We start from the raw sequence: 57,671 nt of genomic DNA, 5'->3' as shown, positions 1-57,671 counted from the left end.
TCCTTTACCAATATTATCTTACTGTATATTTAAACTGAGTTCAGAAATCAATAAGCGTAGTACAACTTTTCAGCAATATTTATCGAAAGTTTCCAGTTTCTCGCAAGAAATATTTTCGGGTATTCGCGTTATAAAAGCATATTCGTTAGAAAATCAACATCAGAATAATATGGTGGCTCTTGCAGACGAAAGCAAAAAGAAGAGCTTAGATTTAGCCAAAGTTCAGTCCTTATTTGGTCCTTTGATGATTGCTTTAATTGGAATCAGTAATTTGGTTGTCATTTATTTTGGAGGGATTATGTACATCAACGGAACGATTCCGAATATTGGTACTATTGCAGAGTTTATCTTATATGTAAATATGTTAACCTGGCCAGTTGCCTCTTTGGGATGGGTTTCATCAATGGTTCAAGAAGCTGAAGCATCTCAGAAACGTTTGAATGAATTTTTGAAATTGGAACCGGAAATCAAAAACAAAAACGAAAATCACTCGGATATTCAAGGTTCAATTGCTTTTGAAAATGTAAGCTACACGTATGAAGATACTAATATTGAAGCGCTGAAAAATGTAACATTTACGGTAAAAAAAGGAGAAACTTTAGCCATTTTAGGAAAAACGGGTTCCGGAAAATCGACTATTTTATCTTTAATTTCTCGTTTGTATGATGTTACGGACGGAAGAATCACAATTGATGGAAATGAAATTAGCACTTTGAACTTAAATGATTTGCGAAACAATATTGGAATTGTACCTCAAGATGAATTCTTATTTTCTGATACTATAAAAAATAACATCAAATTTGGCAATCAAAACGCTACTGACGAAGAAGTGATTGAAGCTGCCAAAAATGCTGTGGTTCATGATAACATTATTGCATTTAACAAACAATACGATACTATTTTAGGAGAAAGAGGAATCACGCTTTCGGGCGGACAAAAGCAACGTGTGTCTATCGCGAGAGCAATTATAAAAAATCCAGCGATTCTACTTTTTGATGATTGTTTATCAGCAGTAGATACAGAAACCGAAGAAACGATATTAAATAACCTATTCGAAATTTGCAAAGACAAAACAACAATTATTGTAAGTCATCGTGTTTCATCAGCAAAAAATGCGGATAAAATTATCATTTTAGAAGACGGAAAAATTATACAACAAGGCTCTCATAATCAATTAATAAATCAAGGCGGCTATTATTCATCTTTGTATTTAAAACAACTTTCGGAAAAAGAATTACTTTAATTGTTGCGTAATAGATAATTTTTTATGATTTTTGAGTACTATTAATTCCAAAAGTGATAGAACGTATTATGAGAGAAAATGACATGTTAGAAAAAGAAGAGATTTTTTCTAAAGTATTACGAGCAGGAAGAAGAACTTATTTCTTTGATGTAAGAGCTACTAAAGCTGACGATTATTATATTACAATTACTGAAAGTAAAAAATTTACCGAAGAAGATGGTTCGTTTCATTTTAAAAAACACAAAATTTACTTGTACAAAGAAGATTTTAGTGCTTTTGCTGAAATACTAGAAGAAATGACTTCGTATGTCTTGAACCACAAAGGCGAAGAAGTAATCTCTGAAAGACATCAAAAAGATTTTAAAAAAGAATACGGTTCTGACAAACCAGAAGGGCAACGATCAAGCTTTACTGATATTGATTTTGACGATATCTAGTCCTAAATAACTTTTTAAAAAAGTACAAGTCCAATATGTTTTACATTTTGGACTTTTTTTATATATTTAAACTCTATAAATTTAGTCGATTTTAGATTTGTAATCTAAAAATCAGAGATTCAAATATTTTAAAATAAAAATTCCCAGAAATGGCAACACAAATACTGATACTACCCGGACTTGGAAATTCCGGAGATAAACATTGGCAAACCTTTTGGCATAAAAAATTTGAAAATTCAATACGCTTAGTTCAGGATAATTGGGATGAACCTATTCGTGAAGAGTGGATCGAACGATTAAACGAAGAGGTTGTAAAATTGAAAAGTCCAACAATTTTGGTAGCGCACAGTTTAGCGGTTTCCTTAGTATTGCATTGGGCAAAAACAAATAATAACCCCAATATTATTGGCGCATTATTAGTCGCTCCTGCCGACGTAGATTCACCTCAACACACACCAGATGTTATTCGCAATTTCGCTCCAATGCCACTTTATAAATTACCATTCCCCTCAATAGTTGTAGCAAGCGAAAATGATCCTTATGCTTCTTTTGAAAGAAAGCAATATTTTGCCAAAAATTGGGGAAGTGATTTTGTAAATGTTGGTCAACAAGGACACATCAACTCTGATTCTGATTTAAAGTATTGGGAAGAAGGGCAATTGATTTTACAGCAGTTAATTGATAAAGTAAAATAGTTCTCAGTTGCAGTTTTCAATCGCAGTTAAGACTGGAAACTGCAACTGAGACTAAAAACTAAATTATCCAATCCTAAGTCCGTTTTCGATTTTAAAATCCGGAGCTAGTAAAATCACGTCTCCCTCCTCGCCTACGGCACCAAGAACCAGGCATTCGCTCATAAATTTACCTATTTGTTTTTTAGGAAAATTGACAACAGCTACAATTTGCCTGTTTAGCAAATCATCTTTTTGATAACGTTTTGTTATTTGTGCCGATGATTTTCTGATACCAATTTCTGCCCCAAAATCGATGGTAAGTTGATAAGCCGGCTTTCTAGCTTCAGGAAAATCATTTATTTCTATAATGGTTCCGATACGCATATCGGTTCTTTCAAATTCGTTCCAGGTTAAATCCATTTTTGTATTTTCAATGTTGTTTCATTACAAACCTATTAATTTTGTAATTGTTAGCACTAATTCTATAATCTTTTTTTTAGCTATACTTCTAATTTTACAAATAAAACCGCGAAGTCATCACTAAAAAAATATAAAATGGAAAATAGTTTAATAAATACCAACGCAGCTTTACGTGATCTGGATTTTGATGTTCAACAACAAAATTCTGATAAATATATTGAAACAGCCCAGAATGTTAAACTGTATGTAAAGGATTATGGAAAAGGAGAGCCTGTAATTTTGATTCACGGTTGGCCACTTTCGAATGAAATGTGGGAATATCAAATCGATTTTCTGGTAGAAAATAATTATCGTGTAATTGCTTATGATCGACGTGGTTTTGGTAAATCATCGCAACCTTATAATGGCTATGATTATGATACTTTAACTGACGATTTAAAAGAGATTATTGAGCAACTTCAATTAGAAAATGTTACACTTGTTGGGTTCTCAATGGGCGGTGGCGAGGTTGTTCGCTACTTTAGTCGTTATGAAGGGAAAGGGGTTAAAAAAGCTGTTTTAATTTCGTCTATTATTCCATTTTTAGCAAAAACAGAAGATAATCCTGAAGGTCGACCAAAGGAAAAAGGTGATGCAACGGCAGCGGCAATTAAAGAGGATAGAATTGGCTTTTTGGATAATTTTGGTAAAATATTTTTTGGTATCAACATTATCAACAAACCTTTAAGCACGCCTCTACTCGAATACTACAGAAATCTATGTGCTTTAGCTTCGCCAAGAGCAACCTTAAAATGTGCAGAGTCTTTAAATAATACAGATTTTAGAGATGAACTACAAACTATTAAAGTTCCTACCTTGATAATTCATGGAAATGATGATAAAAATGTTCCAATTGAAATTAGTTCAGAAAAAACAGCCAAAGCGATCGAAAATAATACTTTCATAGTTTATGATGGTGCTCCACATGGCTTATTTTATACCGCAAAAGACAAACTAAATAAAGATTTACTCGACTTTTTAAATTCGTAAATTTCGATTTATTCTCAAATAAACACTCAAAGGAGTTTATTATTTTAATAAAAGCTTCTTTGGGTATTTTTTATAGTTTCGAGCTTTTTTTTACAGAATTTTAAAGTTAAATTTGAATAACTTATTCTATATAAAATGGCACGAACTCCTTCAAATATGATTCCGCTAGGAACAATTGCTCCAGATTTTCATCTTAAAGATACCAATTCTAATAACGAATATTCTTTTGAAGATTTGAAGGGATCAAAAGGTACGCTTGTCATGTTTATTTGTAATCACTGTCCTTTTGTACTTCATGTAATTAAAGAAGTAGTTATGATTGCTAATGATTATCGTGTACAAGGACTTGGCGTTGTAGCAATCTCTAGTAATGATATTGAAAAATATCCCGAGGATGCGCCAGAATTAATGACTGAATTTGCTTTTAAAAACAAAATAGATTTTCCTTATTTATTCGACGAAAATCAGGAAGTTGCCAAAGCTTATGATGCTGCCTGTACACCAGATTTTTACTTATTTGACAGTCAAAACCGATTATTTTATCACGGTCAATTAGACGATTCAAGACCTGGAAATGGAATTCCGTTAAGCGGAAGTGACCTTAGAAGTGCAATTGATGCCCTTATTTATAACCGAAGTTTGAACGAAATTCAGAAGCCAAGTATTGGTTGTGGCATCAAATGGAAATAAGAAATTAGCTATTTAAAAAAGTTTGTCTATCTTTGCAGATCAAATTAATTATACTCATTGTGAGCACTATAAATATATTTACAGTTTTTACGTTGTTGTTTTCTTTTACAAGAAGACCACTTACTGCTGTATTTATTTCACATAGTAAGGCCTTTATCAATTAGGCCTCCGTCTATTTCAATTTCTTCTTTCAGGCGGAGGATTTATACCACGATTTAATCATTTATTTTATTTGAAAGAGTAAATTCTCTCTCAAATAATTTTCTGGTTTTTTCAATAAAAAAATTCCAAAAACATAATTACTCAAAAAACTCCAATTTACATATATGTAATTGGAAATAGTATTGTGCTTTTATATGCCTGTAAAGAAATCACACGAACATTTTACATTCAAAAATAAATTTTAATAATAAAAATAAAACATAGCTATGAAACCAACACCCACTTTCTGTAAAACAGATTATAATTTTTTAAGAGAACTGATCTTAAAAAGTAAAAATTCAACAAACGCTAAAGAAGCGAATCAGCTTTCGCAAGAATTAGATCGCGCTGTAATTAGCAAAGAAGACGAATTAGACAACTCGATTGTGAGAATCAACTCTTATGTAACAATTGAAGATGTAAAGGCTAATAAACAAATGAAAATTCAGATTGTTCTTCCCTCTTCTTCAGATGTAAAAGAAGGAAAAATTTCAATTCTAGCGCCTTTAAGTGTAGCTATCATTGGTTTTAAAGAAAATGACGAAGTCGATTGGGAATTACCGGCTGGAATAAAAACTTTAAAAATAATTGCGGTTAACAATCCTTCTGTAAACGTTTCTTAATTTTATTAAACACCTCACTCGTGACGGTGTTTTTTTATGTCCTGTTTTTAAACACAAAAAAAACTATCCAATAAAATAATTACCGAATAGTTTCTATTAATCTACAGTAACAACTTCTTACAATTGAGAAGTTATATAATTTGAAATCGAAGCCATTTGACTATCATCTAACTTCGCTTTTTTCTGCATTTTTACTAAAATTGGTTTCCACTCTTCTTGTGTGAATTGCTTTGGCTCAAACAATTTGTGACATCTTGCACAACTGTTTTCATACAGGTTTTTACCTTCTGCTAATGCCGGTGTTAATTCAGTAGCTTTTGCAGCCTCAGTAACTGTTGGAGTAGCTGGTGTAGCTGGTGAAGCTTTTTTAGTTCCACATGATGCTAAAAGCAACACTACAGCGGCTAGGATTAAGATTTTTGCTTTCATCGTTTTTCTATATTTTTAAGTAAATATAAAAAAAATCCCATTCGGCAAGCGAACGGGATTATTATTTAAAACAATACTAAATTGTATCTGAAATTCTTATTTAACTTCCATTAATTCAACATCAAAAATCAATGTTGCGTTTGGCGGAATAACTCCTCCTGCTCCAGCAGCTCCGTAAGCTAAATCAGATGGAATTACGAAACGAGCTTTGTCTCCTACTTGTAACAAAGCAATACCTTCGTCCCATCCTTCAATAACCTGACCTTGACCTAATCTAAATTCGATTGGTTTTTTGCGTGGATAAGAAGAATCAAAAACTTTTCCATTCTCTAAAGATCCTTCGTAGTGAACTGCAACTGTTTTACCTGCTTCAGCTTTTTTACCCTCTCCTTTATTAATCATTTTATAACGTAAACCACTATCTGTTTTATCAAAACCTGCAGCTAATTGCTCCATTTTTGCTTCAGATTCTGCTTTTAAAGCTGCATCTCTTTTTAAACGAGCACCTTTTAAACCTACAAAAGCTTCGATAGCATTCCATTTTTCAGCTTCTTCTCCTACTCTAAGGATTTCAACACTTTCTAAAGCATCACCTTGAGCAACAGCATCAACGATATCTTGTCCTTCAATAACATGACCAAATACTGTGTGTTTATTATCTAACCAAGAAGTTGGAACGTGAGTAATGTAAAATTGAGAACCATTACTTGCTGGTCCTGAATTTGCCATTGCTAATACTCCCGGACGATCGTGTTTTAAACTTGGGTGAAATTCATCATCAAATTTATAACCTGGATCTCCTGTTCCTGTTCCTTTTGGACATCCACCTTGAATCATAAAATCAGGAATTACTCTATGGAATGTTAATCCGTCATAGAATTTTTGTCCTTGAGGTTTTACTTTATTCTCCATATTTCCTTCTGCAAGAGCTACAAAATTCCCTACGGTTCCAGGTGTTAAGTCGTGTGTTAGTTTTACTAAAATCGAACCTTTACTAGTATTGAATTTAGCGTATATTCCGTTTTCCATTGTTGTTATTTTTAATTTAATTGCAAATTTACAAATTAATTTTATATCAATTTGTCCTTTCTATTTTTTAGATTTTGATTTATAAGTAAGTCCGTAAACTACAAATGATAATATTGATAAAGCAACACATCCGATAGTTACAGCGTGCCATCCTCCAAATTTCCATAAAAACAAACCGTAAGCAGATCCGGCCGCTGTTCCTAAAAAACTAAACGACATGAATACTGTATTTAATCTATTTCGTGCTTCTGGTAATAATGAATAAACTCTGGTTTGATTTGAAATGTGAACACCTTGAATTCCAATGTCGATAAAAACAATTCCGATTGCAATTCCGATCACGCTCTCTATTGAAAAATAAAACACTAAAAAGCTTATTAAGATTAACAAACAGCCGTAACCTACTGCTACTCTTGAACCTCCTTTATCTCCCATTTTTCCAACAAGTGGCGCTGCTAAAGCCCCAGATGCTCCAACAATACCAAACAATCCAATTGTGGCACTGTTAAAACCAAACGGCTCTCCCGAAAGCAATAATACCATTGTGGTCCAGAATGCTCCAAATTGAGCAAAACTAAACACATTAATCATGGTGGCTTCGCGCAAAACGGGTTGTGTTTTTATTAGTGTAAAAAGAGAACTAATTAGTTGTCCGTAAGTTCCTTGAAACTGAGGTTTATTGACTGGGAATTTGTTCTGAATTACAAAAAAGATAAGTAAACAAATTCCGGCAGCGATATAAAACATTGATCTCCATCCTAAAATCTGACCAATAAATCCGCTTAAAGTTCTTGAGAGTAAAATCCCCACAAGCAAACCACTCATTATGGTACCAACGACTTTTCCGCGTTGCTCCGGTGCACTTAAAGACGCTGCCAAAGGCAAAATAAGCTGTGGCACAATAGAGGTGATCCCTATAAGCAAAGATGCTATTTGTAAAAGGAAAAAGCTTTTTGCAGTTGCTGCGATTATTAATGCAATTACAGATGCAAAAGTGGTAATCAGAATTTGTTTTTTTCGCTCGATTTTATCGCCCAGCGGAACCATAAAAAATAGTCCAATAGCATAACCCGCTTGGGTCAAATAGGTTATTGTTCCCGCGCTGGCTTCAGGAATTTTAAATTCGTTAGCAATTAAAACAATTAAGGGCTGGCAGTAATAAAGATTTGCAACTATAAGTCCAGTGCAAGCTGCCATAAATAAGACATTCGTTTTGGATAAATTCATTTTGCAAAAATACCATCAATATTTAATCTAGACTTATTATTAAAGTTATTTTTTTTATAAAATCTGTGTAAATCTACGTCTTCGCGATGGCGAATCTACTTCATCAGTATTCCACAAAATGAAGCTGATTAAACGGATTCGCCATCGCGAAAACACGGATATTAACGGATTTTCTTTATTTAATTCTATTTAAAAAAATCTTCTCTTGCAGGGCTAAAAACATCAGTAAGCATACCGCTTTCTAAACAAACTACTCCATGAATCGCATGTGGCGGAATGTAAAAACTGTCTCCTTCTTTTAAAGTTTGAGTCACGCCATTAATCGTTACATCAAATTTACCGCTGGAAACATATGTTACTTGTGTATGATAATGTTCGTGTAAAGTACCAATTCCACCTTTTTCAAAATGAACATTTACTAACATTACTCGATCATCAAAGGCAAGAATCTTACGTTTGATTCCTTCTCCAACTACTTCCCACTCGATTTCATCTCCTTTTATAAATTCTTTGCTTGTCCCGAAACTTTGCATATTTGCTTTTTTTATTGAATTGCTACAAAAATAAGGTTTTTGATTGTTTTATTTTTAAATCAAATTTTTAGAAATAAAATCAAAACTTGTCTGAATAGATTTAAACGAGTTGCCTCCGTAGTTATTCTCCTGCTCTACAAAAAAATGTTTCATTCCAGAGTGTTTGGCTTCCTTAAAGATAGTTTTAAAATCAATCGAACCTGAACCAATTTCGGTATTTAAAGCTGGATTTATTTTATCCATATCTTTTACATGCCACATTTTAAAACGATCCTGATTTGCTTCAAACAATTTAATTGGATCATTTCCTGAACGAACTACCCAATATAAATCCAATTCAAAAAACACCAAATCTTTGTCTGTTTCTTGTAATAAAATTTCATACCCCGTCATTCCGTCGTGTTTTTGAAATTCAAAATCGTGATTGTGGTACGCTAATTTTAAACCTGCTTTTTGACACATTTTTGCGGCTTCATTTAACCTTGAAGCAATCTTTTTATAATCTTCTATGTTTTTTCTAAAAGGCTCATCTATCCAGGGAATTGTTAGAAATTCACTTTTCAAGACTTTTGCCGCTTCAATTGCCGCAATAAGTTCGGCAGTGTTTCCATCATAAAGAAAACTTCCTAAATTATAATGTCCGCTTACAGCTTTTAAATTGTTTGCGTCTAACACTTTTTTAAGTTCAATTGCAGACAATCCCCAAAACTGCTCTTTTATCGAAAAACCATACATTTCGACAGTTGTAAATCCGGCAGCTGCAACTTTTTCGAGAGTTGTTTTCACATCTTTAGAAATTTCGTTTCGCAAAGTATACAACTGTAATCCAACTTCTTTTTTATTCATAGTAAATGCTAATGATGGCAAAGCTAGAACTGCTGTTGCTGCCATACTGGTATTTATAATAAAACTTCTTCTTGTAATCATTTTCTATATTGACTTTCAAAATTTTTTATGAGGATTTAAAGCGTAAACTCTCTTTTTACATTTTTATTTATTGAACAACTTCAATATCCTTTTTCATAGATTCAAATCCTTCAATTAAGTCATTCTTCTTAAAATATATTTCTAAATCAGTTAATCTCTTTTTATTATCATATGGTATACAGGAATTTAGTTTTCTTTGGCAAACAGAACATAATCGTATAGAGTGCCTATCTGTTTCACCCATATTATTGGTGCCATTCATAACACAATTTGCAGTTGTACAATGATGCAAACCAAACATATGCCCAATTTCGTGAGAGCTTATTTTTAGCAATCGCGATAAACATAAATTAAAATTCTCAGCAGTTAATTCGCCATCCTGTAATCTATAAATCGAGCTCACGCCCACTTTATCGTGATAAGAAGCCAAACCAAAAACATAATTCCATTCTGGCTTAGGATACAAATCCAGTTCAGAAAGTCCCATTAAAGCAATTCTATTTAAAGGTTTTATTTCTTTCAATACATCATTTAAAAGATAACCTGCTAATAATTGTTCATGACCTTCAGCAATCATTCTTCTGGAAGAATTTGGAACTACATCATTAGAAATAGGCTTTAAAGTTTTGGTTTTTAATTGGAAATAAATTTCTAAATATTCATTAGTAAGTTGAATTTGTTTCTTTTGCAAAGCATTAAAATTTCCTATTGGTTGTAAGTAAATAATATTCGCTTCTGCTGTTGGACAAACATGTTTAGACCTAAAATATTGTTCAAAACTTTGTCCTTTTTCTTTATGAGAAAACAGCCAATCACCATAAACAGGTTCAGCCAATTTAACATCATTACTTTTGATTTGCTTAAAGTATGACGCTTCTTTAGGAATTTCTTTTGGGATCTCTTTTGGAGTTTCTTTTGTTTTTTCTTTGTTACAGGAACAAAATAATACTAATAAAAAGAAAATTATTTTTTTCATTAATTTTTTGGAGGTTTATTCCTTTTGGAGAGCTTCAACAATGTTATCTATTTTTCTTCTTCTTCAAAATTATCAAAATAAGAGAAATCTTTAGTGATTAGTCCGTTTTCGATTGTGAAAATAGTACATATTGGCAACTCAAATTTCGAATCATCAGGCGCAGTTCCTGTCGAAACAAATTCAACAATAATATGTTTTTCTCCCGATGGATAAATTTGAATTACTTTGTCGTGTAAGTCAGGAAAAACTTTATTTAACTCTGCATATTTGTCCTTAATTTGCTGACGTGACTGCTTTACAATACCAGTTCCTAGTGACGGATCTTTAAAATCAACCGTTTCGGTGTACATTTCGGACATTTTCTTCCAATCATGATTATTAAAATGTTCAAAATATTGTTTTACTATTTTTTCATTTCTACTAATTTCCATAACTTTTGATTGATTTTGATTGTTACAAGATGCAAGTGTTAAGGCTGCAAAAAGTATTGTAAACATTTTTTCCATCAGCTTTATTTGACTAAAATTCAATTAATTAAAGAATTAAATATAATAAAATTTCTTTAATTAATATCTTACTTTTATCAATTGAAAATAAAACTGATGGGAAAACAATTATTTACTTAACACGATTTGTTGTGGTGGATTTTTTTGTTTTTCATTTCGACATGAATAAATTTTTCCTTCCTTGTTAACATATACATAAGAGTAACTCCAATAATTTGGACCTGCAATTCTGGAACCTTCAGCATTTTTAGAATTTGCATAAATTTGTTCCGCGTAAACAAGTACTTCTCCTTTTTGGCCATCATCCATATACCTTATTGGTGGCCCCCAGTTTTTTATAAGGCTGCTTTTTGTCTTACCAACCCAGTTTTCTGAGGTGTTTTTCATGTCTGAGCATGATACAATTGCAACAAGCATTGCTATTAAAAGTAATTTTTTCTTCATAAATCATTAATGTTGGTTCTGGTTGTTATTCAATGTTAAAAATAAGTAGTTTTTATTTATTAACAGGTATAATAATGTTTATCAATTCATTATTAAACAAAATATAATCTAGATGTAATATAACTATACTTTTGAGTTCACTTTACAACAATCATTTCTCATTTTTTAAATCTTTAAACTTGTCAAATATTAACTTTGTATCTTTGCGGCTTAGAACTCTTGAAGAAAAAAAATGCGAATTGACATTATTACGATTTTGCCAGAATTATTAAGAAGCCCGTTTGAGGCTTCGATTATGAAACGTGCCATAGACAAAGGTCTGGTTGAAGTACATTTTCATAATTTACGAGATTATACTACAAACAAACAAAAAAGTGTCGATGACTATCCGTTTGGCGGTGGCGCTGGAATGGTTATGACTGTTCAGCCAATTGATGCGTGTATTACACATTTAAAAAGCGAACGCGAATATGACGAAATCATTTATATGTCGCCTGATGGAGAAACGCTAAATCAAAAAATGGCCAATACAATGTCGATGTATGAAAATATTATTATTCTATGTGGACATTATAAAGGTGTAGATCAACGTGTTCGCGATCATTTTATTACTAAAGAAATTTCGATTGGAGATTATGTTTTATCTGGAGGAGAACTAGGTGCATTGGTTTTATCCGATGCTTTAATCCGATTAATTCCTGGTGTTTTAAGTGACGAAACCTCAGCTTTAACAGATAGTTTTCAAGATAATTTACTTTCGGGACCTATATACACAAGACCAGCAGATTATAAAGGATGGAAAGTTCCTGAAGTTTTAACCAGCGGTCACTTTGCTAAAATTGACAAATGGCGCGAGGATATGGCATTTGAGCATACTAAAAACAGAAGGCCTGATTTGTTGGAAGGACATTAAAGAGTTTTCAGTATTCAGTCGCAGTTTACAGTATTTAGTCTCAACGCACTGCAAACTGCGACTGAGTACTGCGACCGAAAACTGTAAACCGCAACTGTAAACTGCGACTGAATACTGCGACTGTAAAACTGGACAAAAATGAATGATTTTAATCTAAAACGCATTTATAATACCCGGAATCACATTGAGATGCATTACAATCAAATTATCTCAATAAGCGCTCTTGAAGATATTTCCAGTTATTCTTACCGAAATTTGCAGCGTGTTTTTTATTCTTTATTTAAGGAAACAATTGGTGCATATCAAACCAGATTGAAAGTCGAAAACGGCTATAAAAAGCTTCTATATTCTAAGAAACAAATTTCGGATATTGCCCTTGAAGTAGGTTTTGCAGATGTACAGTCTTTCTCAAAAACTTTCAAAAAACATTTCAATTACTCTCCTTCTCTAGCGCGACATCAAAAAGAAATTTTATTAAATGATATTCATCCTCAAAAAGTAATTTACTATACTTTAGAACCCGAAATAACTTTTATTCCTGAGATAACAGTTTATTATTCGAGTTGCAAAACTTATTATATCAATCCCGAAATAGAAGAACTTTGGGATGTTTTACTAAAAAATGAATTCCCTGAGCCCCTTACAGATTTCTTTGGTATTATAACTGATGACATTTTAATTACCGATAAATCTAAATGCACCTATGATGCTTGTATCGTTACAAAATCTATTATTAAAAGTCTTCCGATAAAAAAGATTTTTGGAGGTCGATATGCTCGTTTTTTCCATCATGGCAGTTATGAAACTCTGGAAGATACTTATGAGCAAATTTTTGGAGGCTGGTTTTTAAATAATACTGTCGAGTTTTCTCATTTACCTGTAATCGAACAATATATAACAAACAATGGCAATTGTGATAATCCATCTGATTATCTGACGGCAATTTTTATTCCGCTTATTTAATTTGTCCATTTTGGACAACTTTGCAATTACGCTTTAGAAATACCTTTGTCCCGTCAAACTACCGGTACAATATGACACTAAACTTAATATACAACTAAGATGAAGAACTTATTTCTAACCGTTTTATTACTACCATTATTCTCGTCGTGTCAAGAAGACGAATTAACTGCAAAACCAGACGAATCGATAAATACAGCGATTATGTACACAATGCCTGAGGAATCGGCTCCACATGAAGGAACTTGGCTGCAATGGCCACATCAATATCAATATGGTATTGATTATAGAAATGATCTCGATGCAACTTGGGTTGCCATGACGAAATCATTAACAGGAAGCGAGAAAGTATTTATTATCGCTTATGACGTTACTGAAAAAAACAGAATTACCACTTTATTAAAAGACGCAGGCATTTCATTATCTAATATTGAATTCAAAATTTTTAAAACAGACGATGTTTGGGTGCGAGATAATGGTCCGATTTACGTAAAAGATAAAAACAATCAATTAGTAATTCAGGATTGGGGATTTAATGGATGGGGCAAAAAAGTTGCTTTTGCAAATTGCAATACAATACCTTCGCAAATTGCAGCAGATCAAAAAACAACAGTTGTAGATTTGAATGCTGTTATGATTAATGAAGGCGGAGCTGTAGAAGTTGACGGAAACGGAACTTTATTAGCGACCAGAAGTGCGATACTAAATTCGAATCGTAATCCCGGAATGACACAATTAGAAGCCGAAGCAAACTTTAAAAAGTATTTAGGTATAACACACTTTATTTGGTTGGATGGCAAAGCAGGAAGAGAAATTACCGATATGCACATCGATGGTTTTGCACGATTTGGCAGCGTAAATACAATTGTTACAATGAACGAAGACGATTTATTGTATTGGGAAGTTCCTCAAACTGACATTACAACTTTATACAACTCAAAAGACAAAAATGGTAAAGCTTATACTTTTTTAAAACTACCATTGTCTAAGAATAACGTTGTAACCACTTATAGTAAAAAACTAGGCTACAAAGGCTCTTATGTAAACTATTATATTGGAAACACTGTTGTTCTTGTTCCAAATTACAATGACCCAAATGATGCCATTGCCAACCAATTGATTCAGACTTTATACCCATCCCGAAAGGTAATTGGCATTGATGTTCGCAATTTATATGCAAATGGAGGAATGATTCATTGTGTTACCCAGCAGCAACCTAAGTAAATTTTTTGTTTCAGGTTTCAAGTTTGTTTTGTTTCAGGTTTCCTTCATTGCGTAATCCAAACTTGAAACTTGAAACCTGAAACAAAAAAAAACGTCTTAATACTCAATTTATCAACAACTTAAAATAATTTACAATTTACAATTTATAATTCACAATTATTTTCTACATTTGCACCCGAATTAGACTAACCTCTGGCGAGATCCGTGAATGTTGCTCTATATAAAAAACCATAATTATAAGATATCATGGCAGATTTAATGAAATTCGTTCAAACCGAATTAGTTGCTAAAAAAGATTTCCCTGTTTTTGGAGCTGGAGATACTATCACAGTTTTCTACGAAATTAAAGAGGGTGAAAAAACAAGAACTCAGTTTTTTAAAGGAGTTGTTATTCAAAGAAGAGGTTCTGGTAACACAGAAACTTTTACTATTCGTAAAATGTCAGGTGCAATTGGAGTTGAGCGTATCTTCCCAGTAAACTTACCAGCTTTACAAAAAATTGAAATCAACAAAAAAGGAGCTGTACGTAGAGCTAGAATTTTCTACTTCAGAGAACTTACTGGTAAAAAAGCTAAGATTAAAGATAAAAGAAGATAATCATTTATCTCTTTGTTATAAAAAACTCGTTTCAAGTAATTTGAAACGAGTTTTTTTTTGCTTCTAATTTCCGAAATACTAAAACCGTAATTTTTTAATATCAAAATCTTCAATTTGATAATTTAACGACCTCGAAATAACAATCTGATAATTCCAGTATTTCTCAGAAAAACTATACCGTTTTCGGACTGTTTTTATTATATTTGCTCCGCTCATTTTGAGCCGAATATACCTTTTACATCGCCATTCCCTGACGATACGATTATAAAAAAAAAAAAAAAAAATGACACAGAATTCAAAAATCTATTACACCTTAACTGATGAGGCGCCATTGTTAGCGACTTATTCTTTCTTACCTATTGTTCAGGCATTTACTGGCACTGCTGGTATTGCAATTGAAACTAGAGACATCTCTTTGGCAGGTAGAATTTTATCAAATTTTCCTGAGTTTTTAACAGATGCTCAAAAAACTGGAGATGCTTTGGCAGAATTGGGTCAGTTAGCTACACAACCTGAAGCTAACATTATCAAATTACCAAACGTTTCAGCATCTGTACCACAATTAAAAGCGGCTATTGCTGAATTACAATCTCATGGATATAATATTCCTAATTTCCCGGAAGATCCTCAAAATGATGCCGAAAAGGAAATTAAAGCAAAATACTCTAAAGTTTTAGGTTCTGCTGTAAACCCAGTTTTACGTGAAGGAAACTCTGATCGTAGAGCTCCAAGAGCAGTTAAAAACTTTGCAAAAGCAAATCCACACTCAATGGGTGCTTGGTCTGCTGACTCAAAAACTAAAGTAGCTTCAATGCCAAACGGTGATTTTTATGGAAGTGAAAAATCGCTTACAGTTGCAGAAGCTAATGATGTAAAAATTGAATTCGTAGCAAAGGACGGTACAACAACGGTTCTTAAAGCAAGTACTCCACTTAAAGCTGGTGAAATAATCGATAGTTCAGTAATGCACTTAAAAGCTTTAAAAAGCTTTGTTGCAGATGCAATTGCCGAAGCAAAAATTGCAGGTGTTTTACTTTCTGTGCATTTAAAAGCTACAATGATGAAAGTTTCAGATCCAATTATCTTTGGCGCTATCGTTGAAGTATATTTTGCTGATCTTTTCAAAAAATACGAAACTTTATTCTCTGAATTAAACATTGACACAAGAAACGGTTTAGGCGATATCTATGCAAAAATTGCAGGAAGACCTGAACAAGCCCAAGTTGAAGCTGATATTACTAAAGCTATCGAAAACGGACCAGCTCTTGCAATGGTTAATTCTGATAAAGGAATTACAAACTTACACGTTCCTTCAGATGTTATTGTTGATGCTTCTATGCCGGCAATGATTCGTACTTCTGGACAGATGTACAATAAAGAAGGAAAACAACAAGATACTCTTGCTGTAATTCCAGATCGTTCTTACGCTGGAATATATACGGCTACAATTGACTTTTGTAAAAAACACGGTGCCTTTGATCCTAAAACAATGGGAAGTGTTCCTAACGTAGGTTTAATGGCTCAAAAAGCCGAAGAATACGGATCTCACGATAAAACTTTCCAATTGAAAGCTGAGGGTGTTGTGCGTGTTGTTGACACAAACGGAAATGTTTTAATGGAGCAAAATGTTGAAGCTAATGACATTTTTAGAATGTGTCAGGCAAAAGACGCTCCAATTCAGGACTGGGTTAAATTGGCTGTAAACAGAGCTCGTTTATCTGATACTCCTGCTGTTTTCTGGTTAGACGAAAACAGAGCGCATGACAGAGAATTAATTGCAAAAGTTCAAAAATACCTAAAAGATTACAATACAGTAAACTTAGATATTCGCATCTTAAACCCAATTGCTGCTACAGAATTTACTTTAGACAGAATCATCAAAGGTTTAGACACTATCTCTGTAACAGGAAACGTTTTACGTGATTATTTAACTGACTTATTCCCTATTTTAGAATTAGGAACATCGGCTAAAATGTTATCTATCGTTCCGTTAATGAATGGTGGTGGATTGTTCGAAACTGGTGCCGGAGGTTCTGCTCCTAAACACGTTGAACAATTTACAGAAGAAGGATATTTACGTTGGGATTCATTAGGAGAATTTTTAGCTCTTGGTGCATCATTAGAGCATTTAGGACAAACTTTAGACAATTCTAAATCAATTGTTTTATCTGAAACTTTAGACGAAGCTAACGATAAATTCTTAGCAAACGATAAATCTCCAGCTCGTAAAGTAGGTCAAATTGACAACCGTGGCTCTCACTTTTACCTTGCTTATTACTGGTCACAAGCATTGGCAGCTCAAAACAAAGATGCTGAATTAAAAGCAATTTTCACTCCAATTGCTGCAGAATTTGAAGCTAACGAAGCTAAAATTGATGCTGAATTAATTGGTGCGCAAGGAAAACCTCAAGTTCTTGGTGGTTATTACCAACCAACTCCAGAATTAGTAAGCAAAGCTATGCGTCCGAGTGCAACATTCAACTCGATTATTGCTAAAATAAAATAATACATTTTACGATATACTCATTGAGCTGTATCTTGTTAAAATACCATCAAAAGACAACCTAAATGGTTGTCTTTTTTTATCTTAACTAATGTTTAACAATCGTTGTGCCTCAATATTTAGTAAGAATTCTTAACCTTGTAAAACCAAAACCAAGACAATGATTACAAAAAAAATTGGCATACTCCTTATTCTTTTTTTAGCATCATTAACATCATTTTCACAAGAAAAATTTACTTTAAGTGGCACGATAACCGATTTTAAAAATAACGAAACCCTAATAGGCGTAAACATTTATATTTCTAACCTAAAAATAGGAACCACAACTAACGAATATGGTTTTTATTCCCTGACAATTCCTAAAGGCGAGCATCAAATCGAGATTAGTTATTTAGGCTATCAAACACTTCAAAAAACAATTACATTAAATCAAAATACAAAAAGTAATTTCTCCATAAACGAAAGCGGCGAAGAACTTCAAGAAGTTGTAATTACAGATAACAAAGGCAAGATCAACATCAAATCGCCAGAAATGAGTACCAATAAACTTTCTATTGCTACTATAAAAAAAATGCCTGTTGTTATGGGCGAAGTCGATGTTCTAAAATCCATTTTATTACTTCCGGGTGTTACAAACGCTGGAGAAGGTGCTTCTGGATTTAATGTTCGCGGTGGCGGTGCCGATCAGAATTTGATTTTATTAGACGAAGCCACCATTTTTAATTCGTCGCATGTATTTGGTTTTTTCTCCGTTTTTAATCCTGATGCGATAAAAGATTTAAAACTATATAAAGGTGGAATTCCTGCTCGATATGGCGGAAGAGCTTCATCGGTTTTAGATATTTATCAGAAAGACGGAAACAGCAAAGAATTTCATATGAATGGCGGAATTGGTTTAATTTCGAGCCGACTTCTTGCCGAAGGTCCTTTGGTAAAAGATAAAGGTTCTTTTCTTATTGGAGGAAGAGCTTCATATGCGCATTTGTTTCTAAAACTATCCGAAAAACAAAAAGACAACTCGGCCTATTTTTACGATTTAAATACCAAATTAAGTTACAAGCTAAACGACAATAACAGCTTGTACTTATCTGGTTATTTTGGTCGTGATGTATTTAGCTTAAACAAAAGTTTCACGAATATCTACGGAAACTCAACTTTAAATTTGCGTTGGAATCATTTATATTCTGATAAGTTATTTGCAAATTTATCCTTGATTTATAGCGATTACTATTACGGTCTAGACTTAGATTTTGTAGGTTTCAAATGGGATTCTGGAATTAAAAACTACAATATCAAATACGATTTCAAGAATTACATCTCAGATAAATTCAAATTAAATTATGGTCTAAGCGGAATTTACTACGAATTTAATCCTGGAACTATAAAACCAAGCAACGATACATCAGGAATCAATCCGGATCAATTAGACAAAAAATATGCTTTTGAACCCTCTCTTTATTTAGATGCCGAAAATCAAATTTCTAAAAAAATTACGATCGCTTACGGATTGCGTTACAGTTTATTTTATCGTTTAGGCGCGTCGACAATCAATTATTACGACAATAACGAACCCGTTATTTTTAATACCGACATGCAGATTTATGAAAAAGGCACACCAACCTCAACTAAATATTTTAGCAAAAACAAAGTCATTCAGAATTACAATAATTTCGAACCTCGCCTTTCCCTTTCTTATCAAATAAATGATGATCAATCGGTTAAAGCAAGTTATAACCGCATGGCACAATATCTTCAATTGATATCTAATACCTCATCGCCTACTCCACTCGATGTTTGGATGCCAAGTGATAATTACATCAAACCTCAAATTGCAGATCAGGTCGCGTTGGGTTATTTTAGAAATATTAATAGTGGAGCATATTCTGTAGAAGTTGAGGCATATTACAAAAAAATCAAAAACAGATTGGATTATATCGATGGCGCAGATTTGATTGCCAACGACGCCATCGAACAAGTAATTTTAAACGGCCGAATGCGTGCTTATGGTTTAGAATTTATGCTGAAGAAAAATGAAGGCAAACTTAATGGATGGATTTCTTATACTTTATCAAAATCGCAACAACAAACTCCAGGTAGAACTCCTGAAGAAACAGGTATCAATAACGGACAATGGTATAGCTCTGCTTACGACAAAACGCATAATTTAGCCATTACATCCGCATACAACTTAAACGAAAAATGGTCTTTTGGTGCTAACTTTGCGTTACAATCCGGTCAACCTGTTACATACCCAAATGGTCAATACCAATATCTAGGAATTACAGTTCCCAGTTATGGTTTACGAAACGAAAACCGCTTGCCAGCTTATCATCATTTAGATGTTTCAGCAACGCTGACCCCTAGAAGTAATAAAGACAGAAAATGGAAAGCCGAATGGGTTTTTAGTATTTATAATTTATACAATCGTCATAACGCAGCTTCGATAAACTTTCGACAAAATATTGACACTGGTGTAAACGAAGCGGTACAAACTTCGATTTTTGGAATCGTACCGGCAGTTAGTTATAATTTCAAATTTTAAAACCAATTCTGTAAAAAGAAAAAAAGATATACCATGAAAAAAGTAACCTTACTAATCGTACTTTTTATATCGATTTTCTTTGCAAGTTGCGAAGAAGTTGTTGATGTAAATTTAGACACAGCGCCACCAAAATTGGTAATCGAAGCATCTATAAACTGGCTGAAAGGAACAACCGGAAAACAGCAAACCATAAAATTAACCACAACAACAGGCTATTTTCAAAACGTAATTCCTACCGTTTCCGGTGCAACCGTTTATGTAAAAAACAGTCAAAACGAACAATTTAATTTTAAAGAAGTTACAAAAACAGGTCGCTACGTTTGCACCACCTTTAAACCTGTCCTTAACGAAACATATACTTTGACAGTTATTAGCAATGGAAATACTTATACCGCAAGCGAAACAATGCAATCTGTCGCCCCAATAACACATATAGAACAAAATAATAACGGAGGAATTACAGGAACTGACATCGAAGTTCGTGCTTATTTTAATGATCCGCCAGATGCAGATAATTTTTACTTGTATAAATATATGTATTCCAATAAAATAACATCAACGTACTATGTTGGCGAAGATAAATTCTTTCAGGGAAACGAATATTTTAGTCAAACAGATGATGATGATTTAAAGGCTGGCGACGAAATCGAAATAACGCATTATGGTATTTCAAAACAATACTACAACTACATGAGTATCTTAGTTAGCATTGCAGGAAGTAATGCTGGCGGACCCTTTCAGTCACCACCGGCGACTGTAAAAGGAAATGTGATCAATACAACAGATAAAGCCAATTATCCACTTGGCTATTTTTCGCTTAGCGAAACAGACTCTAAAAAATACAAAATTCAATAACAAGAATAATGGAAGCTAGAATTGAAATTCTAAAAGAAAAAAAACTAATTGGTAAACATATAGATATGTCGTTTATCGAAAATAAAACCTTTCAGTTATGGAACGGTTTTATGCCCAGACGCAAAGAAATCAACAATACAATCGATACAAATTTATATTCGCTTGAAGTTTTTCCTCTAAATCATTTCGACAATTTTGATCCCAACAATAATTTTCAAAAATGGGCCGCAGTCGAAGTTTCTAATTTTGACGATATTCCGTTAGATATGGAAACGTTAAAAATTCCAGCAGGATTGTATGCCGTATTTATTCATAAAGGCCCAGCAACCGAAGCACATACAACTTACCACTCTATTTTTGTAGAATGGTTGCCAAATTCAGAATATACTGTAGACGAAAGACCTCATTTTGCTGTAATGGGAGATCAATACAAAAAAGATGATCCTAATTCTCAAGAAGAAATCTGGATTCCAATAACAAGTAAAGTTTAGAGCCATGTTAATCGAAACGCTAAAATCCCTTTTTAATCGCGATCTCAATAAACTAAAAGTTGAAATCGAGTTGTATGAAAACGAAAATCAAATTTGGTTAATCGACAAAAACATTTCCAATTCTACAGGAAATCTTTGCCTACACCTCATCGGAAACATAAATACCTATATTGGTACCGAACTTGGAAAAACAGGATATATTCGAGATCGTCCTTTAGAGTTTTCTTTAAAAGATATTCCAAGATCAGAATTAATCAGTAAAATAAACAATACTATTTTAGTCGTAAACAACACACTTGATACGTTGACTGAAAATGATCTACAAGCCATTTATCCGCAAATTGTTTTCGAAAAAGAAATGACAACAGGTTTCTTTTTGGTTCATCTTGCTACACATTTGGCGTATCATTTAGGACAAATAAATTATCATAGAAGGTTACTTTAGTTTTTAGTCACAGTATTCTGTCGCAGTTTTCAGTAAATACTGAGACTGTAAACTTTTCTCAAAACGCTCAACATATGTAAATGTTTAGAAATTAGAATTAAGCGAATTTTGCCCGCAAGTAATTCAAAATTTCAACAACATGAAACATTTTATTTTTAGCTTATTGTCCATTTATGCATTTACTGCAGAGGCGCAAACCTTCAAAAATCCATCTTCGTTGTTCGATCCAACTCCGTATGGTTTTAGCCATGCTTCATCAGTTTTTACACCTGGACAATTTGTTTACATTTCCGGACAAAGTGGTGGTCTAGGAAAAGAACATACTTTAAGCAACAGCTTTAGAGAACAAACTCAAATAGTTCTAAAAAACATCGTGACAGTTCTCGATAGCTATAATCTAAAGCCGGAAAACATTATGAAAATAACCATTCTAATTGTAGATCATTCGCCCGAAAAACTAAAAATATGGAATGAAGAAATTAGAAAAATATGGCAAAACAAACCATTCCCCGCAAGCACCTTAATACCCGTACCCAAATTAGCTATTGAAGGAATGCAAATTGAAGTTGATGCTATGGCTTTTAAGGCAATGAAATAGTTTTTACTTTACCATTAAGAAAGAAAGACAAAACTTAATTTTTCTTAATTTCTTAATGGTAAAAACCTTTTAATTCAAAACCTATAACTTTTGTACATTTGCAACACATTCAAAAAAAAAGTAGTATGTCATCACACCATATAGTTCGCGACGATCAGGAACCCGCTTTAATTATTGCTAACGGAGCTGCCTGCAATCCAGAATTATTAGGACAATTGCTCGAATGGTCGCCGCTGGTTATTGTACTAGATTCTGCAATGGAAAGAGTTGTAGAATTAGGAATTAAAGTTGATGTACTCTTAGGAGATTTTGATCGTGGTTTTGATCCTGAAATTTACAAAACATCACAATATCCTATCGAAATCGTCCATACGCCAGACCAAAACAAAACCGACTTAGAGAAAGCTTTTGATTATTTAATCGATCGAAAAATGCCTGCCGTAAATGTCGTTTGGGCAACCGGAAAGCGTGCAGATCATACTATTACAAACCTTACCAGTTTAGTACAATATCGCAATTTGCTTAAAATTGTTATTCTCGACGATCATTCAAAAATTTTCTTATTACCCAACAAATTCGAGAAATGGTACACCGCAGAAACCCCCATTTCATTAATTCCAATTGGTGTTGTAAACGGAATTTATTCCAGTAATTTAAAATACGAATTACAGGATGATACGCTCACAATGGGTTATAGAACAGGAAGCAGTAATTCTGTAGAAAAAGATGGAATTGTAAAAATAACACATCATGAAGGCGATCTTCTTTTAATGGAATGTTTTGATTAGAAGCTATTTCCTGCTGTCCGCTATATCTTTTTCCGGCTGACAGCAGCCAGAAAAAGGATATCGCTTCCATCAGGGCTAGACCAACCTTTTTCATCAAAAAATCTTTCTAAAAAATCACCTTTAAACACCTATAAGAAACTCAAAAACCAAAGCATGAAAACAAAATTAATCTTAGTATTATTCCTTATTATAAACTACTCTTTTGCACAAAATAAAACTTTTAAAGACAACCAGTTTAATTGGACAATGAATGTTCCTGAGGGATGTACTATAATTAAACCTAAAGCTTGGTTAAAAGAAAAAAACAAAGAAAATACAGCTAAAGGATACGAAATAGAAAATGAAGACAATTCGAAAATAATAGTTGTAATGAGTTTTGACAGTTTAAATTATTTTGTGGCTTATCGAGATTTCGATCTAAAAAAGTCAAGTGCATTTCTTAATTTAAAGAAAAACATGAAAGAAATTCATTCGAAAGGACAAAAAATAACAGGAAATAATTCTAATGAAAAAGTCAAAATAGCAAATTTAGAATTCAACAAAGTCAAATTCGATTATAATTTTCCAGACAAGTCTTATATATGTACCGAAGTTTATGGTGCATTTATTAATCAGAAAGTTTTCACTGTATATGTGCAATATAGTGACAAGCAAAAAGGTGCTCAATTAATAGAAAACTTAGAAAAATCAACATTTCAATAAATAATAAACATAGAAATTGATTTTCAAAACCACGACAGAATTGATCTTGAAATCAAATGTGAATTTTACAAAAAAGGAATGACTATCTTTGCACGGAAATTTACAAAATGAAAGCAACAGACAATTCCGAAAAAAACAACTTACATCCTCGAAACCTACATCGTTCACGTTATGATTTCGAGCTTCTTATCGCGAATTGTCCTGAACTAAAATCGCATGTTGCAGTAAATATTCACGGAATTGAAACGATTGATTTCAGCAATCCCTTGGCAGTAAAAGCGCTTAACAAAGCATTATTGCAAACCTATTACGACATACAAAACTGGGATATTCCAAAAAATTATCTCTGTCCGCCAATTCCCGGAAGAACAGACTACATTCATTACCTAGCCGATTTATTAGCTGAAACCAACAATGGAGTTATTCCAAGAGGATCATCAGTTTTAGGTTTGGATATAGGGACAGGCGCCAATTGCATTTACCCTATTCTAGGACATGCCATTTACGACTGGAGTTTTGTTGGAACCGATATTGACGAAAAAGCGATCGAAAATTGCAGTAAAATTATCGAAGCCAATCCAAAATTAATTGATGCTATCAGCTTACAACAACAAACTGAATCTCGATTCATCTTCAAAAACATCATAACGCCCGAAGATCGTTTTACCTTTACAATGTGTAATCCACCATTTCATTCTTCAGCCGAAGATGCAAATCAAAGTACAGTACGTAAAGTTTCGAACTTAACAAAAGAAAGAAAAAAAACAAATCCGGTTTTGAACTTTGGTGGTCACAATGCCGAATTATGGTGCGATGGCGGCGAAATTGGTTTTGTAACACAAATGATTTACGAAAGTGCAAAATATGCCATGCAATGTTTATGGTTTACCACTTTAGTTTCAAAAAGAGATAATCTTTCGAGCATCTACAAAACTTTAAATAAAGTAAATGCCTCTTCGATTAAAACAATCGATATGGCGCAAGGCCAAAAAACAAGCCGTATCGTTGCCTGGACATTTTTAACGGATGAGCAACAACAAAAATGGACTATCTAAAATTCTGATTTTCAGTACAAAAAATTGATTTTATTATTTGTTTTTGGTAAATTTACTTTAAAGCAATTCATTTAAAATCATGGCAGAATATATTGGTTACCTCGCATCATTTTTTATTGTGGGCGGTTTTTTACTCAAAGACCTCAAAACAATCCGTTTTATAAATATGTTTGGCTGTATCTGTTTCGTCATTTACGGTATCTTTTTAAAAGATTACAGAGATGTAAACCAATGGCTTTTACCCGTTATAATTCCAAATGCCATTTTAGCATTAGTGCAAGTATATCATCTTACAGTAAAAAGTAAAACCGTATAATTCTGATACTTTAAAATAAAATTCTGATACATTTTCGGTCCGCAATTTCCGTACCTTTAATGTAAATTGAATTTTATGACTATGCGAAAATTACTATTCCAATTTTCTCTTTTATTCTTGTTTGTTAGTTGTGCTACATCTAAAAAAGCAAAATTTGACGATTATGTTTTTAAAACAAAATCCGAAAAACAAACTTATATAAATTCGTACGACAAAGCTTTAAAACTCTGGGATATTCCATATTCCGAAGAGAACATAAAAACCACTTTCGGAACGGCTCATATAACCTTTGCCGGTCCAAAAAATGGAAAAAACCTAATTTTGCTCCACGGAATGGACGCCAGCTCAACAATGTGGTATCCGAACATTAAAGCATTAGCCAAAAATCATCGCATATACGCGATCGATTTTATTATGGAACCCGGAAAATCGACTTTAACTTCAAAACCGCTTTCATCAGACGAAATTGTGCTTTTTTACAATGAAATTTTTGATCATTATAAATTAAAGAAATTTGATCTTGTGGGCGCTTCACGCGGAGGCTGGATCGCTACTTTACTGGCAACTCAAAAAGGAAATTCTGTAGACAAAATAGTTTTATTAAGTCCGGCGCAAACCTTAAAATTTATTGACAAACCACGAAAAACATCATCAGCACTGCTTCTAAAACTTTTTCCGAGTGAAAAGAAATTCAGCAAAACATTAAAAACATTTTCTACTCATCCTGAAAAAATTAGTCCCATTTATAACCGACAATTTTATTTGGCCAATAAATATGCTAAATCAAATTCGAGCATGCTAAAAATGACTCCTTTCTCTAATGATGAATTAAAATCAATCAAAAATCCAGTTCTAGTTTTAATAGGCGATCAAGATGTTATCAATTCAGAAGAAAGCTTAGAACGAGCAAAAAAATATTTAATCAACAGTAAGACCGAAACTATAAAAGACGCAGGACATTTTTTAACAATCGATCAATCTAAAATTGTAAATGACGCGATGATTGATTTTTTAGAATAGTTACAATATAAATAGTGGAGCTTCTCGTGTGATTTCTCCTCCGTCGAAATGACAAGATTACGTGTTCAAGCATTGGGGCTTTCTAGAACTAATTTTAAAATTTGTGTAATTCGTGGCAACCCTTTTTTATAGAAATCAAACTTTGTATCTTTACAAAACTAATTTTTTAGCATCTTAAAATGAATTTCCAAGTATCCTCAGAATATAGTCCAAAAGGAGATCAGCCACAAGCTATTGAAAAACTTTCGCAAGGCATTGTCGATGGCGAAAAATATCAAACTTTATTAGGAGTTACAGGATCTGGAAAAACATTTACAGTTGCCAATGTGATACAAGAAGTGCAAAAACCTACTTTGGTTTTGGCACACAACAAAACTTTGGCCGCTCAGTTATACTCTGAGTTCAAACAGTTTTTTCCAAACAATGCAGTAGAGTATTTTGTTTCCTACTACGATTATTATCAACCCGAAGCTTTTATGCCAGTAACAGGGGTTTTCATCGAAAAAGATTTATCTATCAATGAAGAGCTCGAAAAAATGCGTTTAAGCACTACTTCTTCCCTACTTTCTGGACGACGAGATATTTTAGTCGTTGCTTCGGTTTCGTGTTTATATGGTATTGGAAATCCTGTTGAATTTCAAAAAAACGTAATTGAAATTTCAAGAGATCAGGTAATTTCAAGAACAAAGTTATTACACAGTTTAGTACAAAGTTTATACGCGAGAACTGAAGCCGATTTTACTCCGGGAACTTTTAGAATAAAAGGCGATACTGTCGAAGTATATCCAAGTTATGCAGATGACGCTTTTAGAATTCACTTTTTTGGAGATGAAATCGAAGAAATAGAATCCTTTGACGCTAAGACTTCGCAAGTCATTGAAAAATTTAAACGATTGACCATTTATCCTGCCAATATGTTTGTGACTTCTCCAGATGTACTACAAGGTGCTATTTGGGAAATTCAACAGGATTTAGTCAAACAAGTAGATTATTTTAAAGAAATTGGTAAACATCTTGAAGCCAAACGTCTTGAAGAACGTACTAATTTCGATTTAGAAATGATTCGGGAATTAGGATATTGTTCGGGAATCGAAAACTATTCGAGATATCTTGACGGAAGAGAAGCCGGAACAAGACCATTTTGCTTATTAGATTACTTCCCTGACGATTATTTAATGGTAGTCGACGAAAGTCACGTTACCATTTCGCAAGTTCACGCCATGTATGGAGGTGACAGAAGCCGAAAAGAAAATCTGGTAGAATATGGTTTCCGTTTACCAGCTGCAATGGACAACAGACCTTTGAAATTTGAAGAATTTGAAGCCATGCAAAATCAGGTAATCTATGTATCTGCAACACCTGCCGATTATGAATTGCAAAAAACAGATGGTATTTATGTTGAGCAGGTTATTCGTCCAACAGGATTATTAGATCCAATTATAGAAATAAGACCAAGTTTAAATCAAATAGACGATTTAATCGAAGAAATTCATGTTCGTTGCGAACTCGACGAAAGAGTTTTAGTCACCACTTTGACCAAAAGAATGGCCGAAGAATTGGCGAAATATTTAGCCAAAGTAAACATACGTTGTCGTTATATTCACTCAGATGTGGATACTCTCGAACGCATTGAAATCATGCAGGATTTACGAAAAGGTATTTTTGATGTTTTAATTGGCGTTAACTTACTTCGTGAAGGTCTTGATTTACCCGAAGTTTCGCTTGTTGCAATTCTGGATGCTGATAAAGAAGGTTTCCTTAGAAGCCACAGATCTTTAACACAAACTATTGGTCGTGCAGCAAGAAACTTAAACGGAAAAGCCATAATGTATGCCGATAAAATTACAGCAAGTATGCAAAAAACGATCGACGAAACCACTTATCGCCGTACCAAACAGATTAACTATAATACGGAACACGGAATTACACCTCAAGCTTTAAATAAAAAGATTGATAGCGCTTTTACCAAAAATCCATTGGTTGAATATGAATTAGGTCATACATTATCAGTCGCAGCCGAACCAGAAACAGCTTATTTATCTAAACCAGAATTAGAAAAAATGATTCGCGAAAAACGTAAATCTATGGAAAAAGCCGCCAAAGAATTAGACTTTTTACAAGCTGCAAAATTACGTGATGATATTAAAAAACTACAAGAGCAATTGGCTTAAAAAAAATACAACTATCTAATTATTAATTATTTAAAATTATTTTATACATTTACGCGTCCATAATCTACTAGCATTTTAGTCTTACTTCCAATCTAGATAAATTATGAATACTAAATTTACTTTGGCTATTGCTTCCCTGTTAGGTTCAGTAGTATATAATTTTGGGCAAACCAAACCACAGCCTGCATTAGAAAAAATTGTTGTCGATGAATATTTTGGAGAAAAGATAGAAGATCCTTATCGTTATCTTGAAGACTTAAAAGACCCAAATGTGGTTAATTGGATGAAATCCAATTCAACCTATGCCAGAGAAAAACTAAATGAAATTAGTGAACGCAAAAACCTCGTTAAAAAACTTCAAGAATTAGACGCAAGGAAAGAAAGCACAATCACTGAACTTCAAATTACAGAAAACAATAACTATTTCTACTTAAAGCGTAATGCCAACGAAGAAAACAGTAAATTATACCATCGGGTTGGATATAAAGGCGCTGAAAAATTACTTTTTGATCCGGAAACGTATAAAAAATCAGCCGGAGTAAATTACAATATAAGTTCTTTAATGCCCAATGAAAAAGGAGATAAAGTAGCACTCGAAATTTCTCCAAGCGGTTCAGAAAGTGCCGAATTACTTATTGTAAGCAGCGACGGAAAATTATATCCAGAAGTATTTGACAGATGTTGGTATAGCAGTCCGTCATGGCTTCCAGATGGAAATTCATTTACATACACAAGATTAAACTCGTCCAATGTTACCGATCCAAACCGATTATTAAACAGTAAGGTCTACTATCATAAATTAGAAACTGATCCTAATAAAGACATCGAATTTTTTTCGAATATTACTAATCCCGAACTTAATATTGGTGCCGAAGAATTTCCTGTAAATGTTTATCATAAAAATTCGAATAAAAACTACGGACTTGTCCTGACGGTTGACAATAGAATTAAATTGTATACTACAGATTTTAAAGACAATTATGCTCCTGCAAAATGGAAAATGTTAGTCGATAAAAATGACGAAGTCACTAATTATCTCGTAGATAAAGAATTCATTTATTATCTCACTTTTAAAAATGCTTCCAATTTTAAAATTCTTAAATCGCTTATTTCAAGTCCCGAAATAAAAAATGCCATTACAATTGTAGACGAACCTCAAAACGGAAGCATCACAAATTTCACATTAACAAAAGATGGTTTGTATTATTCGCTTACAGAAAACGGTGTTCAGGCAAAAGTTTACTTTCTGGGAAAAGGAAAACCTAAACCAATTGAACTAAAGTTGCCATTTCAAGCTGGTTCAGTTTCTTTTTTGACTATAAACGAAAACAAAAGCGATATATGGATGACATTCTCTGGTTGGACTTCTCCAATGAAACGCTATTTATACAATCCAACTACCAATAAATTCACTTTTCAGCCTTTAACAAAACAAATCGAATATCCTGAATTTAAAAATATTATATCTAAAGAAATTACAATTGCCTCGCACGACGGAGTTAAGGTTCCTGTTTCTATTATTTATGATAAAAACATAAAATTTAATGGCAATAATCCTGTTTTAATGATGGGATATGGCGCTTACGGGGTATCAATGGAACCACGTTTTAGTTCTGGCTTTATATTACCATATTGTGCCTACGGGGGGATTTATGTAATTACACATGTTAGAGGTGGCGGTGAATTAGGAGAAGCGTGGCACAAAGCAGGTTTTAAAACCACCAAACCCAATACTTGGAAAGATCTAATTGCAACTGCCGAATATTTAATTAAGGAAAAATATACATCACCAAAAAAAATTGCAATATGGAGCGCAAGTGCAGGTGGAATTTTAATTGGTAGAGCAATTACTGAAAGACCTGATTTATTTGCTGCTGCAATTCCAGAAGTTGGTGCGTTTAATACTATTCGGTCAGAAACATCGCCAAATGGCCCTGCCAATATTCCAGAATTTGGAACGGTAAAAGATCCTGTAGAATTTAAAGCGCTGCTAGAAATGGATTCCTATCATCATATTAAAAAGGGAACTTCTTATCCTGCAACATTAATCACGGCAGGAATGAATGATCCGCGTGTGATTGCATGGGAACCGTCAAAATTTGCAGCTTCACTCCAAAACGCAAATGCATCCGGCAATCCTATACTTTTCTTTACTGATTTTGAAGCGGGTCACGGAATGGGCGACAGCGCAACAAAAATAATCGAAAAATCGAGCGATGTTATCAGTTTTGCTTACGCTCATACCGGTCATCCAAAGTTTCAATCATCAAAAAAATAAATCAAAATTTAAAAACCTGTACAGTTAATACCGTTTTAAATTAATTATGTTGTTCCTGAAATACTTTCAATAGTATTTTAGGATCAATCATAGCGTTTGGCGCTTTTTCCATTAAATCCAAAACACGTTTTACAGCCGTTGGATTCAATCCCATTTCAATTGCAATTTGCTGAATTCCCTTTGCTTCTTTTTCATGCAAAACTCCATCGCAATACATAATCAAAGCCAATCTATAAAATTGCTGAATGCGTTGAAATTCCGATTTTATAGCTACAGGCGTGTGTTCCTGATGAAACAAATCCTTAAAAACAGCATATTCAATATTTAATTCCTGAGCAACCAACCACAAAAAATCATATTCTCTTTTATGCAATTGCCCGTCAACGGTAGAAAAAGCAATCATTTCTAAAAGTAAACTTCTCTTTTCGGCCTCGGTATTCATCAATTTATTATTTTTAGCTAAAATATTGTTTTTAAAACTAAAACGCAAAGAAACTCATGATTAGAGGCTTTTTCTTCTTTATACTTTTATCGTTAACCTCTATTATGTATGCGCAAGAAAGTACCGCATCCAAAAACGTATCTACTTTTACGATTGAAGCGCCTCAACTCAAAACCACAAAAAAAATCTGGATTTATCTTCCTCAAAATTATTCCACATCTGTTCAAAAAAAATACAGTGTTATTTATATGCACGATGCTCAAAATTTGTTTGACAAAAAAACGTCGTACGCAGGAGAATGGAATGTTGATGAAAAACTGGACAGCTTAAAAGCTCAAGTAATTGTTGTGGGCATCGAAAACGGAAATGACAAACGTACAGAGGAATTAACACCTTTTAAAAATGAAAAATATGGAGGCGGAAATGCGGATAATTACCTCGATTTTATTGTGAAAAAATTAAAACCTTATATTGACAAAAATTACAGAACCAAAACAAAAGCTAAAAACACCATTATTATGGGAAGTTCGCTTGGCGGATTAGTCTCGTATTATGCGATTTTAAAATATCCCGAAACGTTTGGAAAAGCTGGTGTTTTTTCACCCTCATTCTGGTTTTCAAATGATATTTATACCTTAACAGAACAAGCTCCTAAAATTAAAACTAAAATTTATTTTTTATGTGGAGACAAAGAAAGTGATGATATGGTAAACGATTTGAAAAAAATGGAACGTTTATTGGACAAAAACCGATGTTATTGTCTGCATCTCAACAAAACAAAAATCGTAAAAGGCGGAGAACACAATGAAAAATTATGGCGAGATAATTTTGTAAATGCGATTCTTTGGCTTGGTTATTAAAATAAAAAAACAATCATACAATCATGAAACTAATTTTAAGAGAATACAACTTAAAACTAAAACACACTTTTACGATTTCAAGAGAATCAATTGATTTTCAACCCTCTTTGATTGTCGAGTTACAAAGTGATGGATATTCCGGTTTTGGAGAAGCAACTTCAAATCCGTACTACAAAACGACTGTCCCGATGATGATGAAGGATTTAGAAAGATTGAGAAGCGCAATTGAAGCTTCAGAAAATGAAACTCCTGACGTTTTTTGGGCAAAAATTTACCCATTTTTAAAACACGATATGTTTGCTTTATGCGCTTTAGATTTAGCTTATAATGATTTATATGCGCGTAAAAAAGGCAAAAAATTATACGAATTATGGAATTATACTACCGAGAAAAATCCGCTTACAGACTATACGATTGGAATTGCATCTATAGAAAAAATGGTTTCAAAAATGCAGGAACTTCCATGGCCTATTTATAAAATTAAATTAGGAACCAAAGAAGACATTGCCATTGTAAAAGAGCTTCGTAAACATACTGACGCTATTTTTAGAATTGACGCCAACTGTGGTTGGGGTGTCGAAGAAACCATTAATAATGCCATTGAATTAAAAAAACTAGGCGTTGAATTTCTGGAACAACCTATGAAAGCAGACAATTGGGAAGCGCACAAAGAAGTTTTCAAACATTCAGTTTTACCCATAATTGCCGATGAAAGTTGCATTATCGAAGAAGATGTTTCTAGATGCCATAATCATTTTCATGGTGTAAATGTAAAATTGGTAAAATGCGGTGGTTTAACTCCCGGAAAACGTATGATTGAAGAAGCTAAAAAATTAGGTTTAAAAACAATGGTTGGTTGTATGACAGAATCTACTGTTGGAATATCGGCAATTGCACATTTATTACCTCAATTAGATTATGTCGATATGGATGGCGCATTGCTTCTGGCCGAAGATATTGCTACTGGTGTTACCATAGAAAATGGTGTTGTTCATTATTCTGATCTAAATGGAACTGGCGTAACCTTATTATAACTGTTATGGATGTTAATCAATTTCCGGATAGAATTATTGAAATAGATCGCGAAGAATATCTTTATTTTGGCGGAACTGCTTATTTGGGTTTACCAACCAATAAAGCTTTTCAGGAATTGGTTATTGCAAATATTCGTAAATGGGGTACAAATTACGGAAGTTCAAGAAGTGCCAATATACAACTAGCTGCTTATAAAAATGGGGAAACTTTTTTAGCCAAACATATTGAAGCAGAATCCGCAGTTACAGTTTCGTCAGGAATGTTGGCCGGAAAATTAGTCCTTGAAGAATTAAAAAAACAAACCGATTCTTTCTTTCATTTTCCAGACAATCACACTGCAATTCAGGTGCAAGATAGCTTCCCTATTTTTGTAAAGAATGAAATTAATCCCAGATTATTAGATCCTAAATCAGAGAAAATCACCATTTTGACTGATGCCGTTTCTGGTTTTCAAACCAGTGCAATTGATTTATCAATATTCAATAAAATTCCAAATCATAAAGAAATCACACTTTTAATTGATGAATCGCATTCTCTTGGAATTTTAGGTAAAAATGGTCGCGGAATTTACGCTGATGTTAACCTTCCTATTCAACGAAAAATCATGGTTTCCTCATTAGGAAAAGCTTTTGGTTTGAGTGGCGGAGTTATTGCAAGTGACGCTTCTTTCATCAATCAAATAAAAACTCAAAATATTTTTGTTTCTGCTGCCGGAATGAATCCAGCATTTGTTCAAACTCTAGCCGATGCCGAAACTCTTTACAAAATTCAAAATCAAAAATTACTTGATAATTTAAACTATATTGATCAAAAACTAATCAAACACGATTCTATAAAATTCAATAAAACTTATCCACTAATTTATTTAACAGATGATCGTATTATTGAAATTCTAAAATCGAATAAAATAATTATTGCAAGTTTTAAATATCAGCAAAACGCTGGTAATCTAAATCGAATTGTGGTTACAGCGAATCATCTTCCCGAAGATTTAGATAAGTTGGTAACCGTTTTAAATGATTATAGTTGAGGGAAAAAGCAACAAAAGTTTACCACGAATTTCAAGAATTTTCAAGAATTAAATTTTGAACGTACTGTAATTAGTGAGAATTCGTGTAATTCTTGGCAAAAAAACTACGCCCACTTCAATAAATCGCAATCAAATTACTTTAAAAACGTACCTTTGTAAAAAATTAAACGATGACGAACAACGATATCCTAAAAAAACTTCGCGTGGCTTTGATGCTCCGTGACGACCAAATAGTTGAGATTTTAGAATTAGTAGATTTTAGAATTTCAAAATCTGAATTGGGAGCTTTTTTTAGAGCCGAAGATCATGAAAATTACATGGAATGCGGCGATCAGGTTTTACGTAATTTCTTAAACGGATTAGTAATTCATTTAAGAGGAACAAAAGAAAACCCGAAAAATCCTAATGACGTTTTAGCGAAACATAAAGCTGAAATCCCTAAGAAAGATACAAAAGACAGACCTGAGTTTAAAGCAAGTCCAAAAGATGCTGAAAAAGGAAGAGGCGACAAAGCTCCTTCTAAATCTGGACCAGCTGCTAAAAAACCTTTTAAGAAAAACAACACCAAAACTGCACCTAAAGTACAGGTTGTAGAAAAAGTGGTTTACAAAAACGGTAAAAACAAAAAGTAGTTACTATTTATTTAACCACAAAGTTCGCAAAGGTTTACGCAAGGTTCGCATTTTTTTTAGCCACAGATTGCAAGGATTAGAGCGATTTTAATTTTACTAATTCGTGAATTCGTGGCGAACTTAAATACAGAGTTCGCAAAGCTTTATCAACATAGCTTTGCGAACTTTGCGTTTTTATTTAAATCTATATAAAAAAATATTTGCACACTTTGCGGTTAAAAATCACCCCAAACCCAAATTTTATATCTTATTCTGATCAATTCTCTCGAAAAAAGGATCTTTAAAAGTCGCTCCAATTGGCAATTCTTTTGAATTGATAAAAACCGAAAAACTGTCAGTAGATTCAATTTGCTTTAGGGCAACGACAAAAGATTTATGTATTTGAATAAAATCTTTATCCGGCAATGATTCAATTACATTCTTTAAAGATGAATGTGTAATAATTTGCTGTTTCAAAGTATGAACACAAACATAATTCTGAAGACTTTCTAAGTACAAAATCTCATTTAAAAATAACTTCTGAAATTTATTTTTACCATCTGTTTTAATAAAAATAAACTCGTTTACCGATTGGTTCGTAACTTCAACTTTTGCTTCTGATTTCAATTTAGAAACTGCCTGATAAAATCGTTCAAAAGCGATAGGCTTCAATAAATAATCGATCGCATTTAACTCAAAACCTTCTAAAGCAAAATCAGGATATGCAGTGGTAAAAATTACTTTGGTATCTTTTGAAATAATTTTAGACAACTGTAAGCCTGTCAATTGAGGCATTTGAATATCTAAAAAAACAACATCAATAGGGTGTGAATTTAAAAACTCCAATGCTTTTAGGGAATCATTAAAAACACCAGCATTTTCCAAAAAAGAAACTTTTCCAATATAATTTTCTAAAATTCGCGTTGCTGGCGGTTCATCATCAACAATGATACATCTAAAGTTCATATTATTTTTTTAGTGGTATTTTTAAGTATGTTTTAAAGGTATTATTTTCTGTTGTTTTTTCAAGTACAAATTTATCTTTATATGTGTACTCTAAACGTTTAGTCAGATTCTCGAAACCAATTCCTGTCGATGAGTAATTCTCCCCTTCTACACTATAATTAAAGGTTGAAACTTCCAGATTATTTTCTTTTATTTTGATTAAAATATTAGCTCTTTCATCAGGATTATTCAATTTTCCATGTTTAAAAACATTTTCTATAAAATGAACTAATGCCGACGAAATAATTCTCTCGGAATTATAATTTCCTTCGACTATAAAATCCAAATAAAGCTGATCTTCAAAACGTTTTTTCTGCATATGTATATAATTTTGAATGAACTGAATTTCTTTAGAAAGTAGCGCCTCGTCTTTTTCTGTTTCAGTAATCACATAACGAAGCAAATCTGAAAGTACTAAAATATCTGAAGCCATTTCGTCATCTTTCAAGATTAACTGACTGTAAAATGAATTTAATGTATTGAACAAAAAATGTGGACTAACTTGAGATTTCAGCATCTGAAATTCTGCTCTCTTATTTTCCAAAAGCAATTCCCGATTTTGTTGTTGCGTTTCCTGAGAATGAAAAAACAAGTAACTAAAAGCACTTAAAATTACTGCCGGTAATCCGAAGAAAAAGTTATCCCGAATATAATATCCCATTTCACGTGTTTCTTCACCATAATTATGAATTCCGGTAATTTCATACACAACTACTTCCTGCAAAAAATAACGGACTCCCGCAAAAAAAAGTAACGAAACAGGAATGCTCAAAAAATACAACAAAATCCTTTTTTTGTTCAAGAACCAATCGCAAAAAAAATAGAAGTTTAAAAGATAAACGATAAAAACTGACAGGACAAAACCAGCATTAAAAAAGAAATACTTATTGCTAAAAACAGAATCCAATTTTCGATTACTTACTCCAATATCCCAAAGATAAAAGGTGAAAAATAATCCTAAAAAAAGAAGAATATGATAATAAAAGGGAATTTTTAGCTTCATAATAATGTAGTTGTACTTTCAAAAATACAACTATGACTTTACATGAATACTATATTTATATAAAACCCTTATTTTCTGTGATGAACGATCAAAAACAGTACAGCAAATTTTTCAATCAAGAATTTTGAGTGTTTATAATATGGTTATTGGTGTTTGTCAAAAATTGAAAAAGTACTTTAATTCCTCAGATACATTTGCAATGAATTTAAAACAAAAAATCATCATGCAAAAAATTATTCTATTACTAGTACTAACCACATTTAACTTGACATTTGCTCAACAAAAAAAGAAACAAATACTATTATTTGGAAGTTTTCACTTTGAAAATCCGGGACTTGACGTTGCTAAAGTAAATACTTTCAATGTTATGACAGACAAGAGCCAAAAGGAGTTAGAAAACATTACCGATAAAATTAAAAAATTTGGTCCTGATAAAATTTTCGTAGAATGGAATTATCAAAAACAAGCCAAACTAGATCAATTTTTTGCTAAAAACACTGATAGTTTGCTTAAGAATGATTCAGATGAAAGAGTACAAGTAGCTCTAAGATCCGCTAAAAAATTAGGTCATAAAAAATTATATGCAATTGATTACAACGAAACTGATTTTCCATATGATAGTTTGGTTAAAGAAATGAAAGTTGCTAATCAGCTTGATCTAATCAAGAAGAATGAAGAAACCATGAAAAATTACGAAACAGATTTCAACGCAAAAATTACAAAGTATTCTTTGACCCAATTACTTTTGGATGTTAATAAACCAGATCTTAGTTGGTATCTTCAAACGGCAATAAAAGGTGGTAAAACAGATAATTTTGTGGGTGCATTTTTAGTTTCAGAATGGTATCGAAGAAATCTTTATATGTATGCTTTGATTACAAAACTTACAGAAAGTAAAGATGATAAAATAATGGTTTTATTAGGCGCAGGTCATACGGAAATCATTAGAGAATTTGTAGAACATAATCCTGACTTTGAAATTGTAGAATTAGCATCAGTTTTAAAATAGTGAGATAATTAAACCGTAAAGTTTTTTTTTAGCCACGAATTCACGAATTATTTTTAATCTCAAAAGATTATTAAGCTAATTCGTGAATTCGTTGCTATTTCAAAAATATAGCTTTGCGAACTTTGCGTTTGTCTTTAACAATCTTCAACAAAAAACTTTTACACCAGGTAGTTATTAGGATTACGGTTAAATTAACTCCAAAAAAAAAAATCCCTCCGAATGATCGAAGGGATTTTCTATATATAATTTAAATCTTATTTGATTAAGATAATGCAGCTTTAACTTGGTCAGCAGCTTCTTGAAATTGAGTAGCTGATAAAATTGGCATACCTGAATTGTCAATTAATTCTTTTGCAATTTCAGCATTTGTTCCTTGCAAACGAACGATGATTGGCACATTGATAGCGTCTCCCATGTTTTTATAAGCATCAACAACACCTTGAGCAACACGGTCACAACGAACGATTCCTCCGAAGATGTTAATTAAAATAGCTTTTACGTTTGGATCTTTTAAGATAATTCTGAAAGCAGTTTCAACACGTTTAGCATCTGCAGTTCCACCAACGTCTAAGAAGTTAGCAGGCTCAAAACCAGCATATTTAATTAAATCCATAGTTGCCATTGCAAGACCTGCTCCGTTTACCATACATCCTACAGTACCGTCAAGATCTACATAGTTCAATCCTACTTCTTTAGCTTCTACCTCGATTGGATTCTCCTCACGGATATCTCTCATCTCAGCATATTTTGGTTGTCTGTATAAAGCGTTATCATCGATATTTACTTTAGCATCAACAGCCATAATTTTATTGTCTGAAGTTTTCAAAACCGGGTTGATTTCAAACATAGAAGCATCAGAACCAATGTAAGCATTGTAAAGTGCGTCGATGAATTTCACCATTTCTTTGAAAGCATTTCCAGAAAGACCTAAGTTAAAAGCAATTCTTCTTGCTTGAAAACCTTGCAATCCAACAGAAGGATCTACCTCTTCAGTAAAAATTAAGTGTGGAGTATGCTCAGCAACTTCTTCAATATCCATTCCACCTTCAGTAGAATACATAATCATGTTGCGTCCTGTAGCTCTATTCAATAAAACAGAAACATAAAATTCAGAAGTTTCACTTTCACCAGGATAGTAAACATCTTCAGCAACTAAAATCTTGTTTACTTTTTTACCTTCAGCAGAAGTTTGAGGTGTAATCAATTGCATTCCGATGATTTGTCCTGCAATTTCTTCAACTTGTTGCAAGTTTTTAGCCAACTTAACTCCACCACCTTTTCCACGTCCACCTGCGTGAATTTGTGCTTTTATCACATGCCATCCTGTACCAGTTTCGGCAGTTAATTGTTTTGCAGCAGCCACAGCTTCAACCGCATTATTAGCCACAATTCCGCGTTGAATGCGTACTCCGTAGCTAGCTAAAATTTCTTTTCCTTGATATTCGTGTATGTTCATAATATAGAATTTGTCTGGTTCTGAATTTATTTCAGAATAAAAGTGCGACAAAAGTAGCAAAATTCAACTTAATAGTAAAATCTTTTTCAATTAAAAATGAGTCAATTTCATATGTAAATTAATAATTACCTCCAAAGCCAAAAAAACGTTAAACAATTGCGCATAAAATGTTAACTAAAAACCACTATATCGTTTGAGATTTAACAAAAAAGACTGTGCTTTCAGCACCTAAGCGTCGATTTTTCCTAATATAATTTAAAACATATTGTGATTTTGACATTTCGCAATGCTTTAAATAAAATTATTATCATTTAAGAAGCGTTTTTCTAATATTACAACAAAAATGTAAGTCAAATTATAAATTCAATACATTATATTTAACGAAATCTTTATTTTTGTAGAAAAAATATCAAGAATGAAAGTTAAAGAACAAGGGCTTTATTTGCCTGAATTTGAACACGACAATTGTGGTGCAGGATTTATTTGTAATTTGAATGGTATTAAATCAAATGATATTATTCACAAAGCATTAGACATCTTAATTAAATTGGAACATCGTGGTGCCGTTAGTTCTGATGGAAGAACTGGAGACGGGGCTGGAATTTTATTTGACATTCCGCATGATTTCTTTAAAAAAGTATGTGATTTTGAAATCCCTGAAACACGTGAGTATGCAGTAGGAATGGTTTTTTTACCAAAAAGCAAAAACCAGGTTTCTTTTTGTATTAATGCATTTGAAGCAACTATTAAGGATCAGAACTTAAAGATTCTAGGTTGGAGAGATGTACCTGTTGAAGTTGAAAATTTAGGGCAGATTGCCGCAGAAAAAGAACCAACAGTTAAACAAGTTTTCGTTTCTAAAAACGGTCAGGATTTAACTGAACAAGAATTTAATGCAAAACTTTTTGCAGCTAGAAAAATTGCAGAACATGCCGTAAGAGGATCTAAAACCTCTGAAAGTCATATGTTTTACTTCACTAGTTTATCAACAACTACCATAATATATAAAGGTTTGTTGATGCCGGAAGACATCAGCCGTTATTATGTTGATTTAAAAGATCCAGATTTAGTGACTCGTTTGGCGTTAGTTCACCAACGTTTCTCTACAAATACTTTCCCTTCATGGGAATTAGCTCAACCATTTAGATACATGTGTCATAATGGTGAGATCAACACACTTCGTGGAAACGTTAGCCGTATGCGTGCTCGTGAAGAGCTTATGCAAAGCAAAGTTTTTGGCGATGATATCAAAAAACTATTTCCAATTATCTTAGAAGGAAAATCAGATTCTGCTTCTATGGATATGGTAGTAGAACTTTTATTAATGACAGGTCGTTCATTGCCAGAAGCGATGATGATGGTGGTTCCTGAAGCTTGGGAAAAACACCAAACTATGTCTCCTGAGAAAAAAGCATTCTATGAGTTTAACGCTTGTATTATGGAACCTTGGGATGGTCCGGCTTCGATTCCGTTTACAGATGGAAACGTAATTGGTGCTTTATTGGACAGAAACGGATTGCGTCCTTCTCGTTATACACTAACACATAGTGGTTTCGTAATCATGTCATCAGAAATTGGTGTATTGGATATTGAGCCAGAAGATGTAATACGTCACGGTCGTTTAGAGCCAGGAAAAATGTTCTTGGTTGACATGAACGAAGGTCGTATTATTGAAGATGAGGAAGTAAAAAAATCAATCGTAACAAAACGTCCGTATCAGGAATGGATTGACGAAAACTTATTGCCATTATCTAAAATTCCATACACAAATAACCCTACTCCGGTTGAGAAATTAGATTTCTTAACAAGACAAAAATTATTTGGTTACACAATCGAAGATTTAAAAACTATCATAAACCCAATGGGAGGTCAAGGAGCTGAAGCTATCAGTTCTATGGGTAATGATACTCCTTTGGCAGTATTATCAGAGCAACCACAATTATTGTACAACTATTTCAAACAATTATTTGCTCAGGTTACCAACCCGCCTTTGGATGGTATTCGTGAAGAGATCATTACTGATATTAGTTTGGCAATTGGTGGAGATTTCAATATTTTCGAAATTGAATCTAAGCAATGTAAAAAACTAAAAATCCAAAATCCAGTTATTTCAAACGAGGATTTAGATAAAATAAGAAACATTGATCACGTAGATTTCAAATCGGCTACAATTTCTACTTTATACAAAATAGAAAAAGGAGTAAACGGTTTAGAGCGCGCGCTTGAAAAATGTGTTGACGCAACTTTTAAAGCCGTTTCTGAAGGATGTAATATCATCATCTTATCAGATAGAGGTGTAAGCGAAGAATTTGCTCCAATCCCAATGTTATTGGCTTGTTCTTACATTCACCACTCTTTGAACATCTTACAAGTTCGTTCTAAGTTCGGAATCATAATCGAATCTGCAGAACCTCGTGAACCACATCATTTTGCTTTATTATTTGGATACGGTGCAAGTGCTATCAATCCTTATATGGTAAACGAAATCATTCACGATCAGGTAAACCAAGGATTCATTACAGGAGTAAAAGCAGATTATGCTATTGTAAATTACAATAAAGCAATTGCAAAAGGAATCGTTAAAATCATGAACAAAATTGGAATCTCTACTTTACATTCGTACAGAGCGGCTCAAATTTTCGAGATTTTAGGTCTAAACAAAACATTTACTTCTAAGTATTTCCCATACACACCTTCTAGAATCGAAGGAATTGGTTTAATGGAAGTAGAAAAAGAAGTGAAGAAACGTTTCCAAAAAGCATTTCCAAATTCAAAAATTGCCAACTTATTGCCTTTAGAAATTGGCGGTATTTACAGATGGAGACGTGGTGGAGAAAAACATATGTTTAATCCAACAACTATTTCAAAATTACAACAAGCAGTTCGTTTAAACAGTCCTGAAAGCTATAAAGAATACTCTGACATGGTCAATGAGCAAAGCTCAAACTTAATGACAATTAGGGGTTTATTTGAATTCAACAATCTTGACCCAATTTCTATTGACGAAGTAGAACCTTGGACAGAAATTGTAAAAAAATTCAAAACGGGTGCAATGTCTTACGGATCTATCAGTAGAGAAGCACACGAGAATTTAGCAATTGCAATGAACAGAATTGGCGGAAAAAGTAATTCTGGAGAAGGTGGAGAAGATCCTAAACGTTTCCAGAAAGAAATTAACGGAGATTCTAGAAATAGCGCCATCAAACAAGTTGCTTCGGGTCGTTTTGGTGTTTCGATCAACTATTTGACAAACGCTAAAGAAATCCAAATTAAAATGGCTCAAGGTGCTAAACCTGGTGAAGGTGGACAATTACCTGGAGAAAAAGTGGTGCCTTGGATTGCAGAAACAAGAAACTCTACACCTTATGTAGGTTTAATTTCGCCTCCTCCTCACCACGATATTTACTCAATTGAGGATTTATCTCAGTTGATTTATGACTTGAAAAATGCTAACCGTGAAGCACGTGTAAACGTAAAATTAGTTTCTGAAGTTGGAGTTGGAACCATCGCTGCCGGTGTTGCCAAAGCAAAAGCTGACGTTATCTTGATTTCTGGTTATGATGGAGGAACTGGTGCTGCACCATTAACATCTTTACAACACACAGGTATTCCGTGGGAACTTGGTCTTGCTGAAGCACAACAAACTTTGATCTTAAATGATTTAAGAAGTCGTGTAGTTCTTGAATGTGACGGACAATTGAAAACTGGTCGTGACGTAGCAATTGCTGCATTGTTAGGAGCCGAAGAATTTGGTTTCGCAACTGCTCCGCTTGTAGCTTCTGGATGTATCATGATGAGAGCATGTCACTTAAATACTTGTCCGGTTGGTATTGCAACTCAGGATCCTGAATTGAGAAAAAATTTCAAAGGAACACCAGAGCATGTCATCAACTTCATGTATTTTATTGCTGAAGAATTAAGAGAAATCATGGCACAATTAGGTTTCAGAACCTTAAAAGAAATGGTGGGTCAATCACAAAAATTAAATGTGAACAAAGCGATCAAACATTACAAAGCAAATGGTTTAGATTTATCACCGATTCTATACAAACCGGAAAAAGCAAAAACACAGCCAATTCACAATACTACAGAGCAAGATCACCAACTTGAAAATGTATTGGATTTTGATATTATCAAAGAAGCAATTCCGTCTATTTATAGAAAAGAAAAAACAAGAGTTACATTTAAAATTAAAAATACAGACCGTTCTGTAGGTGCCATTTTGAGTAATGAAATCTCAAAAATATATGGCGCACAAGGTTTACCTGAAGACACTATTTTAGTTGATTTTGAAGGTTCTGCCGGACAAAGTTTTGGTGCATTTGCAACAAATGGATTGTCGTTTAAAATTCACGGAAACTGTAATGATTATTTAGGGAAAGGTCTTTCTGGAGGAAAATTAATTATTAAAGTCCCTCCTACTGCTACCTTCAAACCTGAAGAAAACATCATTATTGGTAACGTTGCCCTTTATGGTGCTATTACCGGAGAGGCTTATATTAATGGTATGGCTGGTGAGCGTTTTTGTGTAAGAAATTCTGGAGCAACAGCAGTTGTTGAAGGAATTGGAGATCACGGATGCGAGTACATGACAGGTGGTACTGTGGTTGTTTTAGGAAAAACAGGAAGAAACTTCGCAGCTGGTATGAGCGGTGGTGTTGCTTATGTTTACGATCCAAATAAACAATTTGACTCAACATTATGCAACATGGAAATGGTTGCTTTTGACCCAATCGAAGACGAGGATATTACAAAACTAAGACGATTGATCAAAAACCATTCATTGTACACTAGCAGTCCATTAGCAAAAAGAATTTTAGCAGACTGGGAAAATGAGCAGAAACATTTCGTAAAAGTAATGCCTACTGATTACAAAAAAGCATTACAACGAATTGCAGAAGAGAAAAAAATAGAAGAATTAATAGCTGATTAAAAGGTTCTGAGTTACAAAGGTGCAGAGGTACTAAGTTTGAGTTTTTCAACTCGCTTCTCACATCTCATATCTCACAACTAAATTTAATAAAAATGTCATGGGTAAAATAGGCGGATTTAAAGAATATAACAGAGCCGACGAAAGTAATTTAGCAGTAGTAGAACGTGTTTCGAATTACAATGAATTTACAATTCCGTTAGCAAAAGATAAAATAAAAGAACAAGGTTCAAGATGTATGGATTGTGGTATTCCTTTTTGCCACAGTTCTTGTCCATTAGGAAATTTAATTCCTGATTTTAACGACATGGTGCATCAGGAAGAATGGCAAAGTGCTTTAGAGATTTTACAATCTACAAATAACTTTCCGGAATTTACAGGTCGCTTATGCCCTGCTCCATGTGAGAAATCATGTGTATTAGGAATCATTAAAGAACCAGTTGCTATCGAAAACATCGAGAAAAACATCATCGAAAGAGGTTTTGCCGAAGGTTGGATTAAACCACAAGCGCCATTAACCAGAACTGGAAAAACTGTAGCCGTTATTGGTTCAGGTCCTGCTGGCTTAGCAGCTGCTCAACAATTAAACAGAGCCGGTCACACGGTAACTGTTTTTGAAAGAGACAATGCAATTGGAGGTTTATTACGTTACGGAATTCCGAATTTCAAACTTGAAAAAGGAATTATCGACAGACGTGTAGCAATCCTTGAAGCTGAAGGAATCACTTTTAAAACCAATGTAAATGTTGGTGTTAACTTTAGTGTAGACGAATTAAATTCTTTTGATTCTATCGTTTTATGCGGAGGAGCAACAGAAAGAAGAAGTTTACCAACTAAAGGAATTGAAAGCAAAGGAGTTGTTCAGGCAATGGATTTCCTTACTCAGCAAACAAAAGTTTTATACGGAGAATCAATTCCAGATCAGGTAAAAGCAACAGGAAAAGATGTAATCGTTATTGGTGGTGGAGATACAGGTTCTGACTGCGTTGGAACATCAAACAGACACGGAGCAAAATCAGTTACTAACTTTGAGATTTTACCAAAACCTCCAGTTGGAAGAAGTGAGTCTACGCCTTGGCCTTTCTGGCCTTTGCAATTGAAAACCTCATCTTCTCACGAAGAAGGTTGCGACAGAAACTGGTTAATCAATACTAAAGAATTCCTTGCAAACGAAAAAGGAGAATTAGTAGGATTAAAAACAGTTGAAGTACAATGGAAAATGACTCCTGGTCAACGTCCAGAATTAATCGAAAAAGAAGGTTCAGAAAAAATCTGGCCTTGCGATTTAGCTTTATTAGCTCTAGGATTTACAGGTCCGGAGAAAACTTTAAGTGAGCAATTAGGTCTTGAATTAGATATGAGAAGCAACTATAAAGCTAAAAATTATCAAACAAATGTTCCACACATTTTCACCGCTGGTGATATGAGAAGAGGACAATCATTAATTGTATGGGCTATTTCAGAAGGTCGCGAAGCTGCAAGAGAAGTTGATATGTTCTTAATGGGATATACCAACTTACCAACCAAAGGAAACGGAGATTTACCAAGTCTTTAATTTTTTGAGTTTCTAAGAGACTAAGGTTCTAAGTTTTTCTCTTAGTATTTTAAATCTTATGAACATAAAAGATTAAAATAATAAATCTTTATTCCGATAAACAACACACTAATAAAAAACCTGGACTTTCGTCCGGGTTTTTTAGCTTCAAAGGGAAATAGAAACAAAGACACAAAGGTTTAGAAACGTTAAAAAAACCTTTGTCCCTCTGAACCTTTGTATCTTTGGGTCTAAATAATTTTACAAAAATTCGAAACAAAGCACTTTTTGTTCAAAATTAAACAATTTGTTATAATTTGTTATTTTTCTACAATTAATTTGTCGTTACTCAAAAGTGTAATAACTTTGCTCAAAATAGTTTAAAAATGCAAGCAAAAGATTTACTGCAGTTAGCAGACCAATTTGGAAGTCCATTATATGTTTATGATGCCGAAAAAATCCAATCTCAGTACAATAGGTTAACTAAAGCTTTCTCTAAGGTAGAAAACTTAAGAGTTAATTACGCCATGAAGGCATTGTCTAACGTTGCGATTCTTCAGTTATTAAAGAACATGGGGTCTGGTTTAGATACTGTATCAATTCAAGAAGTTTTATTGGGACTTCATGCTGGCTATGAACCTGAAAAAATATTTTTTACACCAAACGGAGTTTCTCTTGAAGAAATAGAAGAAGTTGCTGCAATGGGTGTACAAATCAATATTGACAACTTATCTATTCTGGAGCAATTCGGGACAAAACACCCACATATTCCAGTATGTATTCGTATTAATCCACACGTAATGGCGGGCGGAAATGCTAATATTTCTGTAGGACACATCGATAGTAAATTTGGTATTTCTGTACACCAGATACCGCATATATTACGTATTGTCGAAAATACAAAAATGAGTATTGTTGGAATTCACATGCACACAGGATCTGATATTCTAGATATCGAAGTGTTCTTGTATGCTGCCGAGATCTTATTTGATACTGCTAAGCATTTCAAAGATTTACAATTCTTAGATTTTGGAAGCGGATTTAAAGTTCCTTACAAAAAAGACGATATCGAAACAGATATCGAAGAATTAGGTAAAAAATTATCAAAAAGATTCAACTCTTTCTGTGCAGAATACGGTAAAGATTTAACCTTGATTTTCGAACCAGGAAAATTCCTAGTAAGCGAAGCAGGTTTCTTTTTAGCAAAAGTAAACGTAGTAAAACAAACAACTTCAACAGTTTTTGCAGGAATCGATAGTGGTTTCAATCACTTAATTCGTCCTATGTTTTACGGTTCTTCGCACCATATCGAAAACATCTCAAACCCAAAAGGAAAAGAGCGTTTTTACTCTGTTGTAGGATACATTTGCGAAACAGATACATTTGCCAATAACCGCAAAATTTCACAAATTACAGAAGGTGATGTTCTTGCTTTTAGAAATGCCGGAGCATATTGTTTCTCAATGGCTTCAAACTACAATTCAAGATACAAACCAGCCGAAGTTTTATGGAAAGACGGTCAGGGAATCTTAATTCGTAAACAAGAAACATTCGAAGATTTACTTACCAATCAAATTCCGTTGCCACAAGAAGTTGCTGCAACAGTTTAACAATAAAAAAAAAGAGAATATCTACATTAATCCCGTTTCTTAATTGAGGCGGGATTTTTTTATGCTTTAGATATTTTAGACTTCTTAGTTTTTCTTCAAACCGATTGTCAGGCTTAGCGAAGTCAAATCCTACAAAGTTTGTCAGCCCAATTTGCGACAAAATAATCAATTAGAAAAGTTTCATTTCAAGTACGAAAACCATTTATCGTCCATAGATTTCTCTATATCAATATCATGATAATTTGCAAATAACAAAATTTGTCCAAGGAGATCTGCTACTTCATTTGAAATATTTTTCTTCAATTCTTCTTGTGTTAAATTTCTATCCCTTCCTCTAGATGTATATGAAAGATAATTTTGTGTCAGTTCTCCTAATTCTTCCTGAAGCTTTAAAATATACCAATCTTCGTCTCTTTTGATATTACAGTTCTTTTCATATTGATCAGACACCTTTACAACTTTCTTTATTAATTCATTTAAATTCATTTCTCTCCTTTATGTGTTATTAACCGTTCTCTCATTTTATTTCCTTTTTATCTAATCCATGATTAAATTAGAAAATATCGGTAAAGATAGTTTCTAGTTTTTGTAAATAAAACTTTACAATATTGATTTTATTGTTTTAGATATTTTAGACTTCTTAAATTTTCTTCAAATCGTTTGTCAGACTGAGCGATTTCGAGACTTCAAAAACAACATACACAAAGAAACAAGTCAGTTTTGTCATTTCGACGTAAGGAGAAATCTTCGCAAGAAGCTCTACAAAGCATATCACAATAAATTAAATGATAAGAAAATTCTTAACATATTTTTTTATCTTTAGCCAGAAATAATTTAAATGCAATGACAAGAAGGCTATCATACTTACTACTTATACATAATAACCAACAAATCTAAAACTGTTTTATATACTGGAGTTACTAATAATTTGAGAATTCGCTTAAGTCAACATACAGAAAACAACACAAACGGAAACAAAACCTTTGCATCAAAGTACAATGTTACATTCTTGCTGTATTATGAAAAGTTTACTTGAATTCAAGAAGCAATTTCTCGTGAAAAAGAAGTAAAAGACTGGCGAAAAGAAAAGAAAATCGAATTAATTAAGACAATTAATCCAAATCTGGATTTTTTGAATTATTTGTTTGTATGATTTCATAAGTAAATCTCTGTGCAACATTTCCATTCTTTGTAGAGCTTCTTGTGAAGATTTCTCCTCCGTCGAAATGACAAGATTCTGGATAATTGAGACTTGAAAACTGAAACTTCGAATAACAAATCACCTCAGAAAAATCATATATTTACTCTTCAATAAAATCAAAAAAATTAAATACCTTTGAAATTATGAGCACAACATCAAAACCAAAACATATCGGCAGAAACATAAGCCGAATCAGAGAGCTTCGAGGTATGAAACAAGAAGCCCTTGCTGAAGCAATTGGCATAAGTCAACAAACTATTTCAAGCATTGAAACAAGCGAGGAAGTTGATACTAAAAAACTTGTACAAATTGCAAAAGTTCTTGGTGTCACGGTAGAAGCAATTGAAAACTTTTCGGAAGAATCTGTTTTTAACTATTTCAATACGTATTACGATACAAAAGATAGCGTAATTAATGCAGGTAATAATTCAGGTGAAAACTCAAATAATTATTGCACATTCAATCCACTTGATAAAGTTGTCGAACTTTACGAACGCTTAGTTCAAGTTGAAAAAGACAAAAACGAATATTTAGAAAAATTACTAAAAGGAAAATAATTCCTCAATAATAAATTTTACGAAAGCACAAATATATTTTTATTTTGTGCTTTTTTTATGCACAACCAAAATTCCAATCCAAATTTTAAACCTATGAAATTAAATCTACTCACATTATTTTTTGTCTTATCAGTAAGTTTTATTTATTCTCAAAAAACAATCAAAATAATTTTAGACCCAAAAATAAAAGCGCTGGCTCTTGAAAATATAAATACAACAAACAACGGATCACAATATGCGATAGATTCTATTTATGGAACAGTTTATAGAGGAAAAAATATGGTTGAAGACACTATATTTTATGATCATCTAAAAAATGATTTTACAAAAAAAGACTTTATGTGCAATCATTATTACAAAAATGATACACTTATTATTAAAGGTGGCTTTGGCTCTAGATTTCAAAGATATGGTTTCGTTGCTAAAGTGTTTCCAAACAAAACTGCCGAAGTAAAATTACGCATGTCTTGGGGTTATCCCTCTTATTTTACAAGTAGAGAACAGGTAGATGCTAAAAGCGAAATACTCGTTTATACAAGAACTTCAAAACTTGTTCTCAACAGATTACCCAACAATAAATCTGATCGTAAACATATTTATGGCTGTGTCGATTTTTTAAGCGAAGATTATTTTGTTGAAATGAAAGACAAAAAAACTGGAGAACTTTATAAAGAAAAAAATACAATGGAATACAAGATTTATTTTGACAGCAGGTATCTCAAAGATGATGAATAACACCCCGCTGCTGGCGCGAGCATCCCGCTCGTGAACACTAGACATGCAAGCCCTATGAAAAACTAAAAAAACATTGCAGTCACGAGCGGGACACTCGCGCTAGCATAAGCATATACAAAACATAATTCAAATCCATACTAATCTCAGCTTCATTTTTAATTTGTAATTTTGTACACCAAAAAAAACATCAAAATGAAACTACAAATCCGAATCCTAATTTATTCAATCTTATTCTTTTTATATCTTTCATCTACCACATCGTTACTTACGTTGGGTGAAACATTAAAAACAGATCCGTATATTACTTTAGGTTGTGGTTTTGCTGTTTTAAACATACTTTACACTTTCTTCGCTTTAAAATGGACACCTTTATTAAATATAATTTTATCTATTGCTATTGCAGCCATAAGTTTATTTCTAGCAGTGCAATTTGCAAATTTACATCTCCTTGTAAATTATGATCCTTATTTGGTAAAAACAGCCATATTTACAAATGCTATTTTATCTATTTTGTTTTGGGAAATTGTATATCAGGTCAAAAATAAAAAACAAACAAAATAAGCCATAAATCTTTAGACGTTAAAGAGTACGTCAAGCATTTCTATTTTTCAATTTAAAATTTCATAAATTTATATTACGATTACTTTATAGTCAGAATTAAGTTCTAATTTTTTAAAATGAATCTTATGAAAACTAAAAAAATATGGGCCAATATGGGTGTAGAAAATTTAGACAGAACAACTAAATTCTATACCGAATTGGGTTTTACACCAAACGGTCACAATACAAATGACGAATTAAGAAGTTTTATTTTTGGAGATGAGAATTTTATAATTCACTTTTTTGTAAAACAACAGCTCGAAAAGTTTGTTCCTAAAGTAGCAGACTTATCTACCGGAAATGAAATTATATTCAGTATCTCTGCAAAGGACAAAGAAGATGTTGACCAATGGGCAGAAGAAGTTAGAAAGGCTGGAGGCAAAATTTTTCTAGAACCAACAAATTACCAACAAGGATATACTTTTGGTTTTTCTGATCCCGACGGACATAAATTTAATGTTCTATACTGGCCTGGAATGTAGAGAATTTGTTATTTAACTAAAACAAGTAGACCAATATATCTCGAGCATCTCGCTCGCGAATGCCCCAAAAAATCATGAAAAAACTCATAACATATCAAATTGATTCTTTTACTAAAGAAAAATTCAAAGGAAATCCTGCCGGAGTTGTTGTTAATGCAGATGGATTAAAGGATTATGAAATGCAGCAAATTGCGAGAGAATTAAACAATTCTGAAACCGCTTTTCTATTCGCTCCAGACAATGATGAATGCGATGGTGTAATTCGATATTTTACTCCAAGTATAGAAGTTCCAATTTGTGGACACGCAACGATTGCTGCAATGTATGCAAAGGCTCTCGAAGATAATTTAGATTCTTGCGTGTTAAGGATGAAAACTAAAGTTGGTATTCTTCCGTTTGAGATCATTAAGCAAAACGGGGATTATCAGATTGTAATGACTCAGGGAGCTTTTGAACTTAGTCCAACATTTGATAATGAAACAACTCAAAAAATGTTAGCTGCATTAGATCTGGATTACTCGGATATGGATGAAAAATGTCCAATTCAAATTGCTTCTACTGGACATTCGAAAGTGATGATTGGAATTAAAAGCCGAGCAAAACTTAATGCTTTGTCTCCAAAATACAATGACTTAGCCGACTTAAGTAAATTGATACATTGTAACGGTTATTTTGTTTTTACATTTGATTCTGACAGCGAAGATATCCTGACTTATGGCAGAATGTTTGCTCCAGCAATTGGCATAAACGAGGATCCTGTAACTGGAAACGCAAACGGACCATTGGGTGGCTATTTGGTACAAAACAGAATTGTTGATTTTAAAGATGATATATTTGAATTCAACGGAAGACAAGGCGAACAAATAGATCGGCTTGGTGTGATAAAAGTTAGCGTTGCAATTGAAAATGACAAACCTACTCTAATTCAAATAAAAGGTGATGCAGTTATTGTTTTTAGAACTGAAATAGAAGTTTAAAAAACATTCTATATACACCACATCTCAGACGCACTGCTGTGCGTCTCTACAATAAAATATGCTTCATTTGTTTCTTATAAAAAAAACAAATTTCTGACCTAGCCCCGATAGAGCCGATATCCTCGTAATGAAATGGAGAGATAAAGGCGAAAGCGGGACAGTTGGTTATTATGAAAACGGAAATTGCTGCTTCTTAAATTTAAAATTAACATTATCTGAATTTCTCTAAAAACCGATATATTTACACCTTCAAAATCAATTGGTCTTTAGGAATGAAAAAAATTACTTTACTGTTTTCAATATTATTTTTGGCACTTTCGTCGTGCGGTGTAAAAACAACTCAATCTTTAATAAGCGATGGCAATTATGATGGCGCAATAGATCGCGCCGTAGAAGCTTTAAGAACCAAAAAAGACTCAAAAGGAAAACAGGATTATGTGTACTTGCTCGAAGAAGCTTTTGCAAAAGGCAAAGACAGAGATTTGCGCGATCTGGAAATGATGACCAAAGAAGCCAATCCTGCAAATGCAGAACGAATCTACAACACTTATTTACAGCTCAATAATCGTCAGGAAAAAATTAGACCATTATTACCATTGCCTTTATTGAAACAGGGCAAAAATGCTTCTTTTCCGTTTGATAATTATTCGAATGAGATTGTAAGCAGTAAAAATGCGCTATCTAAATATTTATATGAAAATGCGTCGGCACTTTTAAAATCGAACAACAAACTCGATTTTAGAAAAGCCTATGATGATTTTTTCTATTTAGAAAGTATCAATCCCGGCTATAAAAATTCAAAAAAATTAATGACCGATGCGCAGTTTAAAGGAACTGATTTTGTAGATGTTTATGCTACAAATGAAACCAATATGGTAATCCCAAAGCGTCTTCAGGATGATTTACTGGATTTTAAAACTTACGGATTAAACGATAAATGGACGGTTTATCATAGCGCAAGACAAAAAAATATTGCTTACGATTATAGTTTGATTATCAATTTTGTTCAAATTAATATTTCGCCGGAGCAAATTAAAGAGAAAGAGTTTATTAAGGAAAGACAAATTAAAGATGGTGTAAAAACACTTCTGGACGGCCGCGGAAGACCTGTTAAGGATAGTTTGGGCAAGGAAATTAAAGTGGACAATTATAGAATGCTTCGTGCAAAAATATACGAATTCAGACAATTTAAATCGTGTCAGATAACAGCAAAAGTAGATTATGTCGATATCAAAACGAATCAGTTATTGCAATCGTTTCCTGTAAGTAGCGAATTTATTTTTGAGAACATTTACGCTACATACAAAGGAGATCGAAATGCTTGTGAGGATAATTATATGAATTATTTTGACCGTCGTTCTGTGCCTTTTCCAAACAACGAACAAATGGTTTACGATACTGGCGAAGACCTGAAAGCAAGACTTAAAGATATTATTGTTCGAAATAAATTTAGGAGATAGTACTTTTTTTTTAGACGCACTGCTGTGCATCTCTACAATCGCCTGTGCAATTGGCACCTTAAAAATTTCACTGGCGTCTTATTCTCAAATACTTATACAAAGACGTATAACAGTATACGTCTTCCTTTCTTATACCTAAAATCATAAAAAAAACGCAAAAAAATATTGCGCAACCAAAAAGTTGCATATATTTGCAACTGATTAGTTGCGTATTTAAATAATTTAAAAATGAAACGAGATATTTTTCAAGCTATTGCCGACCCAACTCGCAGAGCTATTTTAGTCTTAATTGCCAGCAATGCTTTGACACCAAATGCAATTGCGGAACAATTTAATACGACGAGACAAGCCGTTTCTAAACACATTAAAATCCTAAACGAATGTGAGTTGCTCGACGAAACAAAAATTGGTCGAGAAATTTATTATCAACTCAAAATTGATAAAATGAAAGAAGTTGACCAATGGCTAGAACAATTTAAACAAATCTGGGAAAACCGCTTTAGCCAATTAGATCAAGTATTAATAAATTTAAAATCTAAAGAAAATGGAATCTAATCTTTTAATGAATTTTACGGTAGATAAAGAAAACAAAACGGTAAACATAAAACGCGAGTTTAGAGCTTCTTTGTCAGACGTTTGGTCAGCTTGGACCGAAGCTGAAATATTAGACCAATGGTGGGCTCCTGCCCCGTTTAAATCTCAAACAAAAAGTATGGAATTTAAAGAAGGCGGACGAAGATTGTATGCAATGGTTGGGCTGGAAGGCGAAGAACGCTGGAGTTCTTTTGATTATACTTCGATTTCTCCAAAAACCAATTTTAAATATGCTTCAACTTTTTGCGATTCAGAGGGAAATCCAAATTCAGAATTTGCAAGTTCCTACTGGAGTGTCTCTTTCTCTGAGCAAGATAATTCGACATTTGTTGATATTGCCATTAAACGAGATAGCTTGCCTGAGTTAGAAAAATTAATAGAAATGGGCTTTAAAGAAGGAATTACAGTTACAATGAAAAGTTTGGACAAAATCTTTGAAAATCGAAAATAATAACCTTTTAAATCTATTAACTAAAATATTAATAAAGTAAAAATCTAAAGAAAATGAAATCAAATCTTTTGATGAATTTTACCGTAGACAAAGAAAATAAAACGGTAAATGTAAAACGCGAATTCAACGCATCACTTGCCAATGTTTGGTCTGCTTGGACAGAGGCCGAAATATTAGACCAATGGTGGGCGCCCTCACCTTGGAAATCCAAAACAAAAAGCATGGAATTTAAAGAAGGTGGTCAAAGACTTTATGCAATGGTTGGCCCTCAAGGAGAAGAACACTGGGCTTTGGCAGATTTTACCTCAATTACTCCAAAATCAAATTTTAAATATTTGGATGCTTTTTGCGATAAGGATGGAAATTTAAATCAAGATTTTCCACGTTCTAACTGGAATGTAAATTTTTCGGAACAAGGAAATTCTACTTTTGTAGATATTGCTATTAAACACGACAACTTATCTGATATCGAAAAAATTATCGAAATGGGTTTCAAAGAAGGATTTACAATTGCTTTGGAAGGCTTAGACGAAATTTTTGCTTCAAAAGCATAATACTAATTATTCTGTATCAATATAATCCCGTTTACCATAAGGCAAACGGGATTTTTTGATTTCATTTTAACCTAAAATCAAAACAATAATTTGTATTTTCGTTTTAAACATTAAGTTTTTTATATGATCAAAAAATTTCTCCCTTTTGAAGAAGTAGTCTATCATTCAAAATTAAATAAAGAAGAACTTTTAGCTCGTCTTAATAATGAAATCGAAGCCGAAAAATCTTTTGGCTTTGGCGCAAAAAGCTTTTCTTATTCTAAACCATACATTGGCAAAATCGCTTACGACAGATTCGAAATTAAAAGAGCCATTAATTACAGAAATTCGTTTTTACCTGTAATTAAGGGAACGATTAAAAATGATTTAAATGGTTCTAAAATAAATGTAAAAATGAATCTAATCGATTTCGTAAAAGTCTTTATGATTGTATGGTTAGGAGGAGTTTCGTTGGGTTGCATAGCCTCAACATATAGCTTGTTTTTTAGAAATAATACAAACTCAGAAACTGGATTTTTTATGTTTATCCCTTTTGTAATGCTTGTATTTGGAATAGCAATGGTAAGTTTTGGCTTTAAAGCCGAAAGCAAAAAAAGTATTGCAGACTTAGAAGAACTTTTACAAGCCAAAATAATACAAAACAATAATAGCAATTAAATACCAAAAAAATGAATAAATACGTTGCCCTTTTCTTTTTACTATTTTCTTCAACTTTAATTTTTAGCCAGATCAATAAATCTAAATCAACCGAAAGTACAAAACCTTTTGTTTTAGGTGTTATTGATGAAATTCAATCGAAAGAACTTGGCGAAAAAAGAATCCTGAACATTTATCTTCCCGAAGGTTACAACACAAACGAAGCTACAAAATATCCTGTTATTTATCTCTTAGACGGTTCTGCCGATGAGGATTTTATTCATATTTCCGGATTAGTGCAATTTAATAGTTTTGAATGGGTAGATCAAGTTCCAAAATCAATTGTAGTAGGAATTGCAACAGTCGACAGAAGAAGAGATTTTACGTTTCCTACCACTATCGAAAAAGATCAAAAACGATTTGCAACTTCAGGACATTCGGATAAATTTATTGCTTTTGTAGAGAAAGAATTACAACCTTTTATAGATAAAAAATATAAAACAACCCATTCGAAAACAATTATCGGGCAATCTTTAGGAGGATTATTAGAAACCGAAATCTTGTTGAAAAAGCCAACCCTTTTTAGTAAATACGTTATTGTGAGTCCAAGTTTATGGTGGGATAATGGTTCTTTACTAAATCAAAATTCTGCTATTTTTCAAGAAAGTTTTAATCAACCAACTGATATTTATATTGCCGTTGGAAAGGAAGGTCTTACGCCAACCGAAATTCCGAGAGTAATGGAAGTTGATGCCAACTTACTTGCCGAGAAAATAAAAGCAACCAAAAGTAAAAATGTAAAAGTATATTTTGATTACTTGCCTTTAGAAAATCACGCTACTATTTTGCATCCCGCAGTTTCAAATTCATTTAGAGTTTTATATCCAAAACCTAAAGAATAAAGTCAAAATTAATGAAACACGTAGAAGAATATAAACTCGATAATCCGGTTTGGAATGCTGTATCAGAAATTCATTCCAAATTTGCTATTGATTACAATGGCACTAAATTTTACAATCCTGATTATTGCCTGTTTGGAGGATTTATTGATATTGAAAGTACAAAAGAAGCAACATTTCAATATTCATCATTAACCGATAATTTTTTTGTTGTAGGCACTCAACCTGCACTTCTTGATTCTTTAAAAATTACAAAAGAATTAGTTTGTCTACAAATGATTATTTCTGAAAAAATAGAATTGTCAATAGATGCTGAAATTGTCGAACTTAACGAAAGTCATAATGAAGCATTATGCAATTTGGTGAACTTAGTTCAGCCTGGATATTTTAAAAATAAAACTCCTTTGTTGGGTGATTATTTTGGAATTTTTAAAGACCATCAATTAATTGCAATTACAGGAGAACGAATGAAAATGAATGATTTTACTGAAGTGAGCGCCATAATTACACATCCTGATCATACCGGAAAAGGATATGCAAAACAGTTAATTGCTCATGTTGTTAATAGAATTTTCGACCAAAATAAAATTCCATTTTTGCATGTTGTCGAAAGTAATATTGGAGCAATTAAACTTTATGAGAAACTAGGTTTTGTAACGAGAAGAAAAATGAGTTTTTGGCATATCTCTAAAAATCAGTAACTTTAAAATTAATTTCCTTAAGTATGACACTAAATAAACAAACTGTAAACGAATACATGGACGCTTTTAGAATAAGTGACCATAAAAGAATTTTGGCTTGTCTGACAGATAATATTATTTGGGAAATGCCAGGAATTTATCAGCATGTTGGTAAAGAAGCATTTGATAAAGAAATTGAAAATGAAAATTTTATTGGAAGTCCAACAATTCAAATTATAAAACTCGTTGAAGAAAACAATATCGTTATTGCCGAAGGTGCAGTACAAGGAAACATGAAAAATGGAAACATTTTGGATGCCGTTTTTTGTGATGTTTTTGAAATGGAAAATGGCAAAATAAAAAAGCTTACCTCATATTTGATGTCTAGAAACGCAAGTTTAAAGTTTGAATAAGTATTTAACCGCAAGTTTCTCAACCAACAAACCCGACAGGTTTTAAAAACCTGTCGGGTTT

At 33.0% G+C, this 57,671-nt stretch carries 58 protein-coding genes and 1 pseudogene (1 of these 59 running past the window's edge); 45 read left to right on the top strand and 14 right to left on the bottom strand.

From position 1 onward, the window contains the following. The 3 genes from IW18_RS18760 to IW18_RS18750 form a co-directional block, all read left to right on the top strand. Window positions 1-1,243 carry the 3' portion of an ABC transporter ATP-binding protein gene (locus IW18_RS18760; RefSeq protein ID WP_041519690.1) on the top strand. 536 nt of this gene lie to the left of the window's left edge, so only the last 1,243 of its 1,779 coding nucleotides appear in the window; its start codon lies off the left edge, out of view; it ends in the stop codon at window positions 1,241-1,243. Window positions 1,244-1,311: 68 nt separating this feature from the next. Then, window positions 1,312-1,680 (top strand): PUR family DNA/RNA-binding protein, encoded by a 369-nt coding sequence (locus tag IW18_RS18755; protein ID WP_029268690.1) that lies wholly within the window; start codon window positions 1,312-1,314, stop codon window positions 1,678-1,680. Between the two features lie 149 nt (window positions 1,681-1,829). Next, complete coding sequence (locus IW18_RS18750; protein ID WP_041519685.1) at window positions 1,830-2,375, top strand: RBBP9/YdeN family alpha/beta hydrolase; 546 nt, start codon at window positions 1,830-1,832, stop codon at window positions 2,373-2,375. 63 nt (window positions 2,376-2,438) lie between these two features. Here IW18_RS18750 and IW18_RS18745 read toward each other — a convergent pair whose 3' ends face one another. After that, a complete protein-coding gene (locus IW18_RS18745; RefSeq protein ID WP_041519683.1) occupies window positions 2,439-2,774 on the bottom strand; it encodes a tRNA-binding protein in 336 nt (111 codons plus the stop codon). 135 nt (window positions 2,775-2,909) lie between these two features. Here IW18_RS18745 and IW18_RS18740 point away from each other — a divergent pair, with 135 nt between their 5' ends. The 3 genes from IW18_RS18740 to IW18_RS18730 all read left to right on the top strand — a co-directional run bounded on the left by IW18_RS18740 (window position 2,910) and on the right by IW18_RS18730 (window position 5,317). Next, a complete protein-coding gene (locus tag IW18_RS18740) occupies window positions 2,910-3,803 on the top strand; it encodes an alpha/beta fold hydrolase (RefSeq protein ID WP_084607991.1) in 894 nt (297 codons plus the stop codon). A gap of 135 nt (window positions 3,804-3,938) precedes the next feature. Continuing rightward, entirely contained in the window at window positions 3,939-4,493 is a 555-nt protein-coding gene (locus IW18_RS18735) for a thioredoxin family protein (RefSeq protein WP_041519681.1), read from the top strand. Between the two features lie 428 nt (window positions 4,494-4,921). After that, on the top strand, window positions 4,922-5,317 hold the full coding sequence (locus IW18_RS18730; protein ID WP_041519679.1) for a GreA/GreB family elongation factor: 396 nt from the start codon (window positions 4,922-4,924) through the stop codon (window positions 5,315-5,317). A 117-nt stretch (window positions 5,318-5,434) separates the two neighbouring features. Here the strand turns inward: IW18_RS18730 and IW18_RS18725 are convergent, their stop codons facing one another. The 8 genes from IW18_RS18725 to IW18_RS18690 form a co-directional block, all read right to left on the bottom strand. Then, window positions 5,435-5,746, bottom strand: coding sequence for a cytochrome c (locus tag IW18_RS18725; protein WP_041519677.1), 312 nt, complete (start codon window positions 5,744-5,746; stop codon window positions 5,435-5,437). Window positions 5,747-5,842: 96 nt separating this feature from the next. Further along, the gene (locus IW18_RS18720; protein WP_041519676.1) at window positions 5,843-6,775 is read right to left on the bottom strand and encodes a peptidylprolyl isomerase; all 933 of its coding nucleotides are present in this window, start codon (window positions 6,773-6,775) and stop codon (window positions 5,843-5,845) included. A gap of 60 nt (window positions 6,776-6,835) precedes the next feature. After that, entirely contained in the window at window positions 6,836-7,972 is a 1,137-nt protein-coding gene (locus tag IW18_RS18715) for an MFS transporter (protein ID WP_240475581.1), read from the bottom strand. A gap of 215 nt (window positions 7,973-8,187) precedes the next feature. Further along, window positions 8,188-8,535 carry a cupin domain-containing protein gene (locus IW18_RS18710; RefSeq protein ID WP_041519672.1) on the bottom strand — a complete coding sequence of 116 codons (348 nt, stop codon included), beginning with the start codon at window positions 8,533-8,535 and terminating at the stop codon, window positions 8,188-8,190. A 54-nt stretch (window positions 8,536-8,589) separates the two neighbouring features. Beyond that, the gene (locus IW18_RS18705) at window positions 8,590-9,462 is read right to left on the bottom strand and encodes a sugar phosphate isomerase/epimerase family protein (protein ID WP_041519670.1); all 873 of its coding nucleotides are present in this window, start codon (window positions 9,460-9,462) and stop codon (window positions 8,590-8,592) included. Between the two features lie 67 nt (window positions 9,463-9,529). After that, window positions 9,530-10,438 (bottom strand): Zn-dependent protease, encoded by a 909-nt coding sequence (locus IW18_RS18700; protein WP_041519668.1) that lies wholly within the window; start codon window positions 10,436-10,438, stop codon window positions 9,530-9,532. A gap of 47 nt (window positions 10,439-10,485) precedes the next feature. Then, window positions 10,486-10,935 carry a nuclear transport factor 2 family protein gene (locus tag IW18_RS18695; RefSeq protein WP_205625294.1) on the bottom strand — a complete coding sequence of 150 codons (450 nt, stop codon included), beginning with the start codon at window positions 10,933-10,935 and terminating at the stop codon, window positions 10,486-10,488. Window positions 10,936-11,052: 117 nt separating this feature from the next. Beyond that, a complete protein-coding gene (locus IW18_RS18690; protein ID WP_041519664.1) occupies window positions 11,053-11,388 on the bottom strand; it encodes a hypothetical protein in 336 nt (111 codons plus the stop codon). 232 nt (window positions 11,389-11,620) lie between these two features. Here IW18_RS18690 and trmD point away from each other — a divergent pair, with 232 nt between their 5' ends. The 17 genes from trmD to IW18_RS18605 all read left to right on the top strand — a co-directional run bounded on the left by trmD (window position 11,621) and on the right by IW18_RS18605 (window position 30,846). Continuing rightward, window positions 11,621-12,301: a tRNA (guanosine(37)-N1)-methyltransferase TrmD gene (trmD, locus tag IW18_RS18685; RefSeq protein WP_041519662.1), complete on the top strand. Its 681-nt coding sequence runs from the start codon at window positions 11,621-11,623 to the stop codon at window positions 12,299-12,301. 138 nt (window positions 12,302-12,439) lie between these two features. Beyond that, window positions 12,440-13,264, top strand: coding sequence for an AraC family transcriptional regulator (locus tag IW18_RS18680; protein WP_041519660.1), 825 nt, complete (start codon window positions 12,440-12,442; stop codon window positions 13,262-13,264). Between the two features lie 99 nt (window positions 13,265-13,363). Next, window positions 13,364-14,485 carry an agmatine deiminase family protein gene (locus IW18_RS18675; RefSeq protein WP_041519658.1) on the top strand — a complete coding sequence of 374 codons (1,122 nt, stop codon included), beginning with the start codon at window positions 13,364-13,366 and terminating at the stop codon, window positions 14,483-14,485. 246 nt (window positions 14,486-14,731) lie between these two features. Next, window positions 14,732-15,082: a 50S ribosomal protein L19 gene (rplS, locus tag IW18_RS18670; RefSeq protein ID WP_007804248.1), complete on the top strand. Its 351-nt coding sequence runs from the start codon at window positions 14,732-14,734 to the stop codon at window positions 15,080-15,082. A 283-nt stretch (window positions 15,083-15,365) separates the two neighbouring features. After that, on the top strand, window positions 15,366-17,588 hold the full coding sequence (locus tag IW18_RS18665; RefSeq protein ID WP_041519657.1) for an NADP-dependent isocitrate dehydrogenase: 2,223 nt from the start codon (window positions 15,366-15,368) through the stop codon (window positions 17,586-17,588). A 157-nt stretch (window positions 17,589-17,745) separates the two neighbouring features. Beyond that, entirely contained in the window at window positions 17,746-20,127 is a 2,382-nt protein-coding gene (locus IW18_RS18660) for a TonB-dependent receptor (RefSeq protein WP_041519656.1), read from the top strand. A gap of 33 nt (window positions 20,128-20,160) precedes the next feature. Further along, on the top strand, window positions 20,161-20,982 hold the full coding sequence (locus tag IW18_RS18655) for a DUF4249 domain-containing protein (RefSeq protein WP_041519654.1): 822 nt from the start codon (window positions 20,161-20,163) through the stop codon (window positions 20,980-20,982). 8 nt (window positions 20,983-20,990) lie between these two features. After that, window positions 20,991-21,473 carry a GyrI-like domain-containing protein gene (locus IW18_RS18650; RefSeq protein ID WP_041519652.1) on the top strand — a complete coding sequence of 161 codons (483 nt, stop codon included), beginning with the start codon at window positions 20,991-20,993 and terminating at the stop codon, window positions 21,471-21,473. A gap of 4 nt (window positions 21,474-21,477) precedes the next feature. Beyond that, window positions 21,478-21,918 (top strand): DinB family protein, encoded by a 441-nt coding sequence (locus IW18_RS18645; RefSeq protein WP_041519650.1) that lies wholly within the window; start codon window positions 21,478-21,480, stop codon window positions 21,916-21,918. Window positions 21,919-22,057: 139 nt separating this feature from the next. Beyond that, a complete protein-coding gene (locus IW18_RS18640) occupies window positions 22,058-22,516 on the top strand; it encodes a RidA family protein (protein ID WP_052480230.1) in 459 nt (152 codons plus the stop codon). 125 nt (window positions 22,517-22,641) lie between these two features. Continuing rightward, window positions 22,642-23,304 carry a thiamine diphosphokinase gene (locus IW18_RS18635; protein WP_041519648.1) on the top strand — a complete coding sequence of 221 codons (663 nt, stop codon included), beginning with the start codon at window positions 22,642-22,644 and terminating at the stop codon, window positions 23,302-23,304. A gap of 153 nt (window positions 23,305-23,457) precedes the next feature. Next, the gene (locus IW18_RS18630; protein ID WP_041519646.1) at window positions 23,458-24,006 is read left to right on the top strand and encodes a hypothetical protein; all 549 of its coding nucleotides are present in this window, start codon (window positions 23,458-23,460) and stop codon (window positions 24,004-24,006) included. Between the two features lie 107 nt (window positions 24,007-24,113). Beyond that, on the top strand, window positions 24,114-25,061 hold the full coding sequence (rlmF, locus tag IW18_RS18625; protein ID WP_041519644.1) for a 23S rRNA (adenine(1618)-N(6))-methyltransferase RlmF: 948 nt from the start codon (window positions 24,114-24,116) through the stop codon (window positions 25,059-25,061). Window positions 25,062-25,140: 79 nt separating this feature from the next. After that, the gene (locus IW18_RS18620) at window positions 25,141-25,377 is read left to right on the top strand and encodes a hypothetical protein (protein WP_041519642.1); all 237 of its coding nucleotides are present in this window, start codon (window positions 25,141-25,143) and stop codon (window positions 25,375-25,377) included. Between the two features lie 81 nt (window positions 25,378-25,458). Next, entirely contained in the window at window positions 25,459-26,397 is a 939-nt protein-coding gene (locus tag IW18_RS18615) for an alpha/beta fold hydrolase (RefSeq protein WP_041519640.1), read from the top strand. 179 nt (window positions 26,398-26,576) lie between these two features. Continuing rightward, window positions 26,577-28,568: an excinuclease ABC subunit UvrB gene (gene uvrB / locus IW18_RS18610; RefSeq protein WP_041519639.1), complete on the top strand. Its 1,992-nt coding sequence runs from the start codon at window positions 26,577-26,579 to the stop codon at window positions 28,566-28,568. Between the two features lie 103 nt (window positions 28,569-28,671). Then, window positions 28,672-30,846, top strand: a complete 2,175-nt coding sequence (locus IW18_RS18605) for a prolyl oligopeptidase family serine peptidase (RefSeq protein WP_084607990.1) — start codon at window positions 28,672-28,674, stop codon at window positions 30,844-30,846. Window positions 30,847-30,886: 40 nt separating this feature from the next. Here the strand turns inward: IW18_RS18605 and IW18_RS18600 are convergent, their stop codons facing one another. Then, complete coding sequence (locus tag IW18_RS18600) at window positions 30,887-31,288, bottom strand: hypothetical protein (protein WP_041519637.1); 402 nt, start codon at window positions 31,286-31,288, stop codon at window positions 30,887-30,889. 56 nt (window positions 31,289-31,344) lie between these two features. Between IW18_RS18600 and IW18_RS18595 the strand changes: the two genes are divergently transcribed. From IW18_RS18595 to IW18_RS18580, 4 genes are all read left to right on the top strand, one after another. After that, window positions 31,345-32,148 carry an alpha/beta hydrolase gene (locus IW18_RS18595; protein ID WP_041519635.1) on the top strand — a complete coding sequence of 268 codons (804 nt, stop codon included), beginning with the start codon at window positions 31,345-31,347 and terminating at the stop codon, window positions 32,146-32,148. A 23-nt stretch (window positions 32,149-32,171) separates the two neighbouring features. Further along, a complete protein-coding gene (locus IW18_RS18590) occupies window positions 32,172-33,182 on the top strand; it encodes a dipeptide epimerase (protein ID WP_041519634.1) in 1,011 nt (336 codons plus the stop codon). Window positions 33,183-33,187: 5 nt separating this feature from the next. Then, window positions 33,188-34,213, top strand: a complete 1,026-nt coding sequence (locus IW18_RS18585; RefSeq protein ID WP_041519631.1) for an aminotransferase class I/II-fold pyridoxal phosphate-dependent enzyme — start codon at window positions 33,188-33,190, stop codon at window positions 34,211-34,213. A 170-nt stretch (window positions 34,214-34,383) separates the two neighbouring features. Beyond that, the gene (locus IW18_RS18580; protein ID WP_041519630.1) at window positions 34,384-34,845 is read left to right on the top strand and encodes a DUF1456 family protein; all 462 of its coding nucleotides are present in this window, start codon (window positions 34,384-34,386) and stop codon (window positions 34,843-34,845) included. A 240-nt stretch (window positions 34,846-35,085) separates the two neighbouring features. Here the strand turns inward: IW18_RS18580 and IW18_RS18575 are convergent, their stop codons facing one another. Both IW18_RS18575 and IW18_RS18570 read right to left on the bottom strand, forming a co-directional pair. Next, window positions 35,086-35,790 carry a LytR/AlgR family response regulator transcription factor gene (locus IW18_RS18575; RefSeq protein ID WP_041519628.1) on the bottom strand — a complete coding sequence of 235 codons (705 nt, stop codon included), beginning with the start codon at window positions 35,788-35,790 and terminating at the stop codon, window positions 35,086-35,088. A gap of 1 nt (window position 35,791) precedes the next feature. Further along, window positions 35,792-36,832 carry a sensor histidine kinase gene (locus IW18_RS18570; protein WP_041519627.1) on the bottom strand — a complete coding sequence of 347 codons (1,041 nt, stop codon included), beginning with the start codon at window positions 36,830-36,832 and terminating at the stop codon, window positions 35,792-35,794. Window positions 36,833-37,055: 223 nt separating this feature from the next. Between IW18_RS18570 and IW18_RS18565 the strand changes: the two genes are divergently transcribed. Then, on the top strand, window positions 37,056-37,841 hold the full coding sequence (locus tag IW18_RS18565; protein WP_041519766.1) for a DUF5694 domain-containing protein: 786 nt from the start codon (window positions 37,056-37,058) through the stop codon (window positions 37,839-37,841). A gap of 262 nt (window positions 37,842-38,103) precedes the next feature. Here IW18_RS18565 and sucC read toward each other — a convergent pair whose 3' ends face one another. After that, window positions 38,104-39,297 carry an ADP-forming succinate--CoA ligase subunit beta gene (sucC, locus tag IW18_RS18560; protein ID WP_041519625.1) on the bottom strand — a complete coding sequence of 398 codons (1,194 nt, stop codon included), beginning with the start codon at window positions 39,295-39,297 and terminating at the stop codon, window positions 38,104-38,106. A 415-nt stretch (window positions 39,298-39,712) separates the two neighbouring features. Between sucC and gltB the strand changes: the two genes are divergently transcribed. The 3 genes from gltB to lysA all read left to right on the top strand — a co-directional run bounded on the left by gltB (window position 39,713) and on the right by lysA (window position 47,371). Next, window positions 39,713-44,230: a glutamate synthase large subunit gene (gltB, locus tag IW18_RS18555; RefSeq protein WP_041519624.1), complete on the top strand. Its 4,518-nt coding sequence runs from the start codon at window positions 39,713-39,715 to the stop codon at window positions 44,228-44,230. 97 nt (window positions 44,231-44,327) lie between these two features. Continuing rightward, window positions 44,328-45,782 carry a glutamate synthase subunit beta gene (locus tag IW18_RS18550; protein ID WP_041519622.1) on the top strand — a complete coding sequence of 485 codons (1,455 nt, stop codon included), beginning with the start codon at window positions 44,328-44,330 and terminating at the stop codon, window positions 45,780-45,782. Window positions 45,783-46,147: 365 nt separating this feature from the next. Then, window positions 46,148-47,371: a diaminopimelate decarboxylase gene (gene lysA, locus IW18_RS18545; RefSeq protein ID WP_041519620.1), complete on the top strand. Its 1,224-nt coding sequence runs from the start codon at window positions 46,148-46,150 to the stop codon at window positions 47,369-47,371. Window positions 47,372-47,551: 180 nt separating this feature from the next. On the opposite strand, the gene IW18_RS18540 is transcribed toward lysA, so the two are convergent. Further along, entirely contained in the window at window positions 47,552-47,857 is a 306-nt protein-coding gene (locus tag IW18_RS18540; RefSeq protein ID WP_041519618.1) for a nucleoside triphosphate pyrophosphohydrolase family protein, read from the bottom strand. Between the two features lie 391 nt (window positions 47,858-48,248). Here IW18_RS18540 and IW18_RS23000 point away from each other — a divergent pair. From IW18_RS23000 to IW18_RS18475, 14 genes and pseudogenes are all read left to right on the top strand, one after another. Beyond that, window positions 48,249-48,524: pseudogene (locus tag IW18_RS23000) on the top strand (GIY-YIG nuclease family protein). Between the two features lie 191 nt (window positions 48,525-48,715). Further along, on the top strand, window positions 48,716-49,129 hold the full coding sequence (locus IW18_RS18535; protein ID WP_041519616.1) for a helix-turn-helix domain-containing protein: 414 nt from the start codon (window positions 48,716-48,718) through the stop codon (window positions 49,127-49,129). Between the two features lie 93 nt (window positions 49,130-49,222). After that, entirely contained in the window at window positions 49,223-49,864 is a 642-nt protein-coding gene (locus IW18_RS18530; protein ID WP_123902579.1) for a hypothetical protein, read from the top strand. Window positions 49,865-50,056: 192 nt separating this feature from the next. Beyond that, window positions 50,057-50,425, top strand: a complete 369-nt coding sequence (locus IW18_RS18525; RefSeq protein WP_041519612.1) for a hypothetical protein — start codon at window positions 50,057-50,059, stop codon at window positions 50,423-50,425. A gap of 125 nt (window positions 50,426-50,550) precedes the next feature. Next, window positions 50,551-50,946 (top strand): VOC family protein, encoded by a 396-nt coding sequence (locus IW18_RS18520; RefSeq protein WP_041519610.1) that lies wholly within the window; start codon window positions 50,551-50,553, stop codon window positions 50,944-50,946. 74 nt (window positions 50,947-51,020) lie between these two features. Continuing rightward, a complete protein-coding gene (locus IW18_RS18515) occupies window positions 51,021-51,923 on the top strand; it encodes a PhzF family isomerase (RefSeq protein ID WP_084607989.1) in 903 nt (300 codons plus the stop codon). Window positions 51,924-52,195: 272 nt separating this feature from the next. Further along, window positions 52,196-53,383: a hypothetical protein gene (locus IW18_RS18510; RefSeq protein WP_041519608.1), complete on the top strand. Its 1,188-nt coding sequence runs from the start codon at window positions 52,196-52,198 to the stop codon at window positions 53,381-53,383. A gap of 228 nt (window positions 53,384-53,611) precedes the next feature. Continuing rightward, the gene (locus IW18_RS18505) at window positions 53,612-53,938 is read left to right on the top strand and encodes an ArsR/SmtB family transcription factor (protein ID WP_041519606.1); all 327 of its coding nucleotides are present in this window, start codon (window positions 53,612-53,614) and stop codon (window positions 53,936-53,938) included. After that, complete coding sequence (locus tag IW18_RS18500; protein ID WP_041519604.1) at window positions 53,928-54,428, top strand: SRPBCC family protein; 501 nt, start codon at window positions 53,928-53,930, stop codon at window positions 54,426-54,428. Before IW18_RS18505 ends, IW18_RS18500 begins: the two co-directional genes overlap by 11 nt. A 53-nt stretch (window positions 54,429-54,481) precedes the next feature. Next, a complete protein-coding gene (locus IW18_RS18495; protein WP_041519603.1) occupies window positions 54,482-54,982 on the top strand; it encodes an SRPBCC family protein in 501 nt (166 codons plus the stop codon). Between the two features lie 123 nt (window positions 54,983-55,105). Next, the gene (locus tag IW18_RS18490; RefSeq protein WP_041519601.1) at window positions 55,106-55,639 is read left to right on the top strand and encodes a hypothetical protein; all 534 of its coding nucleotides are present in this window, start codon (window positions 55,106-55,108) and stop codon (window positions 55,637-55,639) included. 11 nt (window positions 55,640-55,650) lie between these two features. Further along, a complete protein-coding gene (locus IW18_RS18485) occupies window positions 55,651-56,520 on the top strand; it encodes an alpha/beta hydrolase (RefSeq protein WP_041519600.1) in 870 nt (289 codons plus the stop codon). 11 nt (window positions 56,521-56,531) lie between these two features. Further along, window positions 56,532-57,218, top strand: coding sequence for a GNAT family N-acetyltransferase (locus tag IW18_RS18480; protein ID WP_041519599.1), 687 nt, complete (start codon window positions 56,532-56,534; stop codon window positions 57,216-57,218). A gap of 23 nt (window positions 57,219-57,241) precedes the next feature. After that, window positions 57,242-57,610: a nuclear transport factor 2 family protein gene (locus IW18_RS18475; RefSeq protein ID WP_041519598.1), complete on the top strand. Its 369-nt coding sequence runs from the start codon at window positions 57,242-57,244 to the stop codon at window positions 57,608-57,610. Window positions 57,611-57,671 lie beyond the last annotated feature (61 nt).

The organism is Flavobacterium hibernum, assembly GCF_000832125.1.
Classification (GTDB): domain Bacteria; phylum Bacteroidota; class Bacteroidia; order Flavobacteriales; family Flavobacteriaceae; genus Flavobacterium; species Flavobacterium hibernum.
Note: the sequence above shows the minus strand (reverse complement) of the source record. Positions and strands in the feature narration are given on the sequence as shown.

What these genes read in the sequence shown, in the direction of transcription:
- IW18_RS18700 (WP_041519668.1), bottom strand. Translation starts at nt 10,438, where the DNA reads ATGAAAAAAATAATTTTCTTTTTATTAGTATTATTTTGTTCCTGTAAC.
- lysA (WP_041519620.1), top strand. Translation starts at nt 46,148, where the DNA reads ATGCAAGCAAAAGATTTACTGCAGTTAGCAGACCAATTTGGAAGTCCA.
- IW18_RS18505 (WP_041519606.1), top strand. Translation starts at nt 53,612, where the DNA reads ATGAAACGAGATATTTTTCAAGCTATTGCCGACCCAACTCGCAGAGCT.
- IW18_RS18590 (WP_041519634.1), top strand. Translation starts at nt 32,172, where the DNA reads ATGAAACTAATTTTAAGAGAATACAACTTAAAACTAAAACACACTTTT.
- IW18_RS18540 (WP_041519618.1), bottom strand. Translation starts at nt 47,857, where the DNA reads ATGAATTTAAATGAATTAATAAAGAAAGTTGTAAAGGTGTCTGATCAA.
- IW18_RS18515 (WP_084607989.1), top strand. Translation starts at nt 51,021, where the DNA reads ATGAAAAAACTCATAACATATCAAATTGATTCTTTTACTAAAGAAAAA.
- IW18_RS18495 (WP_041519603.1), top strand. Translation starts at nt 54,482, where the DNA reads ATGAAATCAAATCTTTTGATGAATTTTACCGTAGACAAAGAAAATAAA.
- IW18_RS18695 (WP_205625294.1), bottom strand. Translation starts at nt 10,935, where the DNA reads ATGTTTACAATACTTTTTGCAGCCTTAACACTTGCATCTTGTAACAAT.
- IW18_RS18735 (WP_041519681.1), top strand. Translation starts at nt 3,939, where the DNA reads ATGGCACGAACTCCTTCAAATATGATTCCGCTAGGAACAATTGCTCCA.
- IW18_RS18665 (WP_041519657.1), top strand. Translation starts at nt 15,366, where the DNA reads ATGACACAGAATTCAAAAATCTATTACACCTTAACTGATGAGGCGCCA.
- IW18_RS18575 (WP_041519628.1), bottom strand. Translation starts at nt 35,790, where the DNA reads ATGAACTTTAGATGTATCATTGTTGATGATGAACCGCCAGCAACGCGA.
- IW18_RS18675 (WP_041519658.1), top strand. Translation starts at nt 13,364, where the DNA reads ATGAAGAACTTATTTCTAACCGTTTTATTACTACCATTATTCTCGTCG.
- IW18_RS18500 (WP_041519604.1), top strand. Translation starts at nt 53,928, where the DNA reads ATGGAATCTAATCTTTTAATGAATTTTACGGTAGATAAAGAAAACAAA.
- IW18_RS18635 (WP_041519648.1), top strand. Translation starts at nt 22,642, where the DNA reads ATGTCATCACACCATATAGTTCGCGACGATCAGGAACCCGCTTTAATT.
- IW18_RS18690 (WP_041519664.1), bottom strand. Translation starts at nt 11,388, where the DNA reads ATGAAGAAAAAATTACTTTTAATAGCAATGCTTGTTGCAATTGTATCA.
- trmD (WP_041519662.1), top strand. Translation starts at nt 11,621, where the DNA reads ATGCGAATTGACATTATTACGATTTTGCCAGAATTATTAAGAAGCCCG.
- IW18_RS18535 (WP_041519616.1), top strand. Translation starts at nt 48,716, where the DNA reads ATGAGCACAACATCAAAACCAAAACATATCGGCAGAAACATAAGCCGA.
- gltB (WP_041519624.1), top strand. Translation starts at nt 39,713, where the DNA reads ATGAAAGTTAAAGAACAAGGGCTTTATTTGCCTGAATTTGAACACGAC.
- IW18_RS18595 (WP_041519635.1), top strand. Translation starts at nt 31,345, where the DNA reads ATGATTAGAGGCTTTTTCTTCTTTATACTTTTATCGTTAACCTCTATT.
- uvrB (WP_041519639.1), top strand. Translation starts at nt 26,577, where the DNA reads ATGAATTTCCAAGTATCCTCAGAATATAGTCCAAAAGGAGATCAGCCA.
- IW18_RS18480 (WP_041519599.1), top strand. Translation starts at nt 56,532, where the DNA reads ATGAAACACGTAGAAGAATATAAACTCGATAATCCGGTTTGGAATGCT.
- IW18_RS18615 (WP_041519640.1), top strand. Translation starts at nt 25,459, where the DNA reads ATGCGAAAATTACTATTCCAATTTTCTCTTTTATTCTTGTTTGTTAGT.
- rlmF (WP_041519644.1), top strand. Translation starts at nt 24,114, where the DNA reads ATGAAAGCAACAGACAATTCCGAAAAAAACAACTTACATCCTCGAAAC.
- IW18_RS18740 (WP_084607991.1), top strand. Translation starts at nt 2,910, where the DNA reads ATGGAAAATAGTTTAATAAATACCAACGCAGCTTTACGTGATCTGGAT.
- IW18_RS18475 (WP_041519598.1), top strand. Translation starts at nt 57,242, where the DNA reads ATGACACTAAATAAACAAACTGTAAACGAATACATGGACGCTTTTAGA.
- IW18_RS18705 (WP_041519670.1), bottom strand. Translation starts at nt 9,462, where the DNA reads ATGATTACAAGAAGAAGTTTTATTATAAATACCAGTATGGCAGCAACA.
- IW18_RS18600 (WP_041519637.1), bottom strand. Translation starts at nt 31,288, where the DNA reads ATGAATACCGAGGCCGAAAAGAGAAGTTTACTTTTAGAAATGATTGCT.
- IW18_RS18530 (WP_123902579.1), top strand. Translation starts at nt 49,223, where the DNA reads ATGAAATTAAATCTACTCACATTATTTTTTGTCTTATCAGTAAGTTTT.
- IW18_RS18645 (WP_041519650.1), top strand. Translation starts at nt 21,478, where the DNA reads ATGTTAATCGAAACGCTAAAATCCCTTTTTAATCGCGATCTCAATAAA.
- rplS (WP_007804248.1), top strand. Translation starts at nt 14,732, where the DNA reads ATGGCAGATTTAATGAAATTCGTTCAAACCGAATTAGTTGCTAAAAAA.
- IW18_RS18510 (WP_041519608.1), top strand. Translation starts at nt 52,196, where the DNA reads ATGAAAAAAATTACTTTACTGTTTTCAATATTATTTTTGGCACTTTCG.
- IW18_RS18550 (WP_041519622.1), top strand. Translation starts at nt 44,328, where the DNA reads ATGGGTAAAATAGGCGGATTTAAAGAATATAACAGAGCCGACGAAAGT.
- IW18_RS18490 (WP_041519601.1), top strand. Translation starts at nt 55,106, where the DNA reads ATGATCAAAAAATTTCTCCCTTTTGAAGAAGTAGTCTATCATTCAAAA.
- IW18_RS18520 (WP_041519610.1), top strand. Translation starts at nt 50,551, where the DNA reads ATGAAAACTAAAAAAATATGGGCCAATATGGGTGTAGAAAATTTAGAC.
- IW18_RS18655 (WP_041519654.1), top strand. Translation starts at nt 20,161, where the DNA reads ATGAAAAAAGTAACCTTACTAATCGTACTTTTTATATCGATTTTCTTT.
- IW18_RS18580 (WP_041519630.1), top strand. Translation starts at nt 34,384, where the DNA reads ATGACGAACAACGATATCCTAAAAAAACTTCGCGTGGCTTTGATGCTC.
- IW18_RS18585 (WP_041519631.1), top strand. Translation starts at nt 33,188, where the DNA reads ATGGATGTTAATCAATTTCCGGATAGAATTATTGAAATAGATCGCGAA.
- IW18_RS18755 (WP_029268690.1), top strand. Translation starts at nt 1,312, where the DNA reads ATGAGAGAAAATGACATGTTAGAAAAAGAAGAGATTTTTTCTAAAGTA.
- IW18_RS18730 (WP_041519679.1), top strand. Translation starts at nt 4,922, where the DNA reads ATGAAACCAACACCCACTTTCTGTAAAACAGATTATAATTTTTTAAGA.
- IW18_RS18650 (WP_041519652.1), top strand. Translation starts at nt 20,991, where the DNA reads ATGGAAGCTAGAATTGAAATTCTAAAAGAAAAAAAACTAATTGGTAAA.
- IW18_RS18710 (WP_041519672.1), bottom strand. Translation starts at nt 8,535, where the DNA reads ATGCAAAGTTTCGGGACAAGCAAAGAATTTATAAAAGGAGATGAAATC.
- IW18_RS18745 (WP_041519683.1), bottom strand. Translation starts at nt 2,774, where the DNA reads ATGGATTTAACCTGGAACGAATTTGAAAGAACCGATATGCGTATCGGA.
- IW18_RS18605 (WP_084607990.1), top strand. Translation starts at nt 28,672, where the DNA reads ATGAATACTAAATTTACTTTGGCTATTGCTTCCCTGTTAGGTTCAGTA.
- IW18_RS18660 (WP_041519656.1), top strand. Translation starts at nt 17,746, where the DNA reads ATGATTACAAAAAAAATTGGCATACTCCTTATTCTTTTTTTAGCATCA.
- IW18_RS18640 (WP_052480230.1), top strand. Translation starts at nt 22,058, where the DNA reads ATGAAACATTTTATTTTTAGCTTATTGTCCATTTATGCATTTACTGCA.
- IW18_RS18630 (WP_041519646.1), top strand. Translation starts at nt 23,458, where the DNA reads ATGAAAACAAAATTAATCTTAGTATTATTCCTTATTATAAACTACTCT.
- IW18_RS18565 (WP_041519766.1), top strand. Translation starts at nt 37,056, where the DNA reads ATGCAAAAAATTATTCTATTACTAGTACTAACCACATTTAACTTGACA.
- sucC (WP_041519625.1), bottom strand. Translation starts at nt 39,297, where the DNA reads ATGAACATACACGAATATCAAGGAAAAGAAATTTTAGCTAGCTACGGA.
- IW18_RS18485 (WP_041519600.1), top strand. Translation starts at nt 55,651, where the DNA reads ATGAATAAATACGTTGCCCTTTTCTTTTTACTATTTTCTTCAACTTTA.
- IW18_RS18725 (WP_041519677.1), bottom strand. Translation starts at nt 5,746, where the DNA reads ATGAAAGCAAAAATCTTAATCCTAGCCGCTGTAGTGTTGCTTTTAGCA.
- IW18_RS18750 (WP_041519685.1), top strand. Translation starts at nt 1,830, where the DNA reads ATGGCAACACAAATACTGATACTACCCGGACTTGGAAATTCCGGAGAT.
- IW18_RS18720 (WP_041519676.1), bottom strand. Translation starts at nt 6,775, where the DNA reads ATGGAAAACGGAATATACGCTAAATTCAATACTAGTAAAGGTTCGATT.
- IW18_RS18525 (WP_041519612.1), top strand. Translation starts at nt 50,057, where the DNA reads ATGAAACTACAAATCCGAATCCTAATTTATTCAATCTTATTCTTTTTA.
- IW18_RS18680 (WP_041519660.1), top strand. Translation starts at nt 12,440, where the DNA reads ATGAATGATTTTAATCTAAAACGCATTTATAATACCCGGAATCACATT.
- IW18_RS18570 (WP_041519627.1), bottom strand. Translation starts at nt 36,832, where the DNA reads ATGAAGCTAAAAATTCCCTTTTATTATCATATTCTTCTTTTTTTAGGA.
- IW18_RS18715 (WP_240475581.1), bottom strand. Translation starts at nt 7,972, where the DNA reads ATGGCAGCTTGCACTGGACTTATAGTTGCAAATCTTTATTACTGCCAG.
- IW18_RS18620 (WP_041519642.1), top strand. Translation starts at nt 25,141, where the DNA reads ATGGCAGAATATATTGGTTACCTCGCATCATTTTTTATTGTGGGCGGT.